The sequence below is a fragment of the Paenibacillus sp. USHLN196 genome, from assembly GCF_037144955.1.
Classification (GTDB): Bacteria; Bacillota; Bacilli; order Paenibacillales; family Paenibacillaceae; genus Paenibacillus; species Paenibacillus xylanexedens_C.
Map to the genome: position 1 here is coordinate 576,715 of NZ_JBBCYH010000004.1, position 57,671 is coordinate 634,385.

43 protein-coding genes (2 of these 43 only partly in view) are annotated in these 57,671 nt (G+C 46.8%); 32 read left to right on the forward strand and 11 right to left on the reverse strand.

Going from position 1 to position 57,671, the window contains the following annotated elements; all coding sequences use genetic code 11:
- Together WFI24_RS12505 and WFI24_RS12510 are read left to right on the forward strand one after the other, a co-directional pair.
- A protein-coding gene (locus tag WFI24_RS12505) for an adenine deaminase (protein ID WP_336761126.1) crosses the window boundary here: on the forward strand, window positions 1–119 show its 3' end. 1,741 nt of this gene lie to the left of the window's left edge; the window shows 119 of its 1,860 coding nt (coding positions 1,742–1,860); its start codon lies off the left edge, out of view; the stop codon is at window positions 117–119.
- Between the two features lie 386 nt (window positions 120–505).
- Window positions 506–1,426, forward strand: a complete 921-nt coding sequence (locus WFI24_RS12510; RefSeq protein WP_336761128.1) for a hypothetical protein — start codon at window positions 506–508, stop codon at window positions 1,424–1,426.
- 221 nt (window positions 1,427–1,647) lie between these two features.
- Here the strand turns inward: WFI24_RS12510 and WFI24_RS12515 are convergent, their stop codons facing one another.
- Entirely contained in the window at window positions 1,648–2,562 is a 915-nt protein-coding gene (locus WFI24_RS12515) for an AraC family transcriptional regulator (RefSeq protein ID WP_336761130.1), read from the reverse strand.
- A 172-nt stretch (window positions 2,563–2,734) separates the two neighbouring features.
- On the opposite strand from WFI24_RS12515, the gene yicI reads away from it, so the two are divergent.
- From yicI to WFI24_RS12535, 4 genes are all read left to right on the forward strand, one after another.
- Window positions 2,735–5,053, forward strand: coding sequence for an alpha-xylosidase (yicI, locus tag WFI24_RS12520; protein WP_145319133.1), 2,319 nt, complete (start codon window positions 2,735–2,737; stop codon window positions 5,051–5,053).
- A gap of 74 nt (window positions 5,054–5,127) precedes the next feature.
- Entirely contained in the window at window positions 5,128–6,138 is a 1,011-nt protein-coding gene (locus tag WFI24_RS12525) for a phosphotransferase family protein (protein ID WP_336761133.1), read from the forward strand.
- Window positions 6,139–6,157: 19 nt separating this feature from the next.
- Window positions 6,158–9,088: a glycoside hydrolase family 3 C-terminal domain-containing protein gene (locus WFI24_RS12530; protein ID WP_336761135.1), complete on the forward strand. Its 2,931-nt coding sequence runs from the start codon at window positions 6,158–6,160 to the stop codon at window positions 9,086–9,088.
- 155 nt (window positions 9,089–9,243) lie between these two features.
- Window positions 9,244–10,545 (forward strand): MFS transporter, encoded by a 1,302-nt coding sequence (locus tag WFI24_RS12535; protein ID WP_336761136.1) that lies wholly within the window; start codon window positions 9,244–9,246, stop codon window positions 10,543–10,545.
- Window positions 10,546–10,705: 160 nt separating this feature from the next.
- On the opposite strand, the gene WFI24_RS12540 is transcribed toward WFI24_RS12535, so the two are convergent.
- Together WFI24_RS12540 and WFI24_RS12545 are read right to left on the reverse strand one after the other, a co-directional pair.
- Window positions 10,706–12,019 carry an MFS transporter gene (locus WFI24_RS12540; protein ID WP_336761138.1) on the reverse strand — a complete coding sequence of 438 codons (1,314 nt, stop codon included), beginning with the start codon at window positions 12,017–12,019 and terminating at the stop codon, window positions 10,706–10,708.
- A 30-nt stretch (window positions 12,020–12,049) separates the two neighbouring features.
- Window positions 12,050–12,472, reverse strand: a complete 423-nt coding sequence (locus tag WFI24_RS12545) for a MarR family winged helix-turn-helix transcriptional regulator (RefSeq protein ID WP_336761140.1) — start codon at window positions 12,470–12,472, stop codon at window positions 12,050–12,052.
- Between the two features lie 257 nt (window positions 12,473–12,729).
- Between WFI24_RS12545 and WFI24_RS12550 the strand changes: the two genes are divergently transcribed.
- From WFI24_RS12550 to WFI24_RS12560, 3 genes are all read left to right on the forward strand, one after another.
- Window positions 12,730–13,203: an RbsD/FucU family protein gene (locus WFI24_RS12550; RefSeq protein WP_336761142.1), complete on the forward strand. Its 474-nt coding sequence runs from the start codon at window positions 12,730–12,732 to the stop codon at window positions 13,201–13,203.
- A gap of 263 nt (window positions 13,204–13,466) precedes the next feature.
- Window positions 13,467–13,967 (forward strand): GNAT family N-acetyltransferase, encoded by a 501-nt coding sequence (locus WFI24_RS12555; RefSeq protein ID WP_336761144.1) that lies wholly within the window; start codon window positions 13,467–13,469, stop codon window positions 13,965–13,967.
- A gap of 77 nt (window positions 13,968–14,044) precedes the next feature.
- Window positions 14,045–14,665, forward strand: a complete 621-nt coding sequence (locus tag WFI24_RS12560) for a TraX family protein (protein WP_336761145.1) — start codon at window positions 14,045–14,047, stop codon at window positions 14,663–14,665.
- A gap of 123 nt (window positions 14,666–14,788) precedes the next feature.
- Here the strand turns inward: WFI24_RS12560 and WFI24_RS12565 are convergent, their stop codons facing one another.
- Together WFI24_RS12565 and WFI24_RS12570 are read right to left on the reverse strand one after the other, a co-directional pair.
- On the reverse strand, window positions 14,789–18,463 hold the full coding sequence (locus WFI24_RS12565; protein ID WP_336761269.1) for a non-ribosomal peptide synthetase family protein: 3,675 nt from the start codon (window positions 18,461–18,463) through the stop codon (window positions 14,789–14,791).
- A 79-nt stretch (window positions 18,464–18,542) separates the two neighbouring features.
- Window positions 18,543–20,285: a methyl-accepting chemotaxis protein gene (locus WFI24_RS12570; protein ID WP_336761271.1), complete on the reverse strand. Its 1,743-nt coding sequence runs from the start codon at window positions 20,283–20,285 to the stop codon at window positions 18,543–18,545.
- Window positions 20,286–20,795: 510 nt separating this feature from the next.
- On the opposite strand from WFI24_RS12570, the gene rpiA reads away from it, so the two are divergent.
- From rpiA to WFI24_RS12635, 13 genes are all read left to right on the forward strand, one after another.
- The gene (rpiA, locus tag WFI24_RS12575) at window positions 20,796–21,467 is read left to right on the forward strand and encodes a ribose-5-phosphate isomerase RpiA (RefSeq protein ID WP_336761147.1); all 672 of its coding nucleotides are present in this window, start codon (window positions 20,796–20,798) and stop codon (window positions 21,465–21,467) included.
- Window positions 21,468–21,511: 44 nt separating this feature from the next.
- On the forward strand, window positions 21,512–22,093 hold the full coding sequence (locus WFI24_RS12580; RefSeq protein WP_336761149.1) for a GNAT family N-acetyltransferase: 582 nt from the start codon (window positions 21,512–21,514) through the stop codon (window positions 22,091–22,093).
- A 15-nt stretch (window positions 22,094–22,108) separates the two neighbouring features.
- Window positions 22,109–22,570, forward strand: a complete 462-nt coding sequence (locus WFI24_RS12585; protein WP_336761151.1) for a MarR family winged helix-turn-helix transcriptional regulator — start codon at window positions 22,109–22,111, stop codon at window positions 22,568–22,570.
- 259 nt (window positions 22,571–22,829) lie between these two features.
- Window positions 22,830–23,900, forward strand: coding sequence for a cobalamin B12-binding domain-containing protein (locus WFI24_RS12590; protein WP_336761152.1), 1,071 nt, complete (start codon window positions 22,830–22,832; stop codon window positions 23,898–23,900).
- Between the two features lie 12 nt (window positions 23,901–23,912).
- Window positions 23,913–25,628, forward strand: a complete 1,716-nt coding sequence (locus WFI24_RS12595) for an ATP-binding protein (protein WP_336761153.1) — start codon at window positions 23,913–23,915, stop codon at window positions 25,626–25,628.
- Between the two features lie 37 nt (window positions 25,629–25,665).
- On the forward strand, window positions 25,666–26,643 hold the full coding sequence (locus WFI24_RS12600; RefSeq protein WP_336761155.1) for an alpha/beta hydrolase: 978 nt from the start codon (window positions 25,666–25,668) through the stop codon (window positions 26,641–26,643).
- Between the two features lie 127 nt (window positions 26,644–26,770).
- Window positions 26,771–27,484, forward strand: a complete 714-nt coding sequence (locus WFI24_RS12605) for a class I SAM-dependent methyltransferase (protein WP_336761157.1) — start codon at window positions 26,771–26,773, stop codon at window positions 27,482–27,484.
- A 68-nt stretch (window positions 27,485–27,552) separates the two neighbouring features.
- Complete coding sequence (locus tag WFI24_RS12610; protein ID WP_336761159.1) at window positions 27,553–28,539, forward strand: N-acetylglucosamine kinase; 987 nt, start codon at window positions 27,553–27,555, stop codon at window positions 28,537–28,539.
- A gap of 63 nt (window positions 28,540–28,602) precedes the next feature.
- Window positions 28,603–29,040 carry a GNAT family N-acetyltransferase gene (locus WFI24_RS12615; protein ID WP_307413776.1) on the forward strand — a complete coding sequence of 146 codons (438 nt, stop codon included), beginning with the start codon at window positions 28,603–28,605 and terminating at the stop codon, window positions 29,038–29,040.
- A 219-nt stretch (window positions 29,041–29,259) separates the two neighbouring features.
- On the forward strand, window positions 29,260–29,718 hold the full coding sequence (locus WFI24_RS12620; protein WP_336761163.1) for a MarR family winged helix-turn-helix transcriptional regulator: 459 nt from the start codon (window positions 29,260–29,262) through the stop codon (window positions 29,716–29,718).
- Entirely contained in the window at window positions 29,715–32,882 is a 3,168-nt protein-coding gene (locus WFI24_RS12625) for an MMPL family transporter (protein WP_336761164.1), read from the forward strand. The genes WFI24_RS12620 and WFI24_RS12625 overlap by 4 nt, the downstream gene beginning before the upstream one ends.
- Window positions 32,883–33,081: 199 nt before the next feature.
- Window positions 33,082–33,708 carry an SGNH/GDSL hydrolase family protein gene (locus WFI24_RS12630; protein WP_145319087.1) on the forward strand — a complete coding sequence of 209 codons (627 nt, stop codon included), beginning with the start codon at window positions 33,082–33,084 and terminating at the stop codon, window positions 33,706–33,708.
- Between the two features lie 91 nt (window positions 33,709–33,799).
- Window positions 33,800–34,861 (forward strand): phosphotransferase, encoded by a 1,062-nt coding sequence (locus tag WFI24_RS12635; RefSeq protein WP_336761165.1) that lies wholly within the window; start codon window positions 33,800–33,802, stop codon window positions 34,859–34,861.
- Between the two features lie 115 nt (window positions 34,862–34,976).
- Here the strand turns inward: WFI24_RS12635 and WFI24_RS12640 are convergent, their stop codons facing one another.
- From WFI24_RS12640 to WFI24_RS12650, 3 genes are all read right to left on the reverse strand, one after another.
- Complete coding sequence (locus WFI24_RS12640) at window positions 34,977–35,654, reverse strand: tetratricopeptide repeat protein (protein WP_336761167.1); 678 nt, start codon at window positions 35,652–35,654, stop codon at window positions 34,977–34,979.
- A 14-nt stretch (window positions 35,655–35,668) separates the two neighbouring features.
- The gene (locus tag WFI24_RS12645) at window positions 35,669–37,657 is read right to left on the reverse strand and encodes a translation factor GTPase family protein (protein ID WP_336761169.1); all 1,989 of its coding nucleotides are present in this window, start codon (window positions 37,655–37,657) and stop codon (window positions 35,669–35,671) included.
- Window positions 37,658–37,799: 142 nt separating this feature from the next.
- Window positions 37,800–38,675 carry an AraC family transcriptional regulator gene (locus WFI24_RS12650; RefSeq protein WP_186327709.1) on the reverse strand — a complete coding sequence of 292 codons (876 nt, stop codon included), beginning with the start codon at window positions 38,673–38,675 and terminating at the stop codon, window positions 37,800–37,802.
- 191 nt (window positions 38,676–38,866) lie between these two features.
- Between WFI24_RS12650 and WFI24_RS12655 the strand changes: the two genes are divergently transcribed.
- On the forward strand, window positions 38,867–40,384 hold the full coding sequence (locus WFI24_RS12655) for a tagaturonate reductase (RefSeq protein ID WP_336761171.1): 1,518 nt from the start codon (window positions 38,867–38,869) through the stop codon (window positions 40,382–40,384).
- Window positions 40,381–41,895, forward strand: a complete 1,515-nt coding sequence (locus WFI24_RS12660) for a UxaA family hydrolase (RefSeq protein WP_336761173.1) — start codon at window positions 40,381–40,383, stop codon at window positions 41,893–41,895. The genes WFI24_RS12655 and WFI24_RS12660 overlap by 4 nt, the downstream gene beginning before the upstream one ends.
- 97 nt (window positions 41,896–41,992) lie before the next feature.
- Here WFI24_RS12660 and WFI24_RS12665 read toward each other — a convergent pair whose 3' ends face one another.
- The 3 genes from WFI24_RS12665 to WFI24_RS12675 form a co-directional block, all read right to left on the reverse strand.
- On the reverse strand, window positions 41,993–42,679 hold the full coding sequence (locus WFI24_RS12665) for an AlkZ-related protein (protein WP_336761176.1): 687 nt from the start codon (window positions 42,677–42,679) through the stop codon (window positions 41,993–41,995).
- A gap of 34 nt (window positions 42,680–42,713) precedes the next feature.
- Complete coding sequence (locus WFI24_RS12670) at window positions 42,714–43,670, reverse strand: helix-turn-helix transcriptional regulator (RefSeq protein ID WP_336761178.1); 957 nt, start codon at window positions 43,668–43,670, stop codon at window positions 42,714–42,716.
- Window positions 43,671–44,075: 405 nt separating this feature from the next.
- Window positions 44,076–46,103, reverse strand: a complete 2,028-nt coding sequence (locus WFI24_RS12675; RefSeq protein WP_336761179.1) for a beta-galactosidase — start codon at window positions 46,101–46,103, stop codon at window positions 44,076–44,078.
- 128 nt (window positions 46,104–46,231) lie between these two features.
- Here WFI24_RS12675 and WFI24_RS12680 point away from each other — a divergent pair, with 128 nt between their 5' ends.
- From WFI24_RS12680 to WFI24_RS12715, 8 genes are all read left to right on the forward strand, one after another.
- Window positions 46,232–47,065 (forward strand): AraC family transcriptional regulator, encoded by an 834-nt coding sequence (locus WFI24_RS12680; RefSeq protein ID WP_336761181.1) that lies wholly within the window; start codon window positions 46,232–46,234, stop codon window positions 47,063–47,065.
- Between the two features lie 143 nt (window positions 47,066–47,208).
- On the forward strand, window positions 47,209–47,997 hold the full coding sequence (locus WFI24_RS12685; RefSeq protein ID WP_145319057.1) for an alpha/beta hydrolase: 789 nt from the start codon (window positions 47,209–47,211) through the stop codon (window positions 47,995–47,997).
- 84 nt (window positions 47,998–48,081) lie between these two features.
- Complete coding sequence (locus tag WFI24_RS12690) at window positions 48,082–48,744, forward strand: SGNH/GDSL hydrolase family protein (protein ID WP_336761183.1); 663 nt, start codon at window positions 48,082–48,084, stop codon at window positions 48,742–48,744.
- A 15-nt stretch (window positions 48,745–48,759) separates the two neighbouring features.
- Window positions 48,760–49,641 (forward strand): SMP-30/gluconolactonase/LRE family protein, encoded by an 882-nt coding sequence (locus WFI24_RS12695; RefSeq protein WP_336761184.1) that lies wholly within the window; start codon window positions 48,760–48,762, stop codon window positions 49,639–49,641.
- A 325-nt stretch (window positions 49,642–49,966) separates the two neighbouring features.
- Window positions 49,967–53,050: a X2-like carbohydrate binding domain-containing protein gene (locus tag WFI24_RS12700; protein ID WP_442956219.1), complete on the forward strand. Its 3,084-nt coding sequence runs from the start codon at window positions 49,967–49,969 to the stop codon at window positions 53,048–53,050.
- A 270-nt stretch (window positions 53,051–53,320) separates the two neighbouring features.
- Window positions 53,321–54,868, forward strand: a complete 1,548-nt coding sequence (locus WFI24_RS12705; RefSeq protein ID WP_336761185.1) for a response regulator transcription factor — start codon at window positions 53,321–53,323, stop codon at window positions 54,866–54,868.
- 18 nt (window positions 54,869–54,886) lie between these two features.
- On the forward strand, window positions 54,887–56,656 hold the full coding sequence (locus WFI24_RS12710; RefSeq protein WP_336761186.1) for a cache domain-containing sensor histidine kinase: 1,770 nt from the start codon (window positions 54,887–54,889) through the stop codon (window positions 56,654–56,656).
- A gap of 352 nt (window positions 56,657–57,008) precedes the next feature.
- A protein-coding gene (locus WFI24_RS12715) for an extracellular solute-binding protein (protein WP_336761276.1) crosses the window boundary here: on the forward strand, window positions 57,009–57,671 show its 5' portion. It continues 621 nt past the right edge of the window; the window shows 663 of its 1,284 coding nt (coding positions 1–663); its start codon is at window positions 57,009–57,011; the stop codon falls past the right edge of the window.

Here is a 57,671-nt window from a genome sequence, read left to right on the forward strand (position 1 = left end):
CAGAACTGCGATTGTCTGACAAGGGGCTTGTGCGGATCTCGGCAGACGGCATTGAACTGGTGTCCCTTTTCGATGAAGTGGTTGACGGTACACCGGTAGCCCCAGTGGGTAATGAATAAACGGAAATTTTGAGTAGAGCATCATTAATCTACAATACATGCAAAGCCGCCTTAGGGCGGTTTTTTTGTGCTTTTCTGAAGAAAACGCTTTCTAGGTCTTCTGGGGCTAAGTATTGATATGGAAATAATGACTCAAGTCGTGATGAAAGAAGAAGAAATTTAGAAAATTCATGATAATTGTGACTTTAGAACTATACATACAGAACTGTGAATTCCCGAAATATAGTTATATGATTCTTTCGTCGTAAGTCTTGAAGATGATATTGCATATAAAAGCAATCCAAATTCGTCGTACCTAATAAGTATCCATTAAATGAATATGAAACGACACAATTTCATCCAGATTTGCACGTCAGAGCTGATAACTTCAGAGGGAGTGTACAAATATGAAAAGCAAAAGGGGTTACCGTTTTATCTTATTACTGAGTTGTTTGATCCTGTGTGCGAGTACAGCCTGTTCTTCCAAAGCCATTGCGGATGGTTCAGTCGACAGTTATGCAACGATTCATGGAGAACTTGATGTGCCAGTGAGAGCGACTTGGGTATGGGATACCACCCAGATCCGAAGTAATCCTCAAGAGGTGTTAAATTACGCTACAGCGAACAAGATCAATACGATCTATCTGCAGATGAACCGGGATATAAAAATTCCTGAGTATAAAAGTTTTATCCGCCAGGCGAGAGCCAAGAATATTGCGGTGGATGTCATGGACGGAAGATCAGCCTGGGGTTTGACGGAAAGCCGGGAGCAGATTGCTTCTTTCCTGGACTGGATTGAGGCATATCAGGCGCAGGCGTTGCCTAATGAGAAGTTTGCTGGTATCCATCTGGATATTGAGCCACATGTGCACCCGCAGTGGAAAATCAATCAGGCCAGTGTAATTACCCAGTGGCAAGGCAATGTGGAGTACATTGTTGAGCGAGCATCACGGATGAAGATGCCGGTAGCGGCTGATCTGCCTTTCTGGCTCGATAACTACAAAATCCCGGGTTCAACGATGGCCGTTAGCAGCTGGATGATCCGAAAGTTTGACTCCATCACCATTATGGCTTACCGCGATACAGCTGCTGCAATCTATAGTGTAGCGAAGGATGAACTTGCAGAAGCAGCTCTGCTTGGCAAGACGATCTCGATCGCCGTGGAAACTAAGCAAAGTAAGGAAGGCGACTTCATTACTTTTTATGAAGAGGGATCTGCTTATATGGAAGCACAATTGACATTGGTCGATAAAATGGCTTCAGTACATGCATCCTTTAATGGGTTCTCCGTTCACGAGTACACTTCATGGAAGACAATGAAAAATTGAGCCTCTGTTAAGCTCCTTAGTGCACAGTGAGTATCAGCGAAGGTATGAGGTTTTAATTGAGACGACATGTCTCAGTTCGTTTACTCGTTCGAGGGAAGTAGAAGGTGCTTGCAGCCTATTAGCTGCGAGCACCTTCTTCGTTTTGTTGCTGAATTGTAGCGACACAGGTCGATTTCATGCTCAAGTATGCCATCTGACCGCTCTCCCAGAGCGTGGCCTTTCTAGACTAGGGCAGACGCTGTAGCTACGTTCTCATAGAACATTTTGCGATACTGTGAAGGTGTAGTGGATTTATGCTTTTTAAACGTGGTGATGAAGTAGCTTAGATGCTCAAAACCCACATCCATGGCGATATCAACAATCTTGTGATCCGTATTCTCAAGCTGAACGCAGGCCTGTTGAACTCGGTAATAGTTAATGTAATCAACAGGGGTTTTCTGCACCATCTGTTTGAAGAAACGGCAGAAGTGTCCTTCGCTCATATTGGCCTCATCGGCCAGTTCTTTTAGTTTCAGAGGTTCAGGATACCGTTTGTGAATATAACCGAGTACGGATTTCAGTCGCTCGATCTTATCGTGACTCCCTGTAGTCACGGTGCCTTTGAGCGGAGCAGATCTCATGTGTTCGAACATTCGGGCAAATATGAGGTACAGGTACGCTTTTGTTGACATTTCGCACGTTTCTGTTCTGGTAGCATGATCCGCAAATATACGTTTCAGATGATCCAGAATTTCTTGCCCCCAATCCCCATCTGCCTTGATATGAAAAGGGGGAATCACTGTTTTACGTACCAGTGGACCGATGTATTTCTCCTGTACCGCATCGAAGGTGCGGCTGCCGAGCAGCTCCGGATTAAACACAATGGAAGAGAATACACAGGGAACCTCACCCTTCAGGTAGCCCGCATGGATCTCCCCTCGATTAATAAAGATCGCCTCGCCTGCCTTCACCTCAACGGTGTTCATATCAATCTGAAAAACCGCGCAGCCTTCGGTCACCATGGTGAACTCCATCTCATCATGCCAGTGGCAATCCAGAATGCTGTCGCCATTTAATTGTTGAATATCCGGGTATACGCTGACGGGATACATGGCATTGCCGTGTATTCGGTCTTCCCGTAATCGTTCACGTTCCATATCAACGACTCCTTTTATTTCATTATTAATGTAATCGTTTCCATAGTTTGGTGTTGTTGTTCAAGAATCGGATGGTTAATATCAAAATCGTGATATATTTGGTCAAAATATCAGAAGAAATTCATTATTAATATCAATATTATTATAGTATAACCGAAGGGGGAAAGAAAACATGAAATTTACTGATGGATTCTGGATGACTCGTGAAGGGTACCACATTCAAAACCCGACTGACATTCGTGATATTGTGCAAAAAGGGGATTCTTTGACCGTATATGCGGCAACTAAATATATTCGCACCAAAGGCGACACATTGAACGGAACTTTGCTTAAAGCAACGTACAGTTCACCTATGCCTAACGTGATCCGTGTAACCTTGAACCACCATAAGGGTGGAGTGAAAAAAGGGCCTGTATTTGAGCTTAACACGCAAGATGCGAACGTGGACATCACAAAAAATGAACAAGGTGCTGTTTTGAAAAGCGGCAACCTGGAAGTTCAAATCGACAAAACAAACGGATGGGACGTCAGCTTCCTGTATGGTGGAAAACGGATTACAGGTAGCGGTCAAAGAGCCGCAGGTTATATTACAGGTCCAAGCAAGGAAGCATACTTCCGCGAGCAGCTTGATCTTGGTATTGGTGAATACGTTTACGGACTCGGTGAGCGCTTCACGCCGTTTGTTAAGAATGGCCAAATCGTAGATACCTGGAATGAGGACGGCGGTACAAGCAGTGAGCAGTCCTACAAGAACATTCCGTTCTATTTGTCCAATAAAGGATATGGCGTATTTGTAAATCATCCTGAACGTGTATCGTACGAGATTGCATCCGAGAACGTATCCAAAGTGCAGTTCAGCGTAGAAGGAGAAACGTTGGAATACTTCATTATCGGCGGTGACAATCCTAAGGATGTACTTGATAATTATACGAAATTAACAGGTAAACCAGCGCTTCCACCGGCATGGACATTTGGTCTGTGGCTGACAACATCATTCACAACGGATTATGATGAAGCAACGGTTAACCATTTCGTAGATGGCATGGCAGAACGTGATCTTCCGCTTTCTGTATTCCATTTTGACTGCTTCTGGATGAAGGAATACCAATGGTCTGATTTTGTATGGGATGAAGCAATGTTCCCGGATCCGGAAGGCATGCTTGCACGTCTGAAAGAAAAGGGGCTTAAAATCTGTGCTTGGATCAATCCGTACATTGCAGAGAAATCCTACTTGTTCGATGAAGGTATGGAGAACGGTTATCTGGTAAAAACAGCGGATGGCAGCGTATGGCAATGGGATATGTGGCAAGCAGGTATGGCTCTGGTTGATTTCACGAATCCGGATGCTGTGAACTGGTATAAGAGTAAGCTGGAAGTCCTGCTTGATCAAGGTGTGGATTCCTTCAAGACCGACTTCGGTGAAAGAATTCCGACAGATGTCGTGTACTTCGATGGCTCTGATCCGGTTAAAATGCACAACTACTATACACAGCTCTATAACAAAGCTGTATTTGAATTGCTCGAAGAGAAGATTGGCAAAAACGAAGCTGCCCTGTTTGCACGCTCTGCAACAGCAGGCGGTCAACAGTTCCCAGTTCACTGGGGCGGAGACTGCTCTTCTACGTATGAATCCATGGCTGAATCCCTTCGGGGCGGCTTGTCGCTGGGTCTTTCCGGTTTCGGATTCTGGAGCCATGATATCAGTGGTTTTGAAAGCACGGCGAGCCCTGACGTATACAAACGCTGGGTACAATTCGGACTTTTATCTTCACACAGCCGCCTGCACGGAAGCACGTCGTATCGTGTGCCTTGGTTGTTTGACGAGGAATCCGTGGACGTTGTTCGTGACTTTACCAAACTCAAAATCAGCCTGATGCCATATCTGTACAATTCTGCGGTGGAGTCGACGGTAAGAGGTATTCCGATGATGCGCGCTATGCTGCTGGATTTCCCAGAGGATCCAACAACATACAACCTGGATACTCAATATATGTTTGGTGATTCAATCCTGGTGGCTCCGATCTTCAACAAGGAGGGTGATGTTCGTTACTACCTGCCTGAAGGAACTTGGACGAATTATCTGACTGGAGCTAAAGTACAAGGTGGACGCTGGATCAGTGAAAACCATGACTTCAAAACACTGCCAATGATGGTTAAGCCAAACAGCCTGATCGCTGTCGGTGCAGTAGATAGCAAACCGGATTATGACTTTGCGAATGATGTGTCCTTGCACTTGTTCGAACTGGCTGACGGTCAAACGGCTCAAGCTGTCGTTGTGAACCAAGGAGCTGAACAGGAACTGACAGTTAACGTTACGCGTAATGGATCAGTGCTGGACGTTCGTGCTGAAGGCGCAGGTAAACCATGGAACATCGTGCTTCGCGGGATTGAGAGTGTATCCAGCGTTGAGGGTGGTTCCCAAGTGTCTGGTGCCAATGGTGTTGTCATTGCGGCAGCAACAGGCGCAACTGCACTTACAATTCAACTGTAACATGATATAGTAGACGAAAGGACGGTACCGTAAGGTGCCGTCTGTTTGTCTACGAAGATAGGAGATTAAATGAAATGAGTACAATGAATTCGGGTTTACACTGCACGATATCATCAGAGATGCTGCATCATCTGGTGGAGAAAAGTTTTGGAAGCGATACCATGGTGAAGGGGTTTGGTCTCCTGCAAGGGGGTCTGTTTAATACAACCTATCGGATTCAACTGGAGCATGCATCATATACGGATGTAATTTTACGTTTGGCCCCGGAGAGGACAGAGCATTTGGATACGTCTGTCCGTGATCCACTTTTTTCGTTTGAGCGTACGATGATGGCGGCTGAACCGGTCGTGTATGAATATTATCGCAAGGCAGGCATTGCTGCCCCAAACATTATTGCATGTGATGACAGTGGATCTATCATTCCGAGAACATACATGTTTATGGAATTTATCCCTAGCAAGCAGCTGGATCATTCATCGATTTCGGAAACAGATAAAGGACGATTGTACCAACAGCTTGGCGTTTATACCGCCATCATGCATCAGATCGAAGGTACATCGTTTGGCTGGCCGCAGGGGGATGGGACGATTAAAGGCTCGGATTATTGGTCCGAGGTGCTGTACTCTTTTGCAGAAGAAACGGCACTTAAAGCGGCACAAGCCAATTATATGCCAGGTGTAGGGGAAGAGATCGCGGCCATATTCATGAAAAATAAAGACTTATTTGATCAGGTGACCCGTCCGGTACTCGTTCATAATGACCTCTGGGAAGCGAATGTACTTGTTCATGAGAAACAAGGTGAGCTAAACATTGCGGCAATCATTGACGGGGATCGATCCATGTTTGCTGACAGGGAGTTTGAAGCCATATTGTCGACAGAGTCGGCAGCTTTCCATGAAGGATATGATCGTCCACTGGACTCATCCGTTGAAGGACAGGCACGCAGGCTTGCCTACCGAATACTTTCTTCTTATTTTAATGCGTATGTCCATGAACATCAGGTCAATCAACCCGAAGATGGACAGAAGTATCAACAGCGTACTCTGGATTTATTGAAGCAATGGAAGCAACTGGAATACAACTAACTCGTAGGAGGAATGCAGGATGAAGGAATATCATCAATACCCGATGTGGGACGCGTCACTTTCACTTGAGGAACGTTTGGATGATCTGATTGCACGATTGACAACGGAGGAGAAAATCCGACTAATTCCTACGCGTGAAGCAGCTGTGCCAAGGCTGGGTATTCCAGCCTATAACGTTGGGGGTGAAGCCGCCCACGGGGTTGCATGGAAAGGGGAGGCGACGGTATTTCCGCAACCTCTCGGTCTATCGAGTACCTGGAATACGAGACTTATGCAGGAGATTGGTTCCGTTATTGGCGATGAAGCGAGGGCATACCATCACCGTGATCCTGAGGTTCATGGATTGACATTGTGGGCACCGACGGTTGACCTGGAACGTGATCCACGCTGGGGAAGAACGGAAGAGGGATATGGCGAAGACCCGGTCCTCACGGGAGAAATGTCGGCAGCCCTTGTTAAAGGCATGCAGGGAAATGATCCTTTTTATCTGAAAATGGTCGCTACATTGAAGCACTTTTTTGCCAATAATAATGAGAAAGATCGTCTGAATTGTTCATCCAGCATCGACCCTCGCAATCTGCGTGAATACTATTTAAAAGCATTTGAAACGCCATTTGTGGAAGGCGGAGCCTTATCCATGATGACAGCATACAATTCCATTAATGGTACACCTGCCATCGAAAGTCCATATGTGAATGATGTGGTTAAGGGTGAATGGTCGATGCCTGGGTTTATTGTATGTGATGGTGGAGACCTGTCACAGACGGTGAACTATCATGGTTATCACACCAGTCATGCCGAATCAGCAGCAGGTGCGTTAAAGGCAGGGGTGGATTGTCTTACGGATGAAGTGGATCTTGTCGTATCTGCTCTGGAGGAGGCTCTTGATCAGGGTCTGTTAAAGGTAGCCGATTTGGACCGAGCGATTCGCAACATCTTCGGTGTTCGGATGCGACTTGGACAATTGGATCAGTCTGGGCTCAATCCATATGCGTCGATACCTGAATCTGTATTATGTGCACCAGAGCATGCGAAACTTAGTTATCGTGCTGCTGCCGAATCGATTGTTTTGCTTAAAAATGATGGCTTGCTCCCCTTACAACCAGAAGCGTTGCAGAAGATAAGTATCATTGGACCGCTTGCGGACGTTGTCTATACCGATTGGTATAGTGGCACACTGCCTTATCGCGTATCTGTCCTCGATGGACTGCGTAATCGGCTACCCCAAGCTGATATAACATATGCCGATGGGAACGACCATATACGGCTGAATACAGCAGACGGGCAGGTTATAACCCTGGGTAAGGAAGGTGCACTACTCGCTGTACCGGAGGGCAGTTCACCTTCAGCTGAGTTCGTACATCAGGATTGGGGCTGGGAAAGTCACACGCTGAGAAGTATGAACAATCGATACGTAAGTTTAACCGAGCATGGGATCTATCAGGCGAATGCCCCGGAGATTGGTGGCTGGTTCGTGAAGGAAGTTGTTCGAATGGATCCGCAAACGGATGGGAGTACCACCTTGCGGACGTGGAACGGTATTCCCGTTGGACTGAGCAAATATGAGGGGCATTATGCTTTATCACCACTCTCGCCACAAGGAGAACAAGCTAAGGGTACAACTCCGAGTGATATGGGTGACTCTGGACGTCGAAGTCCATCACCAAGCAACACACCAAAATCTGTAGCCTTCGATATTGATATGGTGACGCGTGGAATAGAACAAGCTGTAGAAGCTGCACGCAGCAGTCAGGCATCTGTCGTTGTAGTCGGCAATAGCCCACATATCAACGGCAAAGAAGAAATTGATCGCCCAAGTCTTCTGCTTCCGCCGAATCAGGTTGAGCTTGTCAAGGCGGTGTGCAAGGTCAATCCTAATACGGTGGTTGTCATTATGGGCAGTTATCCATTTGCCTTGCAGGAGTTGAAAGAGATTGCCTCGGCCATCGTTTATATGACACATGCAGGTCAGGAATTGGGGAATGCACTGGCGGATGTGCTGTTAGGTTATTATGCCCCGGCAGGCAGGTTGAATATGACGTGGTATGAAGATGAATCCCAGCTTCCTGACATGATGGACTATGACATCATCCAGCGTGGCATGACCTATATGTATCATGAAGGGCCGGTTCAATATGCATTTGGTCATGGTCTAACCTATTCGGAGTTCGAGTACGAAGCGATTCATGTAAGTCGTGCTACAGAGGCCGATCGAGATCATTTGAAGATAGAAGTGAAGGTAAGCAATAAAGGTGAACACGATAGTGATGAAGTAGTTCAGATCTATGGAGCAGCACATACCTCACGAGTGAAACGCGCTCAGAAGCAACTGCTTGCTTTCCGGCGTATTCATGTGAAAGCAGGGACGAGTGTTACGATCCGTTTCGAAGTTCCTGTTCAGAAGCTGTCACTGTGGGATGTTACGCGGGATCGATATTGCCTGGAGACAGCCACTTGGGCCATTCTGGCAGGGCGTTCTTCCGCAGATATCCACCAGTCGGCCGACATTGAGATTGAAGGAGAGACGATTCCGGATCGTCCGCTGCACTTGCTTACCTTTGCCGAGAATTACGATGCCAGTGCAGGTGTTCTGTTGGATGAATGTCTGGAAGGACGTTCGGCAGTACGGGCAATTACTCGGGATGAACCCTTATATCAAGAGAATCAATCGTCCTGGATCTCTTTCACCCATAATGCTGTTGAGGAATTGCAAGGATTCCAAGCCAGAGTGACGGCCTTTGGAGAAGAGGGCAGACTGGAGATTCGTTCCGGAGGACCGGAGGGCGATCTACTCGGTGTGTGTGAAGTATCCGGACCTGGAGGCAGTGTGAATGGGAAGGATATTCGGTGGACTACTGTCCAGTGTCCTCTTGAGGCGCCAAATAAGGTGAATCAGCTATATATTATTTTCAAAGGTGGAGCAGCGTTACGACATTTTATGTTGATGTAGTTGTGCCCAATGAATCGAAGAAGCTGTCTTGCACGAATACGTGACGACAGCTTCTTCGTGCTGACTAGTGATACATTCCATGCGCCTGAATAATCACGCTCGAAAACAACCACAATAATGCTGTTGTGTGTAGAACCTGTAAAGGTGGTTGTGGTATGAATGATAAAAAGTGGGACCTCGTCGCACTTGCTTCCATCCCTTTAATTATGACCTTGGGTAACTCCATGCTTATACCGATCTTGCCACAGATTGAACGTGAATTGAAGGTATCTGCATTCAAGGTCAGTATGCTTATTACAGTCTACGCTGTAGTTGCCATCCTGCTTATTCCAATCGCAGGGTATTTGTCTGATCGTTTTGGCAGAAAAGCAGTCATTATACCCAGCCTCATTATTGCAGCCGTCGGGGGTGCTGTAGCTGGTGTGGGTGCATGGATTCTGGATGGAAATGTAGCTTACTGGACCATTTTGGGTGGCAGGTTATTGCAGGGGGTTGGAGCAGCCGGCGCATTCCCTATTGTCATTCCATTGGTTGGGGACATGTTCAATGATGAAGATCAGGTTAGTAAAAGCCTGGGAATCATTGAAACCTCGAATACGTTTGGTAAAGTGTTAAGCCCGATTCTGGGTGCAGCACTTGCTGTTTGGCTATGGTTTTTACCATTCATGGCTATTCCTGTATTGTGTTTAATCTCGGTGATTCTGGTTATTTTCCTGGTGAAGTCCCCCAAGAAAAAAGAAAAGCCACCCACCTTTACGGAATTTGTGGCTTCCATTCGGGACGTATTAAAAGAAAAAGGACGATGGTTGTACGCCTTGTTTGCAATCGGTGGAATTTGCATGTTTATTCTTTTTGGTGTGCTTTATTATCTATCCGAGACGTTGGAGAGCGAGTTCGCCATGAAAGGGGTCGTAAAAGGTCTCGTACTTGCGATTCCGTTGGCAGCCCTATGTCTTTTTTCCTTTTTCGCAGGAAAGTGGATTGGAAAGAGTAAGCCTCGCATGAAATGGCTCGGATTCGCAGGACTTGTTCTTGTAACCGTTTCGCTGGGTGTTATTGGGATTTTCGATAATATCTACGTTGTGTTGGGACTGTTCACATTAGGAAGTGCCGGAGTAGGAGCAACCTTACCATGTCTGGATGCTCTTATTACTGAAGGTGTGGATAAGATACAGCGTGGTACAATTACAGGTTTGTTCAGCAGCATGCGATTCATCGGTGTATCGCTTGGTCCTCCCGTTGTGTCCCTGTTGATTGGCACTCAACATTTTTGGCTTTTTGGTGTGCTCGCCGCATCTGGAGCTGTGGGGGCATTGCTCACCTTATTTGCGGTCAAACCCGATAAGGGAAACCAACCTACTTCAGGAAGCGGACAGAAACAGGATGAACGGCATATCGATCGGATTGAGACGAGTCGAGGCTATGCTCCTGTACGGCGCAAGAAAAGTCCACTCTAGATGGATGGTATTAGCCGACAATTCAATCTTATTTTAATTGAATACCATGAACACATAAAAAACGCGTTTACGCCTGAGAAAGCATGCTTCCTCTCGGTGTAAACGCGTTTTCTTGAAATTAGGAATGAACCTCGTAATCGTGTCCACTCCATTGACGTGTTTATTCTTTATTTCTGGTATCTTGCGTATTATGTTCCGAATCCTTGGGCTGATCTGTATTTGTTGCAGGTATATGCGTATGAACAAGCAGAGGATGAGCTTCTATGGAGAAGCTTCCACTTCGTTTTCCCTGAATCAGATAGATAAGCAAGAACAGAATCATGAACATCACAGAATAACGATACATATCGGTATAACTGGTCATGGACGCAATGGCACCGAGCAGAAGTGCGCCAGTTGCAATACCCAGATCGAGCGAGTTTAGAAACATGCCGTTAGCCATACCCCGCTGAGCAGGAGATACAACTTGAATCATCCAGGTCTGCAGAGATGACTGCATGGAACCATAGCCAATCCCGTAGATAAAGGCAGCAACGAACAGCACGGACATTGAAGTTGCGTAGGAGAGGAGAATGAGTCCTCCAGCAATGAATATGGCCCCTGGGATGAGCAGTGCTTTTGGACCTTTGCTGTCATAGATCCGCCCCGCAAATGGTCTGACCAGCAACACAGCAAGTGCATTGAATAAGAAGAACAGTGCTGGATTAGCCAGATTAGCTTCCTTACCGTACAAGACAATGAAACCGACAAGCCCGCCATATGTGATGGATAACAGGCAATTCAGCACACTAGGCAGGATCAGCTTGCGGTTGAAAGGCGTTTTCTGTTTCGTGTTCGACACCGTAGCGGTTGCTATTGCCTGGGCGTTGGGGCTCGCACTGTTTTCGGTTCTTACTGCTTTTTTGCGTGTGAGTGTATAACTCAGTGGGTAGATGACTGCGATAACACCAGCAGTACATAACATCAGGGTTACGAATCCTGCACCCTGGAGTAGTGTAACACCGATGATGGGTCCCATGGACATAGCCAAGCTCGTAGATAGCCCAAAGTAACCCATTCCTTCACCCATTCGTTTGACGGGTACAATGTCCGATGCCATTGTTGGAAAAGCGGTGCTGCTCATACCAAACCCGATACCAAACAACATTCTCAGCAATAACAGCACAGCTATACCTGCAGCAAAATAATAACCGAGCGTTGCGAGCAGGGCTATCGACAGTCCAATGTAGATCATGGCATTACGAAGACCCTTCTCCAGTGCTTTCGCAGAATAGAGTCGGGCGGCAATGGCGCTGAGCGCAAACAGACAGGTAAATAAGCTCACTTCAAACGCATTGGCGTGAAATCGTTCTTGGACATAGGACGGAAGCGGAGAGACGATCATGTGCAATTGCAAGAATAACAAAAAGTTGCATAGCATTAGCAAAATAAAATCGGTAGTCCATAGCCTAACTTGTGTAGATTGTTCTTTCATGATGACGTATTCCCCCTGAGTTGTAATTCATTACAGATTGCGATTTATGAGGGAAAGAGTATGTTTAAATGCTTCCATCTGGTCTTCGGGTATACCTTCAGCAAGTTCTTTATTCATTTCTCTTTCAATTGGAACAAGAATATCGATTAATGCTTTGCCTTCCTTGGTGAGATATAACAGGTAGGCTCTCCGATCTTGTTCGCTAGTCCGGCGTTCTACCCAGCCTTTTTTCTCCACCAGATCAATAATCCGGGCAGTGGTGGGTTGGTCTTTGAAGACACGCGCGGCCAATTCTTTCTGATTGACACCTTCACCTCGGTCAACATTAAATAAGACAGAGAATTGCTCTGTTGTAATATCATAAGGTTTGAACCGCGTTGCGAGTAAGGCTACTGCTCTGCGATGCGTGAAACCCAGCATGAATCCGACTGATTGTTCCAGTGAATAGTCCATGTAATTGTGCAGCCTCGCTTTCCATCATTAAAAGTTCCAAATTAATTAGTTGTTATAACAACTATATGGCAAACAAGTAATTTTGTCAAAATGAAATATTCACACACAAGCCAAAGCCCAGGCTATGCAAACATCAAATAATCCTGATAGAATAGGAATGAAACCGCTTCAATGTAAATGAATGTCCAGGGTATTTCAAGATTGGTGAATATCAATTCACTCTAACCGATGTTGGAGATGACCAAGGAGAGCTGTATATGCTGAAGAACATTCCCGCGATAATCCCTCCGGAGTTACTCAAAATCATGTCTGAAATGGGGCATGGAGATGAACTGGTTCTGGCAGATGGCAATTTCCCGGCAGCCAGTCATGCCAAGCGCCTGGTACGTTGTGATGCACTGGGAGTCGTCGAACTGCTGGAAGCCATCCTGCAATTATTTCCACTGGATACCTATGCCGAACGTCCAGCTGCTGTCATGCAGGTTGTAAAAGGGGATCCGGTGATCCCAATTGTATGGGAAGAGTACCGCCGATTAATTGAAGAATACGAAGGCATTACGGATGCATTGGATCATGAAGAGCGATTTGAATTTTATGAACGTGCTTCGCGTGCCTATGTCATTGTTGCAACGGGTGAGCGTGCGCAATATGCCAATCTGATTTTGAAGAAAGGCGTCATTTTTCCTGATTCTGATTCTTGTCAGCAGCAACATAATACTGGTTCGAATTGAATAGTCAAGGCGACGGAGCAGCGGATGCTTTGGTCGCCTTTTTATTTTTGCCATTGCGAAGCCAATCTAACAGAACGTACAGAATGGGCATGGACTCGATAAGCAAGGTGTACACTGGAAGCGCGTATGAACAAATAGCCAATTCAATGTCCAAGATACTACAAACTTTGATACAGATGATGAATGGGGAAAGCAAGGGGATTGTTATAAAATAGAAGGATACATATGGAGCGGTTATTTCATTTCCTAAGGAGTTGAATGGATTGCAGCACCGAATCAGACAGGCTGGTCTTGCGGATCTTGATGAAGTGGGACGGCTATTTAATGAGTACAGAATGTTTTACAACCAAAATGCTGACCTTGAGGGAGCACGTCAATATATTAGAGAACGAATGGAACGTGATGAATCGGTGGTTTTGGTAGCAGAAACAGATGTGAATAGTGATTGTGGGGCAAATGGAAGCAACGGCTTGCCACTCTCGAATGGCTTAATTTGTAACGGATTCGTTCAACTTTATCCCAGCTTCAGCTCGGTATCAATGGGGCCGATCTGGGTGCTTAATGATCTATATGTGCATCCGGATTATCGTCAGCAAGGCATTGCAAGGAAGCTGCTGCAAGCAGCCAAGCGATTGGCAACTGAGCGTGGAGTTCTTCGTATATCACTCTCGACTGAGTTAAGTAACAAGCAAGCGCAAGTTCTATATGAATCCGAAGGATATGCACAGGATACCAAATTCATGTATTATGAACTTAATGTATAAGAGGTTGCTCAAAAAGACGCACTATATAAATGAATGGCAGACCCGTCAAGTCGGGAAAGAGGGAGGGAAGTCGCAATATGATGCAGTGGATTGCCATGATCACGATGTTAATTGATCATATAGGAGCTGTCTTTTTTCCACATATGATAGAACTGAGGATCATAGGTCGTATCGCTTTTCCAATCTATGCCTTTGCAGTGTATATCGGCTATAAACATACACGAGACGTACAAAAATACATATGGCGGCTGTTCTGGATTGCAATGATATCACAGGTGCCGTTCATGGCTGCGTTTAATCATTACTCATTGAATGTGGTATGGACGTTGTGGTCAGCTCTTTTGGTACTGTTAGTTATCGATAAACTGCCGTCCCGCTTACTGGCCATTCCGATCGTAATTGGGGCAGGCTGGTTTATGGAAATTAGCCAGATGGATTATGGGATGTATGGGTTATTATTGGTCCTGTTATTCCGTTATTTCCAGGGTCCTGTACTTGTAGTGGCACATGTCGTGTTAAATGCACTATATCTTCTGCTGCATAACAGCTCTGTGCAAATGTATAGTGTAATGGCAACTGTAGGTATTGCCATTGCTCAATATTATCAAGCAGGTTTCCGCATGAAGGGGCCACGTTGGGTTTGGCGCTATTTCTATCCAGCTCATCTCGCTATTATTGCAATTATCCGATGGGTATAAAAGAATGATCCAGCAATTCGAAGTGAAGCAAAGAAGCCACTTTCTCGTCAGTGAATGACGATGAAGGTGGCTTCTTTGTATTCCAATATTATTAAATGCGGATGATAGATTGAACGTACTCATTTACTCCATTGCTGTAGAAGTACCGTTGTGGCGCCGAATTGCAGCCGGGAAATATCCAATCTGAACGGCGTAGTCTAACATGGCAGAGATGAAGCGATCATCTGTTTTCGCACATGAGATTCCGGCAGGTTCCACATAAGCAGTTGTGATAGGGCAGGCGTATACATAAGCTGAATCCTTCGCACCGTCGCCTTCTAGCTGAGCAATGGCCAATTGTAGAGCTTCAGGTTCCTTGCTGATGCTGGCATCGAACAACCAACGTGTGTAATCCGCGAAAGGTAGCGTTTCGACTTCATAGCCAGCCCGATTCACTGAACGGATCAGTTCATCATAACGGATTGGTTCCGGATTACAGATGTGGAATACACGACCGGCTGTATCCTGACGTAAGGCCAGATGAACAATGGCTTCACTCGCATAGTTGATCGGTGTGAAATCAACCATCCAGTCTGCGGCAGGAGCTTTGCCGAGTAATAACATTGCTTTGATCATACGATAGAAGGCGTTACTATCAATATTGGACTGGAAGCGTCCAGTTTCAGAGTGGCAAGTGAGATTACCTGCACGATAGATACTGACAGGTACACCCTGCTCGGCGGCAATCATGAGCACTTTCTCGGCTTCAAGCTTGCTGTCCGAATACAGGTTGTCCACGTGCAAGTCGGCCGGGAAACGATCATATTGCAATGAGGATTCCCACTGCCCGCTGAGCGCTAGATCTTCCGGAATACCCATCGTGGATACATGATGGAAGGAAGCCCCAGGTTTGCTGCGAATCAGATCCAGCAATGCTACTGTGCCTTCCACGTTCGTTTTGGCGAACTGCTCGGCATCCCCGAAATGACGTACATCTGCAGCACAGTGGATGACACGGTCAATTCGTTCCTTAACATAGGCAGTTTGTTCAGCGGAAAGACCGAGATTAGGCTGTTCAAGATCCCCTTCAATGATCTCCACGCGGGCTGAAAGTTGATCAGTCAGTTGTTTACCGAAATATCCTTCCAGCACTTTAGTCAAACGTTCCATCGCAGTTATTCCATTGGTCGGGCGACGAACAAGCGCGTAGATTCGTGTACTTGAATTCAGAATTAACTGTTGCAGTACATGGGAACCCAGATATCCAGTCGCTCCGGTAAGTAACACATCCTCAGGTTCAAGAATGACCGGATATCCCAACTGGGATGCCAGTTCTACAGGATGTTCGGATAATTGTGTGATCATTCCATCGGTCACCACTGAATCCGTAACTTCTGCTGCACTGTGAGACAGTACTTCCACACGACGCGCAAGTGCGCGGATGGTTTTCTCGGCAAAGAAGTCGGCAATTTTCAGCTGAGGATAATGCGGCTTCAGAATGACCAGTACATGAATAACCCGGAGAGAATCACCACCGATGTTGAAGAAGCTGTCTTCGACACCAAAGTCATCGTGCTGAAGAATTTCTTTCCACGCATCCAGGATAATGGATTCCGTCTCCGTCTCGGGCATGACCAGGTCAGGGCGATCTTCATGTCGTTCCACATGAGGTAGGGATACCATCGCTTTGCGATTGATTTTCCCAGTCGGTGCGATCGGCATTTCATCCAGCTGACAGATCCACTTCGGCACAAAATAAGAAGGGAGTTTCTCCGCCAGATCTGCTTTGATGTCCGAAACAGAAAGGGTACGGCCATCTTTCGATGTAAAATACCCAACCAGCATATTCTGTCCGTCCGATTCTTTCTTCGGAATGACAGCAACGTTCTGGATCTGATCAAGTCGGGCAAAGTGATCTTCAATCTCCCCGATCTCAATCCGGTGACCACGAATTTTTAGCTGCGAGTCACTGCGACCGACATACTCCAGCAACCCGGTATCCAGCAATTTGGCAATATCGCCAGACTTGTAGATTTTCTCACCTATCGCAAACGGATTTTCAATGAATGCTTGCTCTGTACGTTCTGGCTGATTCAGATAACCTTTGGCCAGTGCAGGAGTAGCGATATATACCTCACCAGGCACGCCTACCGGGCAGAGCTGTTGTTCTTCATTCACAATGTATACTTTGTAGTTATGAATCGGTTTACCGATAGGGATGTTCACCACATGTTCGGGAACCTGCTCACTGATGCGGTGAGTGGCTGTGGCTACTGTACATTCGGTAGGTCCGTACACATTCACAATGTCAATCTGATTGCCAAATTTGCGCTGGAAGGCACGAACCTGTTCGCCATAGAGCGCTTCTCCGGCTACGGTAATGATTCTGACTTTGGCCAGCTTGTGGAAACCTTCTTCTGATAAATAGGTTGCAAGCTGATTGAAGAAGATCGTAGGCAGGATCGTAATAATGGTTGTTCCTGTACGTTCAATTGCACTTGCGAATTCTTCAACGGATACACGTTCTTCCGCAGACAACAGATATAATTCTGCTCCATAGAACAAGGCGCCAATGGTATCCCACACGGATGCATCGAAGCTGTATGTAGCAAACTGGGTTAATACATCACCTGGTTGAATGTCACAATCACGCTGCACCACACTACCAAGATTAGTGACACCCCGATGGGCAATCAGAGCACCTTTGGGCTTACCGGTAGATCCTGACGTATAGATGATATACGCAAGATCGTCTGGGTGAATATCCAAGTTAGGGTTGCTTGCTGCAAAGCCGGCTAGACGACCATCCACAGCCAGAATCTGGCGGACGGTAGCTATACTGGAGAATAAGCTGGATGCTTGGGCATAAGAAGCTTCTGTTGTTAGAACGAATGGTGACGCCGTATCTTCCACAATATAGCTGTTACGTTCTTGGGGATGCTCAGGGTCGATCGGAACATATGCACCGCCTGCTTTGAGAATACCGAGCAGGGAGATAATGGTCTCCAGACTTCGATTCATAAAGATACTGACGAATTCCCCTTTTTGCAATCCATTGGATATTAGAACACGTGCAACCTGATTGGCTCGTTCGTTTAATTCCCTGTACGTATATCGTGCGGATGGCGATGTAATCGCCGGTGAATCCGGATATGCTGCTGCAGTTGCTTCAAACCAGCCGTGAATGGTCTGATTCGCTGGTTCGAGAACGGCAGTATCATTCATTTCACGGTACAGCAATCGATCTGAGGCAGAAAGGATATCCACTGCACCGATTGCTTTGTCACTGTCACGCACCAGGGCAAGTAGAAGAGTCTGATAGTATTCTGCATATCTCAGTACAGTAGACTCTTTCAACAATGAACTGTCATAGAACAGATCGAGAATGAGCATGCTCTGATCATCTCGAACGTTCCAATTCAATACTTGAGGAGCTTGGGGCAACTGTACGCTGTTCAGCATAAAAAACGATTCAGGATATCCACCCGACTGAAGCGTATATTCAATCTTGAGCTGCTCTGAAATCTGATGACATAGTTCGTTAAAAGTTAATTTGCCCTGAATCTGTAGTGAAAGATAGGAAGCTGCCTGATCGGGAGCAAGTACACCTATGGCAAGTTCCTGTTCAGCTGACAATCGGAATAACAAGGCTGCATAAGCTGAGAGGAGTACCGGGTACACCATCTGTTCTCCAAACTTCTGTTTAAGTTCACGACTCAGAGAAGCATGTAATGTTAATTGAGCAGATTGATAAGAGAATGATTGTTGACGTCGCCCAAAATCCAGTGGAATCTGAAGAACCGGCAGGCCAGATTCCATGGAATGGGAAGATGATGATTGGTGTTCAATCACTTCAGTTATTCCTCCTTGGTTCAAACCGAATTTTGGTGGATTTGAATTATTGTTTGCTTACATTGAAATGAGAGATCAGTTCTTGCAGTTCCTCTGACATGCTGGTAAGGCGTGTGGAAGAGTCTACCAATGTAATCAACGATGCTTTTTGCTCATCAACTGATGAGGAGATTTGTTCACTGCTGTCTGCTGTCTTGCTTACGCTTGAAGACAAGTCATCTGCTGTAGCGGTCATTTCTTCAGTACCTGCAGAGATTTCTTCCGTAGCGCTTGAAACTTCCTGAATCTGGTTAGACACTTTTTTCGCTGCTTCCAGAATATCTTCGAACAATTGTCCCGTTTGATCGGCTACGCTGAGCCCTGTATCTACTTCGGATGTACCTTGCTCCATGGCACGAACTGCTTGTTTAATTCCAGCTTGAATCTCCTGGATCAATACGCCAACCTGACTGGTCGCTTGTTCAGACTGCTCGGCAAGTTTGCGTACTTCACCTGCGACAACTGCAAATCCTCGTCCTTCTTCACCGACACGTGCTGCTTCAATGGATGCATTGAGAGCAAGCAAGTTCGTCTGGCTGGAGATTCCCGAGATGATATTGAGAATATCGCCGATTTCCTGTGAACGACTCTCCAGAACCTCAATGGCAGAAGCGGTATTCTTAACCGACTCGGTAATCAGATTCATCTGTTCGGATACTTGACGGACAACGCTGTTTCCTTGTTGTGAGCGACGTTCCATTTCATACGCTTCATCCGCTACACTTGCGGAGCTGCTGGCAATCGTCTGAATCACGGTAGCCATCTCGGACATGGCACGTGCACTATCCCGGGTTGCCTGTTCCTGGGAACGAATGTTGGAAGTGATTTGTGTAACATTGTTATTAATGGAATCTGCATTCTCGCTGTTTCTTTCGGAAACTTCATATAGTTCTTTGGCAGACTGATTCACTTCTTGTGATGTGATTTGCACTTTAACGATCGTATCGTTGATTTTGCGAACCATGGTGTTGAACTTCTCGTTAACCAGTCCCAGATCGTCCTTACCTGTCGGAATGTTGACATTCAAATTACCCCGACTTACGTCATCAATTCCTTTGATCAAGTGACGGATAGGGGAAAGTGTGTTTTTAACCACAAGGTATTGGATAATCAGGAATAACAGTAAGAAAGCAACAAGGATAATAATTCCGTTCTTGAGCAAAGAGTTCAGTCCTGCGGGTACGGCTGATGCATCTGCATCAACGGCGAAATAAGAGAAAATCTTGCCGTTGCTATCTTTAATTGGATAAGCAATGGTTGTCCAGGTTCCAAAATCATCGGAATAGAACGTTGTGAACGTTGGGCGATCCGTATTGAGCATTTCTTTCAGCGCATTGGCTACAACGACGGGCTGCTCATACATGTCACCAATATTTACGTTCTCACTTTGAAAAGCCTCTCTTAGGTTGGTCGGCATCGCAACAAGTGATGTTAATCTCTTGTTGTCGCCACCGAGCTCAACACCGAAGATGTAGGCTTGTGCAATGTTGGGATAATATTCCTGCATTTCATCGAAATATGCTCGTAATTTTGTTTGTGTTGCTCCATCATAGCTGCCTTCCGCAATAGCAGCTTGTACTTCGGTGGGGTTGATATCTTCAGCCCACTTCTTAGTAATTTGCTCCACCTGTCCATGCAGCTGATCAACAAGAACTGTTTTCTGAAAATAGTAACTGCTTGCAATCAATGCTACCCCGATGATAATGATATTGGTAAATGAGAGTAACAGATTTTTGGAGAAAAATGACATACTTTTCCAACTTAATGATTTCACTAAATTCCACTCCTGATCTTCTTTAAATTAAGAAACTTTAAGGTTGCTTTAGTACAGTGAACTAGATCATTCCGTGATCCCCTCCAAAGGAAATTTATGCGACAATGGTCTTGGTTTATCAGTCGCTTTCGTAGAGACTTATGTACCGTATGAACCATAGGTGTCTAATTATTAAAACACATCTATAATTAATATGTCGTATGAAATGTCGTTAAATTGAATAGTTCCGTTAAAACTTTTTTAATATTTTACGTATTTATGGACATATCAGACGAAATATAGGTATTTAGAACTGTTTATTTTAAAATTTCCCATTTTTTAGCTTCATTCTGTATTCTATAACATGGTGGGTAAAAATACATCCTCAAACATTGGAAAAAAGATTGGTCAAGATGCAACAGAAGGCACGGATATACATCGGAAGTGGTTTTATCTATAATAACTACATATGCATTTCTCAAATTATGAGCAGGCGGGGGTTTATAGATGAATCTTAAACAGATAGCAGCAGAGCGTGCGGCAGAATATGTTGAAGATGGAATGAAGGTTGGATTAGGGACAGGTTCAACAGCTTATTATGCCATCTGCCGAATCGGTGAGCGGGTACGTGATGGATTGAATATTCAAGCGGTGGCCACTTCGGAAGCTTCGGACAAGCTCGCCCGGGAATGGGGTATCCCCATTGTTCCCTTTGACCAGATTGGACGTCTGGATCTGACCATTGATGGTGCAGATGAAGTAGATCCCGAATTTAACCTGATCAAAGGTGGCGGCGGGGCTCTTTTGCGTGAGAAAATCGTCGCTGCCAATAGTGACAAACTGATTATTGTAGCAGATGGCAGCAAAGCCGTACAAAAGTTGGGGAAATTTCCGCTACCGGTTGAGGTGGTTCCGTTTGCTTCAGAGTGGACCTTCCAAGCTCTCGAAAAACTGGGGTGTCACCCACAATGGCGGATGAATGGACAGGAGCGTTATCTGACAGACAACGGAAACCTGATCGCGGATTGCCACATGGAAGTCATCGATCATGCTGCGGACCTTAATGTTCAATTGAACATGCTACCGGGTGTTGTTGATAACGGACTATTTGTGGATATGGCGAGCACAGTCATTCTTGCCCATGCGGACGGTAGTATCGAAGAGCTTCATCGTTCTTAATTTGAAAGAGGGTGCTTCCTATAGGTATAAAAGAACTACCCCTAGTGGATGGTGAACTTGTTCTCCGGTGTGTGGAGAAGAAGGATCTGCGCGAACTCTATGAATTGATTTATAGTGATGACATTCCGGAATGGAAGCAGTGGGATGCACCCTATTATCCTCTCGAACACGAAAGCTATGAAAGTTTTGAACAAGGTATGCTCAAACGTATGAACGTTGATCAGAGCGATTCCAAACCTGTGTCGATCCGTATCATAGAATTTGACAGACAAATCGTGGGTACGATCAGCTATTATATAGAAGATGAGTTATCCATGTGGCTGGAAATGGGGATTGTGATATACCGATCTGCCCGCTGGGGAAGCGGAATGGGTACGCGGTCGCTTGTGATGTGGTCAAGTCATTTGTTTGAACAACTACCTCTGGTTCGGGTTGGATTGACCACATGGTCCGGCAATGAACGAATGATGCGGGCTGCTGCAAAAGCCGGGTTGCAGGTGGAGGGGCGAATGCGGAAGTGTCGTATCGTTCGCGGACAATACTATGATTCAATTCGTATGGGAATGCTTCGCGAGGAGTGGGAGCAGAAGCTTTCGTCTAATGCGAGCGGAAATGTAAACAACTGATGGAGGATTATTGAAATGCTGAACACGGAGGACAACCGGGAACTATCTTTACAATTATTTGTGGTTCTTGTTCGGGCCTACAATTCTGTGACTTCACGTTCCAATCGGGACATCCAGAGTCACGGACTGAATACAACAGAATTTGGCGTGCTTGACTTGTTATATCATAAGGGACCACAGGCATTGCAAAAGATTGGTGAAAAGGTACTGATGTCCAGTGGTAATATTACGTATGTTGTAGATAAGTTACAAAATAAAAATCTGCTGTTTCGTCGGCCATCCAAGGAAGATCGGCGTGTCATTTACGCTGAATTAACCGAGGAAGGAAGACAATTGTTCACAGAGATATTTCCTCAACATCACCAGGTTATCATTGATGCTTTGGAAGGACTGGACCCTTCAGAGAAAGTCGACGCGATACGGATGTTGAAGAAGCTGGGATTGGCTGCAGAAGGGAAAACTGACTTGCGTTCATAACGCAGGTCAGTTTTTTTGTGGAGCTCGAAAAGTATAGCAGATACTGACTGAGTGGCTTGCATGGTTCTACATAATATAGGAAAATTGTTCTATACATGCATAGCGCAAACGCATGCTTATCCAAAGTTCATGTATAATTGAACAGACATATGGAGGGCGGAATGGATGGATAGCAATAAAGTTTCACGTAGAGGAACCTATCCCAAACTGCAAGTTAGCTAACGTCGATCTCATTCCCGAGTAGAGGAGGGCTGCGTCCATGAGTCATCGAGAAGCAGGAGAACATTTACTCCAACAAGCCAGTAACTTGGCTGATAAAATAACGGAGAAACAGTATCTCAGACAGCCCGATTTACTAGAACGATTTGGCGAAAATGGAAAAATGCGAACCAAACAGGATTCGGAGTATAGCTTGAACTATTTGGCTGAAAGTGCGCTCGTACAGAGCCCTGAACTCTTTACGCATTATATTGCGTGGCTGAAAGTTTTACTTGAGGGTTACAAGGTATCGGCAGAGGATCTGGCGATTAATCTCAATCTGATTAAAGAGACATTAGAAGAGGAATTTGACCATCCGTCAAAGGCGCTTCTGGTCGAATATCTTGAGATGGGAATATATAGAACAACACTAACGGAGTCACCTGCAGGTTACATGAATAAATCCATGCCTTATGGAGAGGCTGCTCAATCGTACTTGCAGTGTTTGCTAGATAATAAACGAAAAGAAGCCTTCGAGATCATTGAAGTTCAGTTAGAAGCCGGGGCGACAATTCGTGATATTTATCGATATATCTTTCAGCCTACCCAGTACGAAATAGGGCGATTGTGGCAATGCAATCGGATCAGTGTGGGACAGGAACACTTTTGTACGGCAGCGACCCAGTCATTCATCTCACGTCTCTACTCACGTTGGTTGATGGATAACGGTCAGGATAAAAAGCTGGTTGCCACCTGTGTAGGCAGTGAACAACATGAGATCGGACTACGCATGCTCACAGATGTGTTCGAGATGGAAGGTTGGGATACGTACTATCTGGGAGCGAATGTTCCTAATGGAAGTGTAGTAGAGGCCATAGAGCGCCATCAGAGCGATGTTGTTGCGATCTCAGTTACGATGACGTATCATCTTCATCTGGCCAAAGAGCTGATCCATCTAATTCGTCATCATCCGGCAACGGCACATGTGAAGATTATGGTCGGGGGATACCCCTTTAATATTGATCAGGAGCTGTGGAGAACGATAGGAGCTGACGGTTATGCTCCAGGAGCCGATGAAGCAGTTGCCGTCGCAGAACAATTACTGGCTCAGCCAATTACAGTTAGGGATTAGGAGAGGGGTGGTGTGGTGCCTAATGAGAACGGAGAGATACAGAGGCTGCGCAGAACGATTGAGCAGTTATCAGATCAGATGATCCGCAGCAGAGAGCAGGAGGAACGGACGCTTGCGGAATTCTCGGATATGAATAATGAACTGGTCACACTCCAGCGTCTGCTTGCGAAGAACAATATTAGTCTTGAAGCAGCACGCCAGAAAGCAGTAGATGCAGGTGAATCTAAAAGCGCATTTATTGCAGGAATCAGTCATGATTTTCGTACGCCATTAAATGGAGTATTGGGGATGGCTGAAATGCTGATGCTGTCTCCTTTGTCTGAAGAACAGGAGAATTCTGTTTCTGTTATACAGGATGCTGCCAGACTGTTGCTTAAGCTGATTCAGGATCTTCTGGATCTGTCCAAACTTGAGGCGGGGCAGATGCGACTTGAACTGGGGGAAGTGGATCTGCAAGAAACGATACATTATATTGTTCGTTTACTCGAACCTCAAGTCAGAGAGAACCGCAATCAGTTATCGGTAGACTTTGACTCCGGAATATCAACTCTTCTGGAAGGGGATTCAACGAGAATTACCCAAGTGCTCATTAATCTGATTCAGAATGCAAACAAATTCACATCTGAAGGTACGGTATCTATACGAGTTGCCCTTATTAAAGATGATGAGACTACTCAAATGATCCGATTTGAAGTTGAAGACACGGGCATTGGTATCTCGGAAGAAGATCAGAACCAATTATTTCAACCCTATATGCAGACAGAACGAGGCCGTTCGAGCGAGTATGAAGGAACGGGGCTTGGATTATCGATCTGCAGATCGCTCGTTACACTGATGGAAGGTCAGATCGGAGTAGACAGCAAAGAGGGTGAAGGATCAACATTCTGGTTCGAACTTGGGCTTAACAAGAAACAAGGTAATCCGTCCGTTCACGAGTCCGGTCCGCAGTTGTCTGAGCAGATTCAAGGCCAGGCTGTGGAGGATGAAGCTCCTCCCGTATCTATCTTGTTGGCCGATGATAATGTGATCAACCGGCAGCTTGTTATGTTGCAACTCAAAAAGCTGGGAATCACCCAAGTGGACGCTGTCTTGAATGGGGAGGAGGCAGTAGCTGCTTTTCTCAACAAAAAATACAGTTTGATTCTAATGGACTATATGATGCCTTTAATGGATGGCTTGGAAGCTACACGCAAAATTCGCGCGATCGAAATGGATGAAATGCGTCATGCCACCCCAATCATTGCGATGACAGGGAATGTTATGCAAGGGGAGAAAGACAAGTGTAGGGAAGCCGGGATGAATGACTTCATTGGCAAACCGTTCACGTTGGAGATCCTGAGTACGATGATCCAGAAATGGCAGCAATCGTCTGAATCGACAGAAGTACTGAATATGAGCATCGTACATGAGATTGCCGAATTAAACACTGATGGTGATCGCACACTTCTGGGTATGTTATTGGACATGTATCGTACCGAAACACCTGGCAAGATCGAAGTGCTGCGCAGACATATTGTTTCGGGAGACCATGCAGCTGCAACAGGGGTAGCCCATGATCTGAAATCAGGCAGTTTGAGTCTGGGGATTCGTTATTTATCGACTTTGTTTGCCCAGATAGAGCAGTTTGCCAAGGAAGGGCAATCGCGTAAAGCCGAACCGTTGCTAGATACCTTGTTGCCCGCTTTTCAAGAAGCATGTGCGGCCCTGCAACGAGTAAGTAAGGATTGAACACATTTTAATTAGGAATGAAAGGTAGGACACGTTCATGTTATTCTACGGACTTGGGACACTGGTTCTGATCGTTCTTGCTCTTCTGTGGGCAGGAGGGCTTTATTTTTTCAAAACCGCCATTCGACGTACGCCCAAAACGTTTTTGGTGGATAATCCGAATCTGATGCCTGAACCCGACAATGAGATCATCAGCAGCGCTTCCGATCTGAAGTGGCTGGATGCTCAGCCTACAGAAGAGATATCTATTCAATCGCATGATGGATTAAAACTGCACGGTACATGGCTGGGTTCCAATAGCAGGTCTGATCATACGGTTATTCTGGCACATGGTTATTCGGGGAGAGGCAGAGAAATGGCTGGATTCGCCCGGTTTTATGCGGAAAAGCACGGTTATAACGTACTCATGCCAGATGATCGAGGTCATGGACAGAGTGAAGGTGATATCATCGGTTTTGGCTGGTTAGATCGGAAGGATTATGTCCAGTGGACCAACTTGGTGCTGGAAAAGGTGGGTACACAAGGGGAAATCCTATTGCACGGTATATCCATGGGAGGAGCAACCGTACTGATGACTGGTGGTGAAGCTCTGCCAAGCCAAGTTAAAGCGATTGTCTCTGATTGTGCGTACACCTCCGTAGAAGAAGAACTGACGTTCCAGTTGAAGCAATTATACAAACTTCCTGCATTTCCGTTCATACCCGTCACAAGTCTGATCTCCAGATGGAAGGCAGGATACTCTTTCAGGGAGGCATCCGCGCTGAATCAACTTGCCAAAGTCAACGTGCCTGTGCTGTTCATCCACGGTGAAGCCGATACGTTCGTACCAACAGAAATGGTGTACAGATTATACGAAGCTTGCCCGACCGAGAAAGAATTGCTAACCATTCCCCGGGCAGGCCATGGCACAGCGTTTCAAGTGGATCGCACCCGATATGAGACAGCACTCGAATCCTTTATGAAGAAGAATCTATCCCCTTCGTCCTTCATGCCAGTAAGTTCAGAGGCCAAGTAAAGGCGATGACCTTGTGTTTGTAGGCATACCCACGAATAAGAGGGTCGGCGTTGAATTGATTTTTGTGTGGCAATCTGGGTATTAAGTAGAAGATGCAAATCATTTTCTAAACGATGGGGGTATCTTGATGGGAAACGAACAATTTGAGGCTGCGCGAAAAGCAGAGGCAGGTTATCATTCCAATTTCTATCAGAATAATGAATTATTCGCCTCTGGTACCTGGATGTCGAGGCCCATGCCTATGGTTATGGATATGCTGGAACGTCTCCTTGCTCACAAGGAGGAACTGCGTGTTCTTGATCTTGGATGCGGAGTCGGGAGACATACGATACCGATTGCACAGCGTCTTGCCCAGACCAACAGTGAAGTCATCGGTGTGGATTTACTGGATGAGGCAGTAGACGGACTTCACAAGTATGCGAAAGAATATCAGGTTGATCATATCGTGCAGGCAGTGAAAGCAGATGTTGAACAATATGCTGTGGAGCCAAACTATTTTGATTATATCGCTGCTTGTTCTTGTCTGGAACATGTCTCCAATAAGCAAGCCTTCATGGAAGCGATAGACCGGTTACAGACCGGAACTCGTTCAGGGGGCATTCATTGTATTACGATGAGCACCAATGTGGAGGAGAAAGAAATCAATACAGGCAAGGAGATTGAACCATTAATTGAACTGAACTTGTCGACAGTTGAAGCGATTGCTTTGCTGGAGGATGCCTACAAAGGTTGGAATATTCTACTTCAAGAACATGTTACACAGACGATTGAAGAGGAAAAGTATGATGAACCGACACAGTTTCGTTGTGAACTGCTTCGTTTCGCTGTGCAAAAGCAATAAATTCTCTGCCGGGACCTGACAATGGACCCGGCACTCTTAATGTGTGGTCGGAAGGGAGATCGTTAAGGATGAATACATATGTAATAGGGATGGATGGAGGAGGGAGCCACACGCGTGTGGCTGTCGCCGATCAGAACGGGAAGATTTTATCCTATGTGCAAAAGAATGGTTGCAACCGCTATCACGATACCAATGCTGAGCAAAATGTGCTGGAGGCTATCGCCGAAGCGATAAATCAAGCCGGGCTCAAGCCGAGTCAGATCGCCTCCATTCAGGCAGGGATGGCAGGCTTGAATGAGCCTGAAGATACAGTTTGGGCTGAAGCATTACTCGCTCGTACGGGGATTACAGGCAGGATCAGTGCAGTAAACGATACGCACATCGCGCATACAGCGGCCTTCGACGGTGAGCCAGGCATTGTCGCTATTGGAGGGACGGGCTCTTTAATCCTTGGCAGAACGGAACAGGGGGCTTGGCTACGCAATGATCAGTTCGGACATTACGCGCCGACAGCAGCACGCTTTTTAGCTTACGACACGGTGCATTCCATTCTTGCAGGACGTTATGGGCCGCAGGATCAAGCTTGGATTGAGCAGGTGTTGGCATATTGGAATGTTAGCTCAGTCCGAGAGCTCACTGCGCTGGGGGTAGCCGGTTTTGCCGAAAATAAACAGGCGACCAACCGGAAATTTGGTCAGATGGCGTCTATGGTGACGGAAGCTGCTGCTCGCAATATTCCCCTCGCAGTTAGGGTATGTGACTCGGCTGCTGACACGGCCGTTGTGGGCATCTTGATGCTTGCATCCTGCTTTGAACATCCAACAGTGTCCTTGAATCTTACCGGAAGTTGTCTGAGTTCACCATATATGGTGGAAGCTGTTCAGAAAGGGCTGGATGCTGCCTATCAACCCAATGCAAAAACAATTCAATACATGACTAGCCATCTGCCAGCAGTTGGAGGTGCATTGTTGGATGCATATCAGATGGCGGTGATCAAGGGTCCAGACGACATCTCCACTGTGCTTCAATCAGAGCTGAATCGGCACACGACTTGAACTTTTAGAGGCTAACGACTACAATACGATAACGGAAACAAGCAAGGTATAGGAGGAATCAAGGTGTTAATTAATCTGAAATCACGCATACAGGAGCCGGAAGTGCAGGAGCTGTTGTCCTACTCGGTCTTTCCTGATCCGGATCACTTGAACCGTGCGTTGCAACAATATGTAGAGAAGGACGAACTGCAAATGGCCGGTTACGAAGATGAAGGACAGTTGATCGGTCTGATTGGATATGAGAAGACAGGAACAAGTGAGATTACCATTCATCATATCTCGGTTTTGCCTGAAAACCGCTTCAAAAATTATGGACGTGGTATGATCTCACAACTGTTGGCAACATACAATCCCGATAGACTGATCGCTGAGACAGAACTGGAAGCCGTCGAGTTTTATCGGAATACGGGGTTCGTGGTATATAGTCTGGGTGAATTATACCCAGGTGTGGAGCGATTCCGTTGTGTGCTTGAAAAAGAGGAAGATACAGACGAAGAGTAGCATAGAGGCATTTTATTACTTTAAGAAATATATGGATCATAATCATTACAGGATGTTGGATTTAGCAATGAGCTGAGTCGGACGTCCTGTTTTTTTGTTGTTTTTATCATAAAACCAGGAAAAAAGTATTGCTTCAAGAGATTGTTTCATTATAGAATAGTTTCACAAGAGAATAGTTCGTAAAGCGAACTATATAGATTCGGGAAAGGAGAATGAAGAATGAGTACACCGGATGCAAAAAGTTTGGTGAACCGCTATTTGGATGCTTCCTTTATGGTCAATAAGCGGTTTGATACGCGGATACGTGAACAAGTGGGGCAGACCATAACGACCGATCAGTTCTGCGCACTTCGTCTGATTGAAGAGAAACCTTTCTGCACGCCCTCTGATCTTGCAGAGCTTCTGTGTATAGGTAAGAGCAGCATTACTGCTTTGGTCAACAAGCTGGTAGATCGCGATTTGGTCCATCGGGCCGGGGATGAACGTGACCGCCGCGTTGTATATCTGACACTGACGGATACCGGACGACAGGTATACAGGGAAACAGAACAGGAAATACAGCAGATTCTGGAGCCTTATCTGGTTCATTTTAAACCGGAAGAGGTTCGGATTTTCATTGAATCTTTTGAGAAGCTTGCAGCTTTGCTAACGCATGAAGGAGGACAGGAGAACGAATGAGAGCGATACTAAAAGCAAGATGGTGGTTAATGGGGCTATGGGTTGTTGTAGCTGCCGTGTTGATGTTTACTGCCCCTAACATGAGTGAACTGATTCGGGAAAAGGGACAGTTTTCGGTTCCGGAAGGGTACTCTTCCACCCAGGCCGCAGCGATTTTGAATGAAGCTGCAGCACAAAAGGGAGAGCAGCAAGGCAGCCAGATCGCTCTTGTATTTTATAATCCGGAAGGTCTGGGTACCACGGGGAAACAAGAGGCAGAGAAGGCCGTTAAAAACTTGGAGGCCGACAAGGAGAAGCTGGGCATTCTGTCCATTCTGGAACCTTTCTCTCAGCCTGAATTGTCAGAGAAGATGATCTCAGCTGATGGCAAAACGATTCTAACATCGCTATCCATTGATCAGGGAGATCGCACGGTCAAGGAAATGCGGGAAGACCTGAATGAAGCATTGAAGTCCGTCAATGTGGAGCACTACATAACCGGTAAAGGTCTGATTGATGAGGACACCATTGAAAGTTCACAAGAGGGGCTTAAGAAATCGGAATATATTACCGTTGTCTTTATTTTACTTATTCTGTTCCTGGTGTTCCGTTCGTTTGTAGCTCCGTTTGTCCCGCTGCTGACGGTGGGGATCAGTTATATTGTATCGCAACAGATTGTTGCATTCCTGGTGGATGGGCTGGACTTCCCGATATCCACATTTACACAGATCTTTATGGTCGCCGTTATGTTCGGGATTGGTACGGATTACTGCATCCTGCTGATCAGTCGGTTCAAGGAAGAACTGGCTCATCATGAGAATACGTGGGATGCCATCATTGCTACCTATCGTACTGCCGGTAAAACGGTACTCTTCTCAGCACTAGCTGTGCTGGTTGGATTCATTGCGATTGGCTTTGCCCAGTTTATGTTGTACCGTTCTGCGGTTGCCGTAGCTGTAGGTATTGCAGTGATGATGCTTGCCTTGGTGACCATTGTGCCATTCTTCATGGCGGTGCTGGGCAAGAAGTTATTCTGGCCGTCGAAGGGATCACTTGAACATGCCGAGAGCAAGATCTATGGTGCAGCTGGTCGCTTTTCACTTAAACGTCCATGGGCTGCGTTACTCATCGTTGCAGCTGTCTGCGTGCCTCTTCTGGCAACCTACGATGGCAAACTGTCGTTCAATAGTCTCGATGAGATTGGTGAGAAATATGATTCCGTAAAAGCATTCAATATTATCTCTGACAGCTTCGGTCCGGGGGAATCACTGCCGGGTCAGATCGTTATTCAGAACGATGAAGCGATGGATAATGCGAAGTATATGGCCGTTGCCGAGAAAATTAGCCGGGAAGTAGAGAAAGTAGCCGGAGTCTCTGGTGTCCGCAGTATGACACGACCTACGGGGGATGAGATTAAAGATTTTGAAGTTACACAGCAAGTGGGAACATTATCGGATGGACTGGGTGAAGGCAAGACGGGTCTGGACAAAATCCGTGATGGTCTGAGTGAAGCCAGCAGTCAGCTAAGTAAAAATGAACCTCAGTTAAAAGAAGCTGCTGATGGAGCAGGTGAACTTACCAAAGGAACCTCCCAGTTGCAAGCGGGTATCACGCAACTCAGTCAGGGACTTGGGCAGATTGAAAAAGGCATTCGAGATGGTTCGGCAGGTGCAGGGGATCTGAAAGCAGGGCTCCAGCAAGCCAAAACAAGTGCAGATCAACTTGCGCAGGCGAACAATCAGTTGCTTGAAGCCTATCGTCAGGCGGGAGCAGGGGTCGCAGCACTGGGGGATGGAACCCGCGAACTGGAACAACAGCTGAACGGGGTTTCATCAGCTCTAACCAGTCTGTCCGAATCCTTCACAGCACTTGAAGAGCGTTATCCTGAATTGCAGCAAGATGCTGATTACCAGCGTATCAAAGGTACGATTGGTGAAACAGGTTCTGGCACAGCGCAGCTTGCTCAAGGTTTGGGGCAGATTCAGACCAAGCTGGGAGAAGCCGCTGCTGGAATCAATCAGGCCAATGAAGGGTTTGCCTCCGCAGCAGCCGGACAAAAAGCGCTTGCCGATGGCCTGGGTCAAATTGTAACAGGAATCAGTCAGCTTGAGACAGGTCTGAAACAGGCCGCTGATGGTCAAGGAAAAGTCATTAAAGAGATACCTTCCATTCAGAACGGACTTGGTCAGCTTCAGGGTGGTCAGGAGAAAATTCAGCAAGGCTTCTCGGATCTGAGTGGTCAACTGACACAACTGACGGATGGCTTGAATCAAAGTGTCGATGGTATTAAACAGGTATCCGGGGGACTGGATTCAGCGCAGGATTATCTGACACAATTGCAAAATTCACCAGATTCCGATCTGGCAGGCTGGTACGTTCCTGAAGAAGCACTGAACAGCAAAGATTTCACACAGGTATTTGATACGTATCTGTCTGAAGATCGGAAAACGATGACGATCGATGTTATTTTCGCCGAAAATCCATACGGAACAGAAGCCATTGATCGTGTTCCTGACATTGAGGCGGCAGTACATCGTGCGGTACAAGGCAGTACGCTTGAAAAAGCAGACATCGCCATTGGCGGAGTTACCAGTACGTTTGCAGATCTGCAGGAGATCTCGAATAACGACTATACACGTACTGTAATGCTGATGCTGGCAGGCACATTTATTATTCTGGTTGTGCTGCTCCGCTCAGTCATTATGCCGCTGTATCTGATCGTTTCCTTATTACTGGCTTATTTCACATCGCTGGCGTTAACCGAAGTGATCTTTGTTAATATCCTCGGATTCGCAGGCATCAGCTGGGTTACTCCGTTCTTCGGATTTGTCATGCTGATTGCACTCGGTGTGGATTATAGCATCTTCCTGATGGACCGTTTCAATGAGAACAAAGGCATGAAAGTACAGGATGCCATATTGTACGCGATGAAGAACATGGGAACCGTTATTCTATCTGCCGCGGTCATTCTGAGCGGTACATTTGCCGCGATGTATCCATCCGGTGTTCTCTCGATGATGCAGATTGCCACAGTAGTCCTTAGCGGATTGATCTTGTACTCTCTGCTGTTCCTGCCATTCTTCGTCCCAGTGATGGTGAAGATGTTTGGCCGGGCCAACTGGTGGCCGTTCCCGAACAAGGAACAATCAGATTCCGTTGATTCGGATCGGACCATAGGCATGTAATGCATTGCAATGTATCTGGCTCTGCCGCGTTATGCGGCAGGGCTTTTTTTATTTTTTGCCTCTACAGGAAAGCTGCAACTTGTGCAAAAGAAAGGTACATGCCTAAGGACACCATCCCGCGCTTTGTCGTCCCACTCATCATAAGATATAGAGCAGTTCATTATTGTTCAGAGAAACCACAGCAGAGAGGGGCGACGGGATGGTATATCGATATGTGGCTATAGGCGATTCATTAACGGTAGGTACAGGAGCGTTGCTGGGCACCGGCTTTGTTCCTTTATATCGGCGAATGGCGGAAATGAATGTCCGTACGTTTGTATCCATGGAAAATATGGGCGTGAATGGACTGACGTCGGGAGAAATGTTACAGATGATCTCATCGCATCCCCGAGTGCGGCAATCGCTGCGTGAAGCGGATATCATTACATTATCCATTGGTGGGAATGATCTGATTCGTACATTTAAAGCAAGTAATGGCATTCCGAATGCCGGAAAAATGACACAGGTGCTCGGAGAAACCCGCAGTAATGTATCCCAGATCATGCGGCACATTCGGCAGTTAAAGGGTAACAGTGAGTATATGGTCCGATCCATCGGATTGTACAACCCGTATCCACAAGCGACGGAAGCTGCGTACTGGGTGCGCCAATATAATTCGTTTCTGAATGGAGCGGGATCGGGCAACTATGCATGTGCTCAGGTATATGACAGGTTTGAAGGTCGTGAGCGTGAACTGTTGTTCTGGGACAGAGTACATCCCAATGCAAGAGGATATCGTGTCATTGCAGAGCAGCTTAATCGGACGGGATATTATCCATTCTCTTGATCACTTTGGAACAGAACTAGACCAAGCGATGGACTTCCTTTAAGATAAATAGATGACCGTTCCATTATGTGAGATAAAGGGGTTAATTTTGGTGCAATATATCGATTCCGGTTCCCTCCATCCTTCAGAGCAGCAGCGTATATCCGAAGTGTTGGCCTTATATGGTTTCACATCGGACTGGAAAGGCGAGCGTGGAAAGGGTGGGATGAATAATTCTACTTACATGCTCCATGTAGACGGGACTAATTACGTCATGAGACAATATGAAACACATAATGATCCGATGAAAATCACCTTTGAACACGAGGTGCTGGCAGCCCTCCAACGTTCGAACTTTAAGCTTGATACACCTTCACCTGTAAGGCGGTTATCTGGTGAGGGCGGTACATTCCTTCCTGTAAAAGATACCCTCACTGGTCATACCAAAATCGTGACTCTGTTTCATTATAGGGAAGGCATCAATCCCATCTGGCATACACCAGATCAATTGCTAGAGCTCGGTAAAGCGGCGGGGGCCTTGTCTTCTGTTCTGGCTACGTTGGATATACCACTTGAACCTGTGTATCCACCATACTATCGAATTCAGGATGCGTATCCGCTCTGTTCACCAGAACGTTTATTACAGCTATGCACATCGCCGCCGGAGCAATTGGCCGCATGTACAAATGAGCTGAAGCAACTGAGAGATGCGCTGCCAGATCTTTTTGAAGCTCTGCGTGGTATGGAACATCTGCCGCATCAATTGGTTCATGGGGACGTGAATGCCTCGAATGTACTGATAGATCAGCAGAATGGTGAAATCTGTGCCATTTTGGATTTTGAATTTGCGACATGGGATTTGCGGGTAATGGAGCTGGCTGTTCCGATGTCTGACCTCCTTACCATGGACAAGAGTGAAGATTGGATGTGGCAGGCACAGGAGGGCTTGATTAAGGGATTTCGGGAACACGTCAGCCTGGAACCAGAAGAGCTGTTAGCGATACCGCGATTGATTCTGCTACGTAGTCTGGATGTGGTCATGCATTTCATAAGTCGGATGTTCGAGGGGACAGATGAACCGGAAGTGGCTGTTGATCAGATTGTGAAGCTCAAACAGCGGATCGACTGGATGCGTCTGAATGAAGAACGACTGCATGAGATATTGGTGTATTAATATCGTTGTTATAAATGAAGTGCACTGTCTCTGCTTCTCAAACGAGGGCAGAGATCAGTGTACTTTATTGGTTAGAAGAGTTACATATGAATATTACAGCGTATGGCGGATGACATTACAATCCACGCTTGCGGAGCAAACTGCGGACAGCCCAGCGGCGCTCCTGGCGTTTCTTGTATTTGGGCAACGAGCGATAAACGTTTAAGGATTGCTCATAAGCTTGCTTAGCATCTGCATTGTTGCCAAGTGAACGATGTACCGAGCCGAGCAAATAATAAGCTTCACTGGATGAAGAATGAATCTCCTGAAACTGATGCACGTAATCCAGCGCTTTGTCCCGATGTGTTTCTTTGAAGGCTCCGGCGAGGGTTAGATATGGGCGTCCGTACTTGACTCTAGGGTTGATATCAAGGGCTTGCAAAATATGGCGTTCGCCTTTTTCGATATTCCCCAAATGCAGCTCAGTCGTCCCCAGTGCCTCCCAATACTCAGCCGATTGTTCGTATGGGCGCTCCAGTTCAAGCAATAAGGCATGTGCCTCATTGTAACGCTTGCGCTCAATCAGCAGGCGAGCCAGCTCCAGCTTGGATGACACTTCATTGGGGCTCATCGCAAGTTGTTGCCGAAGCCGGGAGATGTTACGCATTCGCTTGAGAGGTTTCGTGAAGCTTGGGAACACCCCAACGTAACGACGATCCAGGAAATATAGTATAACGAGTAAAATGAGGATGGCAATGAACGGATTACCTACAATCCGCCACAGAAGGCCAAAGATAAGAAATTTAATAAGCACAAGGTCAACTCCATTTATGATGTAATCGCGTTTCGTACACTTAAAATATACTTCGATTGATCCAGGGGATTAACCCCTCTCCGTTTGCGAGCATGAGTGACATCGGCAGGACAATCTTGGTACCCGGCAAACGAAGTCGTGAGTACCCCGCGGCCGCTTGTTTCGGAACGCAGCTTCACTGGATAATCCATTGAGGTGGCAAGAGGTATGAGCCCTTCAATAATACAACGCCCGTTACCGATGGCTGGGGCTTCGAAGGTTGCCCGCATATGTACCAGATCACTGAGGGCTTTTCCGCCATATTCCTCCGGGACCGTCAGTCTGAACTGAAGGAGGGGTTCCAATAACGTGGTACCTGTTTTTGCTAATCCATCCATGATTCCCATAGGCGTGGCTACGACAAAATCCAGCGGATGGGTATGCCAGACATGATGTTCCCCTTCTACCAGCGTGATGCGCAGATCGGTGACTTCCCAACCGAGCATACCTTGAGACAAGGCTTCGGGTATCCGTCGTTCGACTTCGTTCTGATATCGTACCAGCAGGTGATCGGCCCTTACGGTCGAGGTATAGATCAGACCGCTTCCACGAGGCAAAGGTTCGATCCTGAAGCGGAGGATGGCCCAGCAGGGCTTTGGCATCGTATAGGCAATGTAACCTTCTCCCGCTGCACGTGGGGTCTCCTTATAGATGACGGATGGCGGATCGAATACGACTTCCAGTCCGAAACGACTCAGTAACAAGCTGGATAAAATCTCAAGCTGAATGGTGCCCATGACCTTGAGATGCAATTCTCGTTCCTCTGGCAACCATTGCAGGTCGAGCAAGGGATCTTCGTCCGTCAACTCCTGCAATGCTGCCACCAGATCGGGGTAACGTGCCGGGTCTTTCCCATGTACTTGCACCGTCAACAACGGCACAGCCATCTGTGGCAGAGGAGGTACACCCTCGGGATTACCAATTATGTCACCCACATGTGTGTCGCTCAGTCCGTAGAGTGCAGCAATCTGTCCTGCGTGAACGGAACCGGTATCCGACCATTTTCGTCCGTCCATGCGGCGAATCTGAGTGACTTTTTCTTCAAGCTCCCGCGTCGAATTATGAATGGTATCCCGATTGTGCAGGCTACCACCATACATGCGGACATAGGCCGTGCGTCCCATCGTGCGATCACGTTCAATTTTGAACACAACACCGGATACAGGGGAGTCCACAGGCTGTGCAGGGGGAGGCAGAAATGCAAGGACCGCATCCAGCAATGCCGTGACGCCGATTCCTTTACCGGAAGCACCGTAACAGACAGGGAACATCTCACCCTGATGCACATACCGCAGGAATGCTTCATTCAGATCCATTTGGGATAATGGAGTCTCCTGAATGTAGGCTTCCATGACCTCTTCGTCCACCTCGGCAAGGATCTCGACCAGACCTGGAATGGATGGTGTGCAACCTGACAGAGAAACTGGATTCAGATTCCAGAGGGAGTCAATGCCAAGAAATGAATCTTCATGGATATGGCATGTTTGGATTTCGCATGCGAAAGGGGACAGGGTGGAACGAATCTGCTCCATTACAACAGAGGCAGACGCGCCAATCCGATCCATTTTATTAATATAGATGATGGTAGGGATGCGAAGTGAACGAAGCGCATGCCAGATGGCTTCGCTCTGGGACTGAGCTCCCTCCACTGCTGAGAGAATCAGAATAGCGCCATCCATCACACGCAGCGTTCGCTCTACTTCGGAGCTGAAATCAATATGTCCAGGCGTATCAATAAGGTCAATGATGGTATTCTTCCAGATCAGAGAGGTCATCGCCGCCTGAACGGATATGCCACGTTCTTTCTCGATATCGAGCGAGTCTGTGGCTGTTGTTCCATCATCCACACGTCCGGGACTGCGGACGACACCACTTTCGTATAACATATGCTCGGTTGTGGTGGTTTTCCCCGCATCAACATGAGCGAAGATGCCAATGTTCCTGCGATTCAATTCGTTTAACATGGAATGTTAAGCTCCTCTGACAACGGAACGCAATGTTTCCGGCAAGTAATAATACAGATTATCATACTACATCTGCCATATAGAAGAATATGTGGATATATATGATTAGGACCGGACACCGATGTTCCAGGCGATTTTTATTTTAACGGGAACTGTTCATGGTTCTGCGGTAGGCTGCAGGTGTAGTGCCGGTTAATTTTTTGAATTGACGATAAAAATGGGGCAGGCTGTCAAATCCGCAAGCATCCGCTACGGCGGCCATTGTCTCATCTCCTTGCACCAGATGCTCTTTCGCCATAATGACCCGTCGCGCTAATGCGTAATCCGTCAGAGTCATCCCTGTGTACCTTTTGAATGCACGACTAAAATGGGCAGGGGATACCGCGGCATACTGGGCCAGTTCATGCAGGGAGAGGCCATTCCGAAGGTTGTCATCAATATGAGAGATCGTGGAAGAGAGCCATGATGGACCCGAAGCGGACTTCCCTGGACTCGCAGGTCCCGCGGCTTCCAGACGTTCCAGAAAAACGAGCAGCAGTTGCAGTCTTAATAGAGCCGCATGGGCACTCAGATGATGTCCAAGCTGAAATTCTTCCTGAATGTCATCAATAAGCGAGGCCACCTTGGTTTGCTCCTCTTCGTTCAGATGTCTCTTATATACCCGTTGTTTGCGACAACGTTCAAACAGGCTCAGTAAGGAAGAAGCAGCACCTCCGGCGGTCGATGCCAGTAATCCCGGACTGAAGAATATTGCGGAAGATGTGACCGGGTTGCCTGCATCAGGCAAGGCTCGGTGTACCGTGCTACCTGGAATGATAAACAGATCTCCTTCCTGCATATTCTCCAGACCCGTGTCAATAAAAATGCTTCCCTGACCTCGATATACATAGATAATTTCATGCCAGTCGTGAAGGTGATCCGGCAATTCGCTCTGGGGGGATTTTGTGTCACTGTACACCAGGCGAAAGGGAATACCGGATTCTGCCTGGATAGTTGTACGAACAGGTGAACGCTCCATAGAGGCTCCTTTCCAAACCAACGTCTTCAACGAGATGTTATACCTAGTCATGAGAGAGTATATTTACCGCAATATAAGCAATTTAATTTCCTTTTATTGATGATACAATGAATTTAAAGCGTTTACAATATAAGGGTGCAAGCCTTCGGGCGGCATTCAGAGTGTACAAATAATCGATGAGGTGAGTGTCCATGTCGGCAAGCACGAAACGTCCCATGTTGAAGCTGAATCTGCTCGGAAGCGATGGTCAGCGCAAGTGCAAGGAGATTATGGAGCGTCCTGTGAAAGTTTTGCAGATCGGAGAAGGTAATTTCTTGCGGGGGTTTGCAGACTGGATGCTTCATGAGAGTGCCAGACAAGGCAAATTCCATGGAAGTGTAGCTGTTACTCAACCACGACCAGGAGGCAAGGCCAAGCTGGAGCAGATTCGCGATCAGGATGGCTTATATACGATGATTACACGTGGACTGTCTCAAGGAAAGCCGGTTGAGCGGACAGAGTTGATCTCCATTTTCTCACAGTGTATCAATCCATACGAAGAATGGGAGGCTTTTCTGAATTTGGCGGAACTGCCTTCACTTGAGTTTGTCATCTCCAATACAACTGAATCAGGATTGAAATATACGTATGCAGACTATATCGAGGGTGAACCCGTTCAATCATTTCCGGGGAAATTAACGGTTTTCCTGCATCAGCGATACTTGAAATTTGATGGTGACCCATCCAGAGGTTTGATTCATCTGCCATGTGAGTTGCTCGAAGGCAATGGTGATGTACTGCGCAGTTGTGTCCTCCGTCACAGTGAAGATTATGGGTATTCGGATGGCTTCCGTTCATGGATTGAGAATTATAATGACTTTCTGAATAATCTGGTAGATCGAATTGTCACAGGTGCGCCAACCCAGGAGGAAGCCGATTCCCTGACGAATCGCTGGGGGTACGAAGATCAATTGATCAATACGGCAGAGCCATATCATTTCTGGGCCATTCAGGGCGATGAATCACTGGACAAAAAACTGCCACTCAAGCAGGCGGGCCTCAATGTACACTGGGTGAAAGATCTGAAGCCTTTTCAGGTACGCAAGGTTCGGATTCTGAATGGTGCACATACGCTGATGTCTTCTCTTGGTATTCTGCAAGGCAAGCAATATGTGAGAGAAACGATGGAAGATCCACATTTTGGCCCATGGATTAGAGATGCTGTGCACCAGGAGATCGTCCCTGCTCTTGATATGCCTGATCATCATCTGGAACAATATGCGGAAGAAGTATTTGAACGTTTTCTTAACCCGTATATTGATCACAAATTGCAGGATATTGCATTAAATACGATCGGAAAATTCAAAGTTCGTGTGCTGCCTACACTTCTGGCCTACGAGCAAAATCAGGGAAGCTGGCCTGAACGTTTAATCCAGGGATTTGCGGGATTAGTGTGTCTTTATCGTCCTGTAAATACGCCTGAAGGCTACAAGGGACAACGACTGAATGGGGAATCCGTACTTTTGCGGGATGACCCGGATGTTCTAGCTGCTTTAGCTGCACATTGGGAGGGTTATGATTCACTTCATAGGAATCAGGAGCAATTGAGTAACCGAGTGGCGGCCGTGTTGTCGGATACCCTGATATGGGGCGAAAATCTGGATGCAAGAGAAGGGCTGCGTGCAGCAGTTGTTCGTGAAATCAGTTTGTTGGAAGGTGAAGGGGAATGAACACAACAAGTACAATCAATGACTGGATTGCCATTCAACCACAGGATGATGTGATTATAGCGCTTCGGGATTATGCCAAAGGAGAACGTATTACATTGCCGGACGGTGCTTCCTTTACACTGCTGGATGACGTGCCGAAGGGGCATAAGATTGCTGTGCATACCCTGGCGCCAGGTGATGATGTGATGAAATATGGTTTCTCCATCGGTATTGCCAAGGAGCAGATCGAGCAGGGAAGCTGGATTCATAGTCACAACCTGAAGACCGGTCTGCACGGATTGCTTGAATATGAGTACCAACCGACAACCCAGGTTCAGACGGACATGCCTCCGGAACATCTGCGTTCATTCGATGGATATTTGCGGCCTAACGGTGAGGCAGGTATTCGTAACGAGATATGGATTGTGAATACGGTCGGATGTATCAATAAAGTGTGTGAAGCGTTGGCACGTATGGGACAGTCACAATTTGGAAGTCGGGTAGATGGTGTATATCACTTTCCGCATCCGTTCGGGTGTTCACAGCTTGGCGATGATCTGAAGTACACACAACAGTTACTGGCTTCCTTGGTGGAGCATCCGAATGCAGGAGGCGTGCTGGTCATCGGTCTGGGTTGTGAGAACAATCAGGTTGATGAATTCCGTGAATGTATTGCTCCGGAATACCGAAGCAAAGTACGGTTTCTTAAAGCACAGGAAACGGATGACGAGCTTGAGGAAGGCCTTCGACTGATGGAAGAACTTGTGGAGATCGCTGAACATGAACAACGTCAGCCGCTTCCGCTCAGCAAACTCAAAATTGGCTTGAAATGTGGAGGCTCTGACGGGTTATCCGGCATAACAGCTAATCCGCTGGTTGGTTCCGTTGCGGATATGCTGGTTGCTGCCGGTGGAACGGCCATTCTGACTGAAGTTCCTGAGATGTTTGGTGCAGAGACGATCTTAATGAACCGGGCTGCCAATGAGCAGGTATTTCAAGATTTGGTGGACTTGGTGAATGGCTTCAAGCAATATTTTGTGAACCATGGCCAGAACATTTATGAGAATCCTTCACCTGGGAACAAGGCTGGAGGCATCACGACGCTGGAGGAAAAGTCACTTGGATGTACGCAAAAGGGAGGACGATCTTCGGTAGTCGACGTTCTGCGTTATGGCAAACGTGTGACTCAAACCGGTCTCAACATTGTGGAAGCACCCGGTAATGATCTGGTGTCTGTTACCGCACTATCTGCGGCCGGTGCACATATAGTACTCTTCACCACAGGACGTGGAACTCCATTTGGAGGCCCGGTGCCTACTGTTAAGATTGCGACCCAGTCTGATCTTGCGAATCGCAAAAAACACTGGATTGACTTCAATGCTGGCCAGTTGTTGGAGGGGCGGACGATGGACGAGGTAAAAGTACAGATGTTCAGCCAGCTGATTGATATTGCTTCAGGACGGTCACATACACTCAGTGAGCAGCATGGATTCCGGGAGATTGCCATATTCAAGGATGGCGTGATTCTCTAAATCCAGTATGGATGGAAGTCGTTATCGTGTGGGAAGCGTCATATCGTGGAACGCAGCCCATCCCGGTTGCATCTGTAACAACCGGGATGGGCTTTATTTAGATTCCAGGGATGCCAAGTGCTTTCGCGATGCTTGATAACGCGACTGGCGAAGCATGTTGCTGCAGTTGGGTAACCAGCAGTTCACGAGCTTCTGCGACGCTGCCTTCAAATGGCTCAATGCCATGACGTTTCATCCATTGGCCAGCAGTCTCATATGCAGAGCTGTTCCAAGCGACTTTACCTTCTGCGAGACCTTCTTTTTCTTTGGTTCCACTAATCACAATGGCTGCGCAGCCCTGAAGGTCCAGAAGACCGCGGTCAAATGTCTTCTTGTCCTCTTTTGCTCCATAACCGGCCTGTGATCGCAAGGCGCGTCCATCGATGCCTTCCTGTTCTTCAATCAAAGAATATAGTTTGGATGCTTCTCGTGATAGTAGACCCGCTTCATACTGTTCCTCAATGCTTCTGGAGTCGGCAAGTAGTCGGTGTACCCAAGGGAAGTATTCGCGCGAGACGAGAAGCGCTTTCTTTTTAACGAACTTTCCATATGCAGCAATGCCCTCTTCAGCCAGGCTTGAACGCCATAACCAGGGATCCAATTCATCATCCTTGTGCCAATGTTCTTTGGGTGTTAATGATGACAGTGAAGGATATTCGGCAAATAGAGGGGCGAGTGGGAGCAGTCCAATAGACTGGATTCGCTGTACTGCTTCTTCGTACGTTACAACAGGTTCATATGTCATGATATAAGCAGGCTCCTTTTAGTGTGTAGTTAGGCTACGACTTGTTTGAAGCAAGGTATTTCTGGCTCACTTCCTCGGCGTGCAGACGAATCTCGTTGCGAAGTTTGAGGGGTTCGATCACTTCGGCCTCACGTCCCAATCGGTAAAAGAATCGTACGGCCCAGTCCCATTCCCCTGGTGGACAAAGGAATGATAATTCCCAGAGATCCGGGGCAGTTTCAGTCATCTTTTCACCAATATGCTCGTCCTGTTCAGCTTCAATCATTCCTCGATAACTCAGTTGTGCCTTAACCAGGGTCGGCGGCTGTTCTGGAGATTGCGGCCTGCTCCGCTGTTGCTGTGCCTGTTCGTTCAGCTCCTGTGCTTCCTGTGGCTCGATCGCCTTGACATCGATAATTCGGTCGACCCGGAACAGACGTGGTTCACCGTGTTCCACAGAATAGGCTTCACAGTACCAGAAGCCGGAGGAAGCATAGACCCGTGTAGGACAGATATGTAGCCATCGCTCACGAGATGCGGAACGATACAGCACACTCAGCCATCCTTGTTCAGGTATGCAGGCTAGCAGCGGGTCGAGGTGATGCAGGATGTAATTGCGGTCTGGGATGTGATGATTCAGTTGTTTGAGCATGGGATCCATTCGGGCCATGATATCATCTGGAATGATAGCCTTAACTTTGTTCATTAGTGTCCAGCGTTTCTCGTGAAAAGGCGTATCTGCGTAGCAGCTCAGGCCCTCAAGAGCAAATATGAGCGTCGCTGCCTCTACCGGGTCCAACTGTAATGGGGGCAATACGTACCCCTCCATAAGTCTGAAGCCGCCCCCCGGCCCGGAAATGGCAATAATGGGTACATTCATCTCGGAGAGGGACTGGATATCCCGGAGAATGGTGCGACGAGAAACTTCAAATTTCACGCCCAATGAGTGTGCCGTTTCGTGACCTTGCTGTAATGCCATAACGATGGCGGCAAGCCGATTTGTTCTGTTCATGTCAGCCACTCCGTTTCGATCTTTGCGCCGCCGGAACGTGATGTCGAAGTTATGTACTATTGTAACAGCCTATAAGTGACATCATGAGTGTCACCAATATTTCAGCGGTATTCTTATTCTGCAATTGATCAGCTGCATGGTTCACACAAGCAAGTTCCGGCGGGCTTCGTTAAAATGTGTTTCTCGTCCAATTCGCTTTGCATACTGATATTTCCTTCTATCAAAAACACGACAGATCATGCCAAAAACCCGTATCCGATGTAGACAGATACGGGAAGTAGCAGCTTTTGGCTTGCAGAAGATGATAAAGGTCTGAAATCTATACCAATATCCTCATTGAAGACAATAACAAGTATAAAAGAAAATAATATGTGACACTTTGTATCACGGTATATACCGAATAACTTATTTCATTTCGAGGAGTTGTACTCCGCGGGCTTCAATCTCAATACTTCCCGAAAGCTCGCGATCAGTGAGCAGATCATGTGCCTTAGCTGTACCCAGATCATAGGATTGCGTGGAAGCATTATGGTTCATGACGAACAGGTAGGGTTTGCCGTCTTTGGTTCGTGCACTTACTTCAACACCTTCCGGTGTCGCCAGCAGGGACTCTACATTCTTGGCTGCTGCAAGCTGTCCCAGCAAACCATCCAGGAAACGTGCATCCGGGTCGGATGCAACGTACCAGGCTTCACCTTGACCAAAGGTGTTACGTGTCACAACAGGCATGCCTTTATAAAAGTCGTCTCCATATTCTGCGATGACTTCGGCTCCTTCACTGTGCAGCAGGTCACACAGCATGCCGCAGTCATACTCTCCTTGAAGATCGCCGTAGGCCTCTTTGAGTACAATGCGGTTCTTTTGCTCAGGCAGCAAGGCATCAATCTCTTCCACCCAGATTCCGAGCAACTTACGAAGTTCTCCCGGATAACCACCGGTTGTCACGAGATCGTTCTCATTGACAATACCGCTGAAGAAAGTCGTCAGGAATGTTCCACCTGCTGCAACATACTTCTCCAGTTTGGCGGCAAATCCTGGTTTGACCATGTAGAGGACAGGGGCAAGAACGATGTCGTATTTGCTAATATCCGTATCCACACTGACGATATCCACCTGGATGTTACGGCGGAAGAACGCTGCATAGTATTTATGGATCTGATCCACATAATTGAGGGCAACCGTAGGTCCGCTTGATTTTTCGATGGCCCACCAGTTATCCCAATCAAACACAATCGCTACTTTGGATTCTACAGTAGCATCCAGCGTAGTGTCGCCAAGGATCTGTAACTCCTTGCCCAGCTCAGCAACTTCGCGGAATACACGTGTATTCTCGTGACCGGCATGCTCAATAACTGCACCATGATACTTCTCACAGGCACCGATGGAGCGGCGGAGCTGGAAGAACATGATGGTATCTGCCCCGTGTGCAACAGACTGGTAACTCCATAGACGCATGACGCCAGGACGTTTCAATGAATTATATGGCTGCCAGTTCTGCTGACTTGGTGTCTGTTCCATAAGCATGAACGGTTGACCATCTTTCAGTCCACGCATGAGATCATGAGCCATTGCCGTGAAGCTGACGGGTGTGGCGAGACCGGGATAGCTGTCCCAGGAGACAATATCCATGTATTTTGCCCATTTGAAATAGTCCAGTTGCTTGAAGAATCCCATCAGATTGGTTGTAACGACAGAGTCCGGAATATGTTTTTTGATCGCATCGTATTCCAGGCGGTAACAATCCAGCATGCTGTCGGAGTTGAATCGGGAGTAGTCCAGCGAGATTCCCTGGAATGTTGAATTATTGTTACCCCAGTGTTCGCTCAAGTTGCTTGGTAATACAATCTCATCCCAATCGTAGAAGGTATGTCCCCAGAAATTAGTGTTCCATGCTTTGTTGACCTGTTCCAAAGTCTGATAGCGCTCTTTCAGATATACGCGGAACGCTTTCTCACAGTTGTCACAGTAACAGTCACCGCCATATTCATTGGAGATGTGCCATACGAGAACTGCGGGGTGATCCTTGTATCGTTCGGCCAGTTTATCCGCAATTTTCTCGGAGTATTTACGATAGGTCGGGCTGTTGGGACAGGAATTATGCCGCCCACCGAATTTGCGTTTGCGTCCATCGGCATCCACACGAAGCACATCCGGATATTTCTTCGCCATCCAAGCCGGATGAGCAGCGGTACTCGTTGCAAGGCATATATAGACGCCACTCTCATAAAGACGATGAATCAGCTGGTCGAGTTCTTCAAATTGATAAGTAACTTCATCAGGCTGAATCAGTGCCCATGAAAATACGTTGATTGTCGTGATATCAATGCCTGCCAATTGGAACATGCGCAGGTCTTCAAGGTGGGTTTCGTGATCCCACTGTTCCGGGTTATAATCGCCCCCGTAGAACATTTTGGGTAGTTTGCTGCTAATCAATGTGTTCACCTCTTGTATAAGAATAATCCTATATTATATGATACATATGACTTTTAAAATATAATAAAAGTAATGGCCTGTATAAGAATATGGAAGTATATTATGGCTTGTATCCAAGGAGGTATACCGTGTTTATCTCACCCCGACATCAACGATATTTCATGACATCACGTGATCAGCCCCTGCCCCTTTATATTGAGAGCCTTGGTTATAACGGCAATCAGGAGAAGGTGTCCAGACCCGTTGGATATCCATGTTACCATTGGCTTCAGACTGTGAAAGGTGCCGGGGAATTCAGGTTTGCCGGGTCTACGATTGTACTGGGAGAAGCATCCGGTATTTTGCTGCCACCTAATGAGCCACATGAATATGTGCGGTCCCAGGGGGAGTGGGAGACATTTTACATTACATTTGGGGGTTCGCAGTGTCCGGCAATCATGGAGTCACTTGGATTGGGTGAAGCGGCGTTCCATCAGTGGGAGCCGGGCAGCGCGTTCAACAATTACGGCCAGGAAGTACTGGATTCGATCAGCAGTGATCAGGATTTGTCGGGACTCGAAGCATCAGCAGATATATACCGATTTCTGATTTTACTCAAAAAACATGGCATGACGGGCAATCGTTCTTCGATCTCACATGCCGTGGAGAGGCTCGCTCCGCTCATTGCATTCATGGAACAGCATTACGCGAATCCCGAGATTGGTCTCCAACATATGGCTGACCTCACGGGGATCTCATCCAGACATCTGAATACCTTGTTTAAACAATCCTTTGGCATGACCGCTTATAGTTATTTCATTCTGCTGCGTATTCGCAAAGCCAAGGAAATCATGACCGCAGACCATAGACCCACGATTAGGGAAACAGCGGTCAGGGTAGGATTTCGAGATGCTAGCCATTTTGTAGCAACCTTTCGCAGGATAGAGGGAGTCACGCCTGAACAATTTCGGAATTTATACTAACCTGTACCGAATTGAACAAAAAGTGATGCCAGGAAGGTATTGATGCGGTAGGGTCATTGCCGTTATGATGGTATCGATTCCTGAGATTCGAAAACGATTAAACGGATCCGTGTATCCGTTCTACTTAGAGAGGATGATCGAAGATGACAACAACGATACCCTTATGGGATCATGCTGCACCTTATGCAGCCCAGGGACATGAAGACGAGATGCCACATTTGATTCCATTTATTCAGCCCGGTTCCGAGAGCGCTGTCATTGTGTGCCCAGGGGGTGGTTATGGATTTTTGGCGGATCATGAAGGTGCTCCAATAGCTGAACTGTTGAATCGCGCGGGAATAAGCGCATTTGTCCTGAAATATCGCGTAGCACCTCATCAGCATCCTGCACCAATAACAGATGGCCAGCGTGCCATACGTTATGTTCGTGCTCATGCCGAGCAGTATGGCATCAATCCTTCCAAGATTGCGGTACTTGGTTTCTCCGCAGGCGGACATCTTACGGCAACACTGGGAACGCTGTACGACGAGGGGCAGCCGGATCATGAGGATCTAATTGAACGCCAAAGTTCACGCCCGGACCGGGTTATTCTGTGTTATCCAGTCATTACGATGGAGTCTTATGGACATGCCGGTTCCCGTGAAAATTTGCTTGGATCAAATGCGTCTGCCGAGCAGATCAAAGCATTCAGTGCGGAACAACAGGTGAGAGCGGATGCTCCAGAAGCATTTATCTGGCATACCAGCGATGACCAGGCAGTGCCTGTGGAGAATAGCTTGCGTTATGCACTTGCATTGGGCGAGCATGGGATTCCCTATGACTTGCACGTTTTTGAGAAAGGTTCACATGGTCTGGGATTGGCTGAGGATAACCACGCGATTCGGGTATGGTCGGATCTGTGTCTCACATGGCTCAAGAATCAAGGCTGGTAATTTTTTTGGCTGGTAGCAAGTGAACGGTCCTGACTAATCGAGTAATTCGTATATTAGCGCTTTGAAGCGAAGGAGAAAATAACGATGAAATTGCAAAAAAACGACAAGCTTTTGTTTATCGGAGATTCGATTACGGATTGTGGTCGGGAACACCCTGTAGGTGAAGGCAGTTCAGGTCTGGGCCATGGTTATGTTGCACAAGTCTATGCACTATTGCGGTCCATCTATCCGGAATTGATGTTGCGTATCCAAAATGTGGGTAATGGTGGAAATACGATCCGTGATCTGAAACAGCGCTGGGATCGTGATGTGCTGGACCTTAAACCGGATTGGCTGACGATCATGATCGGTATTAACGATGTATGGCGTCAGTTTGATAACCCGTTGTCAACAGACTCGCATGTGTTTCTTGAAGAATATGAATCCACATTGCGTGAACTGGTAGCATCCGTTCGTCCAAACCTGAAGGGACTGGTACTGATGTCCCCTTATTATCTGGAGGCCAACCCGGAAGACCCTATGCGGGCAACGATGGATATATACGGAGAAGCAGTTCGCAGGGTAGCGCGTGAGTATGATGCAGTGTATGTGGATACACAGGCTGCATTTGCTCCATTTTGGGATCATTTCTACACGTCTGTGCTGACTTATGACCGTGTACATCCAGATGCAACAGGCCATATGGTACTGTCCAAAGCATTTCTGGATGCCATCGGGTTCGAATGGTCAGGCGGCGTCAAATCTTAAAAAGGACGTGATGGCATGAGCAACGTAACCGTAGCAGTACACATCCCGGCATTGCTGGGGGAAGGCCCGAGCTGGGATGCAGAGAACAATCGATTATTGTGGGTAGATATTGAAAGTTTCAAGGTGCATGTGTATGATCCGGCTACAGGGCAGGATCAAGCTTATGATGTCGGTGAACATGTCGGCGCTGTTGTTCCGTATCGTGGTGACGAAGTTGTGGTTGCCTTACGCAGTGGATTCCATACATATCACCTGCTTACGGGTGAGCTGCATGCCATTGAGGACCCCGAACAAGATAAGGATACCAATCGTTTTAATGATGGCAAATGTGATGCACGAGGTCGCTTCTGGGCAGGCACGATGAGCTTGAATAATGAAAGCAAAGCCGGATCTCTGTACTGTTTGGAGCAAGGGCAACCCGTTCGCACAATGGTACAAGGTGTATCCACATCCAACGGCTTGGGCTGGAGTCCGGATCGGCAGATCATGTATTACATTGATACCCCGACTCGTTCCATTGACCGGTTTGATTTTGATCTTGCAGCAGGTACGATACAGAATCGGACAAGCGTCATCAACATACCGGAGGAATTCGGTTTTCCGGATGGGATGACAGTCGATGGTGAGGGCATGCTGTGGGTTGCCCACTGGGGCGGAGGAAGAGTCACTCGCTGGAACCCGGATACGTCGGAGCTGTTGCAACAGATCGAGGTGCCGGTAGATCAGGTCACATCCTGCTGTTTTGGTGGACCGGATCTCGAAGATTTGTACATTACAACAGCACGTACCGGCATTAAGGAAGAACGCTTGAAGGAGACACCGGAAGCTGGCTCGCTTTTTGTCATCAGACCTGGGGTTAAAGGCCAGGAGACTCACGCTTATGGTAGCCTGAAGTAACATATAAAAGTCGAAAGATGCTGTTCTGACAGCATCTTTTTTTTTGTTGTGTAAAAAAAGATCAAAAGCTGAAAATATTTTACAAAAATCGGAATTTCGACAGAGGGGTTTGCGGATTGCCAGCGAATGTTATTTATTGAAAGTATTATCCAGATAACCACGAAATAAGAACAATTATGTAAGCGCTTAAATATGGGCTGAAAGGAGGTGAGGCTTCTTGTTTAAAGGGATGCATTGATTCGTCTGGCACGCCATCATCAGCACGATGAGACAGCGGGGATAGACCGAAATGCAGTATCGAAGTTGAAGAGGAGGAGAAGTTGATATGAGAACGTTTATGGGGAAATTGAGAATAATGAGCCTAACGGTTGCCGTGGTAACGGCTTCGCTGGGAGGTCTTGCTGGGACTACGGCAGCGGCACCGAGTGAAGCCTACGAGTGGAAAAACGTGGTGACTGGTGCAGGAGGCGGGTTTGTACCGGGTATTATTTTCAACGAGTCGGAAAAGGATCTGATCTATGCCCGTACGGATATCGGGGGAGCATATCGCTGGAATGCAGCTGACGAGAGCTGGATACCGTTAACGGATTTTGTCGGCTGGGATGACTGGAACAAAAACGGTGTGGACGCACTGGCTACGGACCCGGTTGATCCCGATCGGGTGTACATGGCAGTTGGGACGTATACGAATTCGTGGGACCAAAATAATGGCTCCATCTTGCGCTCTACGGACCGGGGAGATACATGGCAGACCACAACACTCCCGTTCAAAGTTGGCGGCAATATGCCAGGACGTTCAATGGGAGAGCGTCTGACTGTGGACCCGAATGATAACAGCATCCTGTATTTTGGTGCACGAAGCGGCCATGGACTTTGGAAAAGTACCGATTATGGTGTGACATGGAACGAAGTCACAAGCTTCCCGAATCCGGGGGACTATGTACAAGACCCTTCGAATGAATACACAAGTGACATCGTAGGTCTGGCATGGATTACGTTCGACAAAACAACAGGTTCTGCAGGGCAGGCAACCCAGACGATCTATGTGGGAGTTGCTGATAAAGCGCAAAGCGTATATCGCAGTACGAATGGTGGCTTGACCTGGTCAGCTGTCGCTGGTCAACCTACAGGTTATATTCCACATCATGGTGTGCTGGATGCCGATGGCAGTCTTTATATCACGTACAGCGATGGTGTAGGTCCGTACGATGGGGAAAAAGGCGATGTGTGGAAGCTGAACACCTCAACAGGTGTCTGGACTAACATCAGCCCGATTCCAAGCAGCAGCACGGATAATTATTTTGGATATGGCGGGTTGGCTGTCGATGCACAGAATCCAGGTACATTGATGGTTGCGACATTGAATTCCTGGTGGCCGGATGCTACTTTGTTCCGCAGCACCGATGGTGGAGCGACGTGGACACGCATATGGGAATTCGAAGGATATCCGAACCGGAAATTGCGGTATACTCAGGACATTTCGGCAGCCCCATGGCTCACCTTTGGTATTACTCCTGCCCCACCCGAACTATCTCCAAAACTGGGTTGGATGATCGGGGACCTGGAGATTGATCCGTTTGATTCGGGTCGCATGATGTATGGAACCGGTGCAACCATTTATGGAACGAAGAACCTGACGGACTGGGACGACGATAAAAAAATCAATATTTCAGTGATGGCGAAGGGTGTTGAGGAGATTGCCGTACTGGATCTAATCAGCCCGCCAAGTGGTGCACATTTGTTAAGCGGGGTGGGGGATGTCTCGGGATTCCGTCATAACAATCTGGATCAGGCTCCATCTACCATATTTACGAGCCCGAACTATTCTTCCACAGAAAGCTTGGATTTTGCCGAGTTAAGTCCGAATACGATGGTTCGTGTAGGTAAAGCGGATTATGCTGCTGATCCAAATGCGAAATCCATAGGTTTGTCCAGTGATGGAGGCACAACGTGGTATAAAGCCAATGCAGAGCCTGCCGGCACAACCGGAGGCGGCACTGTAGCCATCTCTGCGAATGGCAATCGACTGGTGTGGAGCACGTCAGACAAAGGTGTACATTATTCAACGGGTGGAAATTCCTGGACAGCAAGTACGGGGATACCTGCACAGGCGAAAGTGATATCCGATCGCGTTAATCCTAATACATTTTACGGATTTTCGGCAGGGAAGGTCTATGTGAGTGTTAATGGTGGTGCTTCCTTCACGGCATCGCCTGCGACCGGACTTCCGATTGAAGGAAATGCAGATCTGGATGCCGTTCCGGGTGTTGAAGGTGAACTTTGGTTTGCAGGCGGCAGTGAGGAAGAAGGCCCTTACGGATTGTGGCATTCCACGGATTCGGGAGCAACATTCACGAAGCTTGCCAATGTAGAGGAAGCAGACAGTATCGGATTTGGTAAAGCTGCTCCTGGACAGAGTGTTGTCGCGTTATACACGGTTGCACAGATCGATGGAACACGTGGATTTTTCCGCTCCGATGACGGCGGGGCTAATTGGGTACGGATCAACGATGATCAGCATCAGTATGCTCGTGTAACAACGATTACGGGTGATCCGCGTTTGTATGGAAGAGTATATCTTGGAACGAATGGTCGCGGAATTCTGTATGCTGACCGTGTGGGAGGTAACAATGGCGGAGGAGATGGGGGGGGGTCAACCCCTGTGACCAACTCGGTGATTACACCGGTATCAGCCGAATTTGATCGCAAAGTTGGAAATCAGGCTGATATTCCCGTCGCGTTAACACTGAACGGGAATACACTTGTATCCATTCGCAACGGGAATGCAACGCTGGTTTCAGGTACAGATTACACGTTAACAGGTAATGAGGTCGTATTAAGTAAAAACTACCTGGCTTCACTGCCAAATGGCGCAGCGGCGCTAACCTTTCAATTCAGCGCAGGCGCTCATGCGACCTTGAATCTGCTCATTAAAGACACGACGGCTGCACCTGCTGGAACGATACGCATTGAGATGTTTAATGGCAGCACTTCAGCGACGGGCAGTTCCATTAATCCCAAATTCAAACTGACAAATACGGGGACTACAGCACTAAATCTGTCCGATGTGAAGATCAGATACTATTACACCATTAATGGCGATCAGCCTCAGAGCTTCTTCTCTGACTGGGCAACTGCCGGAAGTGATAATGTAACAGGCACTTTCAGTACACTCAGTCCGGTACGGACGGGTGCTGACCACGTGCTTGAGATCGGATTCAAATCTTCCGCTGGAACATTGAGTGCAGGGCAGAGTACAGAGATCCAGACCCGGTTCTCCAAGAACAACTGGACCAACTATACACAAACGGATGATTACTCTTTTGCAGGTAACCAGACTTCCTATGCCGAATGGTCCAAAGTGACTGGGTATATAGCCGGAAGTCTTCAATGGGGCATCGAACCTTAGCCTCCGGTCAAATATAATAAATGAATGAAAAGGGAGTTCTGAGTCGCCAAATGATTAAAAGGCGATTCAGGGCTTCTTATTTTGTCGAAATATAGTGTAAACTATAGAGAGTTACCATTGCTTATACGATCGTTTTAGGATATAAAAAGATGTACAATTATTTTAAAATTAATGTAACCGCTAACACTGGGAAGTGTTTATAACCGATATATAATAGTTGGTATAACCTGTACAGATATAGAGGAAAGATTAGACAAGGGGGTCGCGATCATGAACCGGTTGTGCAAGGTGCTGATTGTTGACGATGAGTTTCTGGTAAGACAGGGTATAAAGCACCATATGAACTGGGAAGCCGAAGGATTTATCATTGTGGGTGAAGCTTCTAACGGTGAAGAAGGATTACAGCAGGTGGACCTGTTAAAACCGGATATTGTGATTACCGACATTGTCATGCCTGTCATGGATGGCGAGACTTTTGTTCGCACACTAAAAGCCAGTAATCCACAGATTGAAGTGATTGTTCTTAGCAGCTTCAGTGAATTTGAGTATGTACGTTCGACGCTTCAGCACGGGGCAGCAGATTATATTCTGAAACCCAAGCTGGATACGAATGAATTATTGCAGGTCCTTCAACGAACAGCAGGTAAAATTCCGGAGTTACAGTTTGAGCCGTCGCACGATGGCTGGAGACTCGGTCAACTGATGGAGAAGATGCTGTCCGGATTTACACTGGATGAAGATAGCGATATGCCGATGATTCGAGACACCTTTCCGTATGAATCCTTTCGCTTGCTTGTGTACAAACCCATGAATGCTGAGGGAAATCCACTGAAGCTGGATCAGGAACAGCTCGAAAACAGGCTCCGCAGTGATCTGTCTGAAGTGGAATGTTCAATGGTTCCGGCAGAGGGCGCACTTCCCATCATGCTTCTTAATGTCGATCCTGCGAGAGATGAATGGATGGTTGAACGCATCAGACAGCTGGCTAATGAAAATGCAGCAGGACAGGGCAACCCTGGTTGGGTACTCAGTGACAGCTTTACTTCATTTGAAAAGATGGGCATCGTATACCGTGAACGCCTGATCAAGCTAATGGAATATCGTTTCTATTATAAGGATCGACCCATTCTGGTGTATGGTGAACTTCCGCCGATGCATCCGGCAGGTTACCAGTTCAATGTGAACATGTTTTTGCAGCATGTAAAACGTAATCGGGTCGAAGCGGCAAGAGAGTACTTGCAGGATCACGCGGCAACTCTCGGGCGTGATTATATTGCCGATGTGTTTGAGATCAAATCATTTCTTGGTAACTTGATCTTCAACGTAACGATTACCCTGGCGGATATGGATGTTCAGTCTGCCGGGCTTGAAGAGAGCAAATATACGTATTTTAAAAATGTGGATGGGGCTTCGAGTCTGAGTGAAGTCATGGCCGTGCTTGATCAATTCATGACGGAAGTTCAGGAATGTACCATCGATACAGGTGGAAAACGAAGTGATCCGAATATGAAGATGCTGCTGGATTATATGCATGAGCATTTTGACCAGCCACTCGGGCTTGCTGAAGTAGCGAAGCACTTTCATTTTAATCCATCGTACTTGTCCAGTTACTTCTCATCTCACAAAAAAGAAGGATTCAATGAATATTTGAATAAAATTCGGATTGAAAAAGCCGAGGAATTGCTTCGGTCCGATGATGTAACAATCTCGGAGATCAGCAGCATGGTAGGTTATTCCGATCATAGTTACTTTTGCAAAGTGTTCAAAAAATTCACCGGACTATCACCAAGCCGATACCGGCGCAAATTCTGGGCATAAAGTCAGAAGGATAAGATCATGAAGAAATGGATGAACCAATTATCTCGTCTCGGATTATTTCCCAAGTTGTTTCTGGTTATGGTTGTCAGTATTGTTCTCGTCTCTGTGCTCATCTTGTGGACGACCATTCACATGTCAACCAATCTGTTCACCGAGACGTTCAGCATCACGAACTCGAAGGTACTTAATCAGATCAAAACGAATTTTGAATCGTTTAACGAGGCCATTGCTGCCGTATCCAATAATGTAACTCAGAGTGGAGCCATTCGAGGATTCCTTTCTGAAGGAGATGCGGATTCACTCACCATGGCCAAATCCTTCTATAATATGCGTGAAACGATGGAACGTATTCAATCGATAACAGAATCGTATGAAGTAGGGATAACGATTATCGGGATCAATGGGCGGAGTTATTCCACTAATCGTGCTCACCTTGAGATGTCAGTGGATGAATTGAAAGAGGAACCGATCACGGTGGAAGCCGCTGAGACGCCGAGTCGTCTTATCTTTGATGATTACCAAAACGATGCAACGGTCGGAAGTCAGCAGATGATCTCTGCCACGAAAGCACTGACGGATCGAACCCGCAGCCGAATATACGGTACGCTTTATGTCACTATGAGAGAAGAGGCGTTCCGACAGTTCTATGCCAGCTTTACTAGTCGAGGCAATGACGTGGTCATTATGAACGAAAAAGGTGAGATTGTATCTTCGAATCGTGAAGACTGGATTGGGACAACTCAGCTCGATTTGCTGTCCTATGCCCGAGAGATGAACAAAACGTCTCCGAGAAGCATCAATGCTCGTGTGATGGATCAGGACAGCGTTGTTCTATCGGAGTATTTACCGTTCTATCGGTTTTACATTGTCAATGTCGTGGATAAGGATCTGGCGATGGGTCAACTCATCGACATGAAGACGGTTGCCCTGATCTGTGCAGCAATTGTTGTAGGGGCTCTTATTCTGGTATTTCTCATCACCAGCCAGATTACCAAATCCCTGCGCAGACTTGTGAAGCAGATGTCCAATATTACGAAAAGTGATCTGGACAACTATATTCCGGTGAGCGGAAGCTACGAGAGCAGGCAGCTGGGCCATGCTTACAATTACATGCTTGATGAACTGCATGATTATGTGGATCAGTTAGTGCAGACCCAGCATGAACAACGTAACGCAGAACTTGCAGCTTTACAGAGTCAGATTAATCCTCACTTCTTGTACAACACACTTGCTTCTGTCAAAGTTTTGGTGCAACAAGGTAACAAGGACAGGGCAGCGGAGACCATTAATGCGCTGATCGGATTGCTACAGAATACGATTAGTGATGTGAGTCAGACCGTTACGGTTGAACAAGAAGTCGAGAATTTGAAAAATTATGTCTTCATTAATCACGTCAGATATGGAGGCCGGATTAAAGCAGCTTTCTACGTCGCTCCCGATTGTACACATTACCATGTACCGAAGCTGGTTATACAGCCGTTTATCGAGAACGCATTTTTCCATGGATTTATCAAAAAAGAGACGGGCACGATTCATGTCATGGTTTCCAGAGCGGGGGAATCGCTCATCTGTGAGATCATGGACAATGGTGATGGAATTGAAGGGCTTGTTATGGGAGAAACATTGCCTAATCCGAAAAACAATCGTCAACTATTCAGCGGCATCGGAATTCGCAATGTGCATGACCGCATTGAGCTATTGTATGGTTCACCTTACGGTGTCACGATTATGAGCAACGTCGGTGAAGGGACAAGAGTGACCGTAACACTGCCTTTGATCACGAGTTGAGTTGTATACCTAATCCAACTGAATACACCCGAAATTGAGATCCCTCGCTTCTGTGTTTCTGCAGAGACGGGGGATTTTCATGTTTCAAAGGTGAAGTGAGAATACATATTTGTACTATTTCAAGATCAAGAAATTACAAAATCAAAAGAAATTACAAAAAACCAAATTTAATGCAAGCGGTTTCTGTAAAGGTTTTCATTGTAGCAATAAGATGACAAATCCGTACAAAATTATTACTAACGAATGGAGATATGGGAATGATAAGATGAATATATCGAAAGCAACCGCTTTCAGAAAACGCAAACAAATTACACACAAAGAGGTTAAAGGGGAGTTGAATGTTTTGAAAAAAATGTGGGTATTGATGCTCGTTACAGTATTGCTGTTGTCTGCATGTTCATCTGGTGGTGGAGGTAATTCCGCTAGTGGTGGCGACGAAAAAACAAACGAAATTACGGTCTGGGCTTGGGACAAAGCTTTTAACGTTGCTGCAATGGAAACAGCAAAAGAAGCATATCAAAAAGCAAATCCTGATGTGAAAATTAACATCATTGAATACGCTCAAGCTGATATCATTCAGAAACTGAACACAGGTCTTAACTCCGGAACTGCCAGCGGTCTTCCAAACGTAGTTCTGATTGAAGACTATCGTTCACAAAGCTTCCTGAATGCATATCCTGATGCGTTCAAAGATCTGTCTTCCAACGTCACGGCTTCCGACTTTGCAGATTACAAACTCGGACCAACAGCATTTGATGGCAAACAATACGGAGTACCATTTGACTCCGGCGTTGCTGGCTTGTACTACAGAACAGACTTGCTGGAGCAAGCTGGCTACAAAGCAGCTGACCTGCAAGACATCACTTGGGATGACTACATCCAAATTGGTAAAGACGTAAAAGCTAAAACAGGTAAAGAGCTTCTTTCTCTTGACCCGAATGACCTTGGTTTGATTCGTATGATGATCCAAACTGCAGGTAAATGGTATTCCGCAGAAGATGGTAAAACACCTGAC

Bases quoted from the DNA above. Each gene is read 5' to 3' on its own strand.
- WFI24_RS12705 (WP_336761185.1), top strand. From the start codon at position 53,321: ATGAACCGGTTGTGCAAGGTGCTGATTGTTGACGATGAGTTTCTGGTA.
- WFI24_RS12540 (WP_336761138.1), bottom strand. From the start codon at position 12,019: ATGAAAGAACAATCTACACAAGTTAGGCTATGGACTACCGATTTTATT.
- WFI24_RS12665 (WP_336761176.1), bottom strand. From the start codon at position 42,679: ATGACATATGAACCTGTTGTAACGTACGAAGAAGCAGTACAGCGAATC.
- WFI24_RS12610 (WP_336761159.1), top strand. From the start codon at position 27,553: ATGAATACATATGTAATAGGGATGGATGGAGGAGGGAGCCACACGCGT.
- WFI24_RS12545 (WP_336761140.1), bottom strand. From the start codon at position 12,472: ATGGACTATTCACTGGAACAATCAGTCGGATTCATGCTGGGTTTCACG.
- WFI24_RS12655 (WP_336761171.1), top strand. From the start codon at position 38,867: ATGTCGGCAAGCACGAAACGTCCCATGTTGAAGCTGAATCTGCTCGGA.
- WFI24_RS12625 (WP_336761164.1), top strand. From the start codon at position 29,715: ATGAGAGCGATACTAAAAGCAAGATGGTGGTTAATGGGGCTATGGGTT.
- WFI24_RS12510 (WP_336761128.1), top strand. From the start codon at position 506: ATGAAAAGCAAAAGGGGTTACCGTTTTATCTTATTACTGAGTTGTTTG.
- WFI24_RS12570 (WP_336761271.1), bottom strand. From the start codon at position 20,285: ATGTCATTTTTCTCCAAAAATCTGTTACTCTCATTTACCAATATCATT.
- WFI24_RS12560 (WP_336761145.1), top strand. From the start codon at position 14,045: ATGATGCAGTGGATTGCCATGATCACGATGTTAATTGATCATATAGGA.
- WFI24_RS12515 (WP_336761130.1), bottom strand. From the start codon at position 2,562: ATGGAACGTGAACGATTACGGGAAGACCGAATACACGGCAATGCCATG.
- WFI24_RS12620 (WP_336761163.1), top strand. From the start codon at position 29,260: ATGAGTACACCGGATGCAAAAAGTTTGGTGAACCGCTATTTGGATGCT.
- WFI24_RS12645 (WP_336761169.1), bottom strand. From the start codon at position 37,657: ATGTTAAACGAATTGAATCGCAGGAACATTGGCATCTTCGCTCATGTT.
- WFI24_RS12630 (WP_145319087.1), top strand. From the start codon at position 33,082: ATGGTATATCGATATGTGGCTATAGGCGATTCATTAACGGTAGGTACA.
- WFI24_RS12605 (WP_336761157.1), top strand. From the start codon at position 26,771: ATGGGAAACGAACAATTTGAGGCTGCGCGAAAAGCAGAGGCAGGTTAT.
- WFI24_RS12535 (WP_336761136.1), top strand. From the start codon at position 9,244: ATGAATGATAAAAAGTGGGACCTCGTCGCACTTGCTTCCATCCCTTTA.
- WFI24_RS12585 (WP_336761151.1), top strand. From the start codon at position 22,109: ATGCTGAACACGGAGGACAACCGGGAACTATCTTTACAATTATTTGTG.
- WFI24_RS12530 (WP_336761135.1), top strand. From the start codon at position 6,158: ATGAAGGAATATCATCAATACCCGATGTGGGACGCGTCACTTTCACTT.
- WFI24_RS12600 (WP_336761155.1), top strand. From the start codon at position 25,666: ATGTTATTCTACGGACTTGGGACACTGGTTCTGATCGTTCTTGCTCTT.
- WFI24_RS12710 (WP_336761186.1), top strand. From the start codon at position 54,887: ATGAAGAAATGGATGAACCAATTATCTCGTCTCGGATTATTTCCCAAG.
- WFI24_RS12565 (WP_336761269.1), bottom strand. From the start codon at position 18,463: ATGGAATCTGGCCTGCCGGTTCTTCAGATTCCACTGGATTTTGGGCGA.
- WFI24_RS12650 (WP_186327709.1), bottom strand. From the start codon at position 38,675: ATGGAGCGTTCACCTGTTCGTACAACTATCCAGGCAGAATCCGGTATT.
- WFI24_RS12685 (WP_145319057.1), top strand. From the start codon at position 47,209: ATGACAACAACGATACCCTTATGGGATCATGCTGCACCTTATGCAGCC.
- WFI24_RS12695 (WP_336761184.1), top strand. From the start codon at position 48,760: ATGAGCAACGTAACCGTAGCAGTACACATCCCGGCATTGCTGGGGGAA.
- yicI (WP_145319133.1), top strand. From the start codon at position 2,735: ATGAAATTTACTGATGGATTCTGGATGACTCGTGAAGGGTACCACATT.
- rpiA (WP_336761147.1), top strand. From the start codon at position 20,796: ATGAATCTTAAACAGATAGCAGCAGAGCGTGCGGCAGAATATGTTGAA.
- WFI24_RS12700 (WP_442956219.1), top strand. From the start codon at position 49,967: ATGAGAACGTTTATGGGGAAATTGAGAATAATGAGCCTAACGGTTGCC.
- WFI24_RS12660 (WP_336761173.1), top strand. From the start codon at position 40,381: ATGAACACAACAAGTACAATCAATGACTGGATTGCCATTCAACCACAG.
- WFI24_RS12590 (WP_336761152.1), top strand. From the start codon at position 22,830: ATGAGTCATCGAGAAGCAGGAGAACATTTACTCCAACAAGCCAGTAAC.
- WFI24_RS12670 (WP_336761178.1), bottom strand. From the start codon at position 43,670: ATGAACAGAACAAATCGGCTTGCCGCCATCGTTATGGCATTACAGCAA.
- WFI24_RS12690 (WP_336761183.1), top strand. From the start codon at position 48,082: ATGAAATTGCAAAAAAACGACAAGCTTTTGTTTATCGGAGATTCGATT.
- WFI24_RS12525 (WP_336761133.1), top strand. From the start codon at position 5,128: ATGAGTACAATGAATTCGGGTTTACACTGCACGATATCATCAGAGATG.
- WFI24_RS12550 (WP_336761142.1), top strand. From the start codon at position 12,730: ATGCTGAAGAACATTCCCGCGATAATCCCTCCGGAGTTACTCAAAATC.